We start from the raw sequence: 57,671 nt of genomic DNA, 5'->3' as shown, positions 1-57,671 counted from the left end.
TCGGTCTTGATAGCAACTCGCGGGATGTAGTGCTTCAACTGCAACCCTGCGGCAGCAGCGACCGACTGGAACTCCGACACCAGCGGCAGCAGGACATCGTCCAGCGAATAGATATCGATATCCGGTTTTATCGCGGCCTGATCGAGCTTGGAGATGTCGAGCAGATCGGTCAGCAGGTCTTCGGCACCTTCCAGGGCCTGGTGGGCCCGCTCCACCAGATGCAACTCGTTCTGCGGCAGTTTGCGTTCGCGCAAGGTCGAGATCAGCAGGCGCGCGGCGTTGAGCGGCTGCAGCAGGTCGTGGCTGGCTGCGGCGAGGTACTTGTCCTTGCTCAGGTTGGCAGCTTCCGCCGCATCGCGGGCTTCACGCAGTTCACAGGTGCGCTCGGCGACGCGCTGCTCGAGCTCTTCGTTGAGCTGCAACAGCCGCAACTGCGCCAGTTTGCGCTCGGTCACGTCGGCGACAAAGCCCTCCACCAGACCGTCTTCGTCCGGCTTGAGCAACAGGTTCATGATCACGTAGATGGCGCTGCCGTCCTTTCGGCGCAGGCGCGTCTCGTAGCCGAACAGGCCATGTTGCTGGCTCAGGGTATGGCGGATCTGCCGAAGCTCCTCCTCGCCGCCGATGAATAGATGATGGGACAGATCGGTCAGCGCCCACAGCGCCTCTTCCGGGGTGTCGTAATTGAGCATGCGCGCCAAGGCGGGGTTGGCGGCACGAATACCTTCGTGGATGCTGGCCTGGAAGATGCCGTGCACGGCGTGCTCGAACAGCCATTTGTAGCGATTGCGCTCCCCTTCCAGCTCTTCCAGGCGCGCCACCAGTTCAGGGTAGTGACTCTTGCGTGCGGAATGGCTGCCGAAGCCGAGCAGTTGCGCCAGGGCCTGATGCTGGTCATCAGAGGGCTTCGGCATAGACGACCTCGACGTCCCGCTGCGTCGACGAGCGTGGATTGGTCAGGATGCAGGGGTCCTGCATCGCATGTTGCGACAGGAACGGAATATCGGAAAGGTTCACCCCGTGCAGGCTGAGCGTTTCACGGAAGCCGATCTGCTGCTTGAGATCAATCAGATGCTGCACCAAGCGCTCGCGAACCTGACGGTGATTCAGCCCGCGCGAATCGATGCCCAACGTTTCAGCGACCTTGCGGTAGCGGTCCGGCGAGGCGTCGTAATTGAATGCGACGACATGTTCGACCAGCACGGCGTTGCAAACGCCATGGGGCAGATCGAGATAGCCGCCGAGGCTGTGGGACATGGCATGCACCGCACCGAGGATCGCGTTGGAAAACGCCAGCCCGGCCTGCATGCTGCCGAGCATGATCTGCTCGCGCAGCGCGATATCCGCCGGATTGGCGATCATCTGCGCAAGATTGCCGTTGATCAGTCGCATGGCTTCCAGCGCGTGCGGGTCGGTCAGCGGCCCATGACCAGTCGACACGAATGCCTCGATGGCATGCACCAGCGCGTCAATGCCGGTACAGGCGGAAAGGAACGGGTCCACGCTCAGCGTGGTTTCCGGGTCGATCAGCGAGACATCCGGCACGGCTGCCTTGCTGACGATGGAGAACTTCATCCGCTCTTCCTGGTTGGAAATGATCACGAACTGCGAAACATCCGCCGAGGTCCCGGCAGTCGTTGGAATCAGGATCAGCGGTGGGCTGGGCACGCGCAGCGTATCCACCCCTTCGAATTCATAGATATGGCGCCCATGCGCCGCGACGATGCCGATGCCCTTCGCGCAGTCCATCGGGCTGCCACCGCCTACCGCGACGATCACGTTGCAGCCTTCGCTGCGATACAGCTCGGCGCCGAGCATCACCTCTTCGCAACGGGGATTGGGTGAAACGCCGGTGAACAAGCAGTGTTCGATGTTCTGCCGGTCGAGACTGGCCTGCACGTCAGCCACCCAGCCCGCCTTCACGACGCCGGGGTCGGATACCACCAGCACCTTTCGCGCGCCGAAGTTGGCCGCACAGGTTCCGACACTGTGGCGACAGCCGGCACCGAAGATGATTTCTGGAGAGACGAACTTGCGCTGGAGGCTGATATTCGGGCTCATGACTACGGCCTTTTTTATTTTTTGTAACTAACGGGCGCAAGCCTACTGCATTGATCAGGTAAAGCAATGCGTCAAATGGCTGGCCGCGCCACCCGTACGGCGGAACGCGTCAGAGCAGCTGTTGGTAGAAGCCCAATTCCCCTTGCAGCGCATCCGCAAGGTTGGCTGCCTGTCGAAACCCGTGGCGCTCATCGGGATACAGGCGGTATTCCACCTCAATGCCACGATCACGCAACGCCGCGACCATCGATTCGGTCTGCTCAGGTAGCACCACCGCGTCCTGCCCGCCCTGCAGGAAGATGACCGGCGCACCGATTCGGTCGGCATTGTGCAGAGGGGCGCGCTCCCGAAAGCGCTCCGGCACCTGCTGCGGATCGCCGATCAGCCAGTCGAGGTAATCGCCTTCGAACTTGTGCGTTACCCGCCGCAGCGCCAGCGGATCGCTAACGCCGTACAGACTGGCGCCGCCGCGAAACAGTGCTGTCGCAGCCAGCGCACTCAAGGCCGTGAAGCCACCGGCACTGGAGCCACGGATGAACAAGCGCTGCGGATCGACCGCGCCCTGCTCCACCAATGCCCGTGCGGCCTGGCAGGTGTCTTCCACGTCGACAATGCCCCACTGCTCGCGCAATCGTTGTCGATAGGCCCGCCCGAAGCCGCTGCTCCCGCGATAGTTCACGTCGACCACGGCGAAGCCGCGTTGGGTCCAGTACTGAATGCGTGGATCGAATACCGGATAGCTCGCCGAAGTCGGCCCGCCATGTGCGAATACCACCAGCGGTGGCAAGGCCCCCGGCTCGCCGCGGCAGTTCGCATTGGCGGGTGGGTAAAAGAAAGCATGTGCGACCTCGCCATAGCCGGTCGGAAAGCGCATGGGCTGCGGGCGCGACAGTTGATCGCCGGCCAGCGGCTGCGCTCCGCCGGCGAGAATCTGCACCGCTCCACTGGCCCTTTCGATGGCAAGTACCGCTGGCGCTCGTTCCGGAGCGCCAGCGATACAGAACACGTGGGTCTGGTTGGCGGCCAATTGGCGGCACCGGGTGAAGTCCTCGGCCAGTTGGCGCCGGCTGCCATCGGCAGCGTGCTCGAACAGCCAGCCATAACCATCGACCATATGCGTCAACAACAGGCCGCCACCAGCCAGTGGCAGGTAGCTGGTGGTGCCCAGTTGCCAGGGTGCCGGGGCACAATCGAAGTCCTGTGCCTCGTCCGCCTCGCCGGGCGCCGTCAGCGAATGCCGATGCAGCTGGCCGTCTGCCTCATAGCAAGGCTGCCAGAAACCCAGACGGTCGCTGAGGCAGAACAGCCGGCCGTCGGAGGCGAAGCGTGGCTGTTGCAAGGACTCGCCTCCATCCGTGCCTGCCAGGCATTGCCTGTTGCCCCAACGCTCGTTAGGCAGGCGTTCAGCTGCGCACAGACGCGACGAGGTCCAGGGCTGCTCGGGACGATCCCATTCGATCCAAGCCAGCCGTGCACCGTCCGGACTGAGCACCGCAGCGGCATAGAAGTCGGCGCCCTCCACAACAACGCGACGCGCACCATCGACCATGGAGATACTCACCAGACGATGCACGACGCCAACGGCCTCACGGGATTCCTCCAGCGCCAGAATCGCATCACTGACGGGGTCATGTTGCAGATCGCCATAACGGCGCTCAGGCGCCGCGGTCAGCGCGATTGGCGGCGCGGTCTCGGCATCGGTCAGCTGCAGGTAGATCTGCTGATCTGCCTCGTTGACAAAGGCGATGCCCTGACCGGTCAGACTGAACGCGCCGCCGCCGTATTCATAGACGCGACTGCGTACCGAGAAGCCGTCCGGGGTCAGGCAGCGTGCGCTGCCGGCCTGCCAGAACCACAGCGTGCAGCGCCCTTGAACGGGGTCGTACTCGACCCAGAACAGCCCCCCGTGACCGGCCCGCAGCTCGGCATAGTCCTGGCTGGCGGCCGCGGCGGCCTCGGCGCTCCAGGTGCTGGGCCAGAAACCGTAGGGCAGCACCTCGGCGGATGGGTGAAGCATGGAGGAATCGTTGCGGGGCGATTTCATACCTTGAGGATGAGCTTGGAAGCCTTCTCGTTACGATGCTGCAGCTGATCGAGCCCCAGCGCGCCGTGGTCTGCCTGCTCGCGAGCCGCAAGTATCTTGCCGTGGTGCGCCGATTTGCTGCACACGGGATCGGCATTGGCGGCATCGCCGGTGAGCATGAAGGCCTGGCAACGGCAGCCGCCGAAGTCGCGCTCCTTCTCGTCGCAACTGCGACAGGGTTCGGGCATCCAGTCGTAGCCGCGGAACTTGTTGAAGCCGAAGGAGTGTCGCCAGATGTGCTCGATGCTGTGCTCGCGTACGTTGGGGAATTCAACAGGCAGTTGGCGCGCACTGTGACAAGGCAACGCCGTGCCGTCCGGCGTGATATCGAGAAACAGGTTGCCCCAGCCGTTCATGCAGGCCTTCGGGCGTTCTTCGTAGTAATCGGGCGTCACGAAGATCAGCTTGCACGGATGGTTTTCGGCGGCGAGCTTGTCGCGCCACTCGTTGGTGATGCGCTCGGCACGTACCAACTGTTCCTTGCTCGGCAGCAACCCTGCACGGTTCAGCTCCGCCCAGCCGTAGAACTGGCAGGTGGCGAGTTCGACGAAATCGGCTTCGAGCTCGATGCACAGCCGAATGATCTGGTCGATGTTGTCGATGTTGTGCCGGTGGGTGACGAAGTTGAGCACCATTGGGTAGCCGTGCTTCTTCACCGCTCTGGCCATTTCCAGTTTGTGAGCAAAGGCCTTCTTCGAGCCGGCGAGCAGGTTGTTCACTTCCTCGTCGGCAGCCTGGAAACTGATCTGGATATGGTCCAGGCCGGCCTCGGCGAAGCTGGCGATCTTCTCTTCGGTGAGGCCGATGCCGGAGGTGATCAGGTTGGTGTAATAGCCGAGTCCCCGTGCCGCCTCGATCAACTCGGCCAGGTCTTGGCGCACCAATGGTTCGCCGCCGGAAAAACCCAGCTGGGCCGCGCCCATCTCGCGTGCCTGGCGGAACACCTCGATCCACTCGGCGGTGCTCAGTTCTTCATGACTACGGGCGAAGTCCAGCGGATTGGAGCAGTACGGGCACTGCAACGGGCAACGATAGGTCAGCTCCGCCAGCAGCCAGAGCGGCGGGCCGGGCTCGTAGCCGGGTTTAGCGAAGCTCGATCCAGAACCGTTCAACGGCAACCTCCAGGAACGCAACGATATCTTCTTGAATCCCTTCGGCCTCGGGATAGCGAGCCTGCAGATCGGCAACGATCGCACCGACGCTACGCGTCCCGTCCACTTCGGTCAGCACCGCCGCAGCGCTCTCGTTGAGCTTGATCATGCCTTCCGGGTAGAGCAGCACATGGCAGTTCTGCGCGGGCTCCCACTGGAAGCGGAAACCACGGCGCAACGCTGGAATCTGGGTCAGTTGAATATCGCTCATCATCATTGTCTCGCCAGTGGGCAGGTTGCTGCCTGGCCACGTGGTCATGGTCGTCAGGCGGTCCACTCTACAGGGGCCGGATGCCTCATGGGTGGGCAGGATCTGCCCACGGAACGCGTGCCTACAGGCTGATGCCCTTGTGCCAGATACGCTCGCGGGTCACGGTGTGGTACGGCGGGCGATCCAGTTCGTAGGCCATGCTCATGGCGTCGAGCATGCTCCAGAGCACGTCGAGTTTGAACTGCAGGATCTCCAGCATACGCTCCTGCGCCTCGCGGGTGCGGTAGTGCTCCAGGGTGATCCGCAGACCGTGCTCGACATCGCGGCGGGCTTCCTTCAGGCGCTTGCGGAAGTAGTCGTAGCCTGAGGCATCGATCCAAGGATAGTGCTGCGGCCAGCTATCGAGGCGCGACTGGTGAATCGTCGGGGCGAAGAGCTCGGTCAGCGAGCTGCTGGCGGCCTCCTGCCAGCTGGCGCGACGGGCGAAGTTGACGTAGGCATCCACGGCGAACCTCACACCGGGCAGCACCAGTTCCTGCGATAGCACCTGCTCGCGATCCAGGCCGACGGATTCGGCGAGTCGCAACCAGGCTTCGATACCACCCTCTTCCCCCGGCGCGCCGTCGTGATCGATGATGCGCTGGATCCACTCCCGACGGGTATCACGGTCCGGGCAGTTGGCCATGATCGCCGCATCCTTCACCGGAATGCAGACTTGATAGTAGAAACGGTTGGCGACCCAGCCCTGAATCTGCTCGCGTGTCGCCTGCCCGGCGTACATGGCCCGGTGGAACGGGTGATGGATATGGTAGTACTCGCCCTTGGCGCGCAGCGCCTGTTCGAATTCCGCGGGGCTCATGGCTGGCAGGATCATGGCAGTGTCTTTCCTTTTCTTATCGTTCCGATGTTCGTATCGCAGCACCAGGCGGCTGAAGGCCGCGATTCGGGTGCTATAGCTCGATGTTCATGCCATCGAAGGACACTTCGATTCCATGCTCGCCGAGGATTTCGCGTTCGACGGAATCTTCATCGAGGATCGGATTGGTGTTGTTGATGTGGATGAGGATCTTGCGAACCGCAGGCATGCCGTCGAGCACCTCGATCATGCCCCCTGGGCCGCTCTGCTGCAGGTGTCCCATCTCGCTGCCGAGCTTGGTGCCGACCTCGCGCACGAGCATTTCGTCATCACGCCACAGAGTGCCGTCGACCAGCAGGCAATCCGCCTGGCGCATGGTTTCCAGCAGTTCGTCGCTGACCTTGCCCAGCCCCGGCGCATAGAACAGCGTGCCACCGGTTTTGCGGTCTTTGATCAGCAGGCCGATGTTGTCACCGGGATGCGGGTCATTGCGGTGCGGCGAATATGGCGGCGCGGAGCTGCGCAACGGAATCGGCGTGATGTGCAGGTTCGGGCAACAGGGAATGGTGAAGCTGCCGGTCAGGGCGATGGGGTTCCATTTCAAGCCGCCGTTCCAGTGTTCGAGCATGTTGAACAGCGGGAACCCGGTGGTCAGATCCTGATGGACCATCTCGGTGCACCAGACCTCATGCGGGCAACCTTCACGCAGGGTCAGCAGGCCGGTGGTGTGATCGATCTGGCTGTCCAGCAGAACGATGGCACCGATGGCGGTATCGCGTGGCGCACGGGCCGGCTGCAGCGTCGGGAACGATTCCAGCTGGGCGCGGATGTCCGGCGAGGCATTACACAGAATCCAGTCGACACCGTTATCACTGATGGCGATCGACGACTGGGTACGCGCCTTCGCATTGAGCGTGCCGGCGCGCAGGCCGGCGCAGTTGGCGCAATTGCAGTTCCACTGCGGAAAACCGCCGCCCGCAGCGGAACCAAGAATACGGATGAACATGGACAGCCCCCAAAAGCGAAGCCCCGGCCGGAGCCGGGGCTGATCGATCAACGATTTGCGAAGTACATGGTGACTTCGAAACCAATACGCATGTCGGTGAAGGCGGGTTTAGTCCACATAGGTCGGTCCTCTTTTTATGGTGCCGGAAGATTCCGACAGCCCAATTAAGCCCCCTGTTCTGCCTCGAGCAGAATGGTACTTTGGAAGGAGACAGCGCCGTGCCTTGGTAGTGCCCGACAGACGGCTGTCATTGCTGCGTTTCGTTTACCAGCTAACGCCCGGTCCTGGTGCGCTGTCAACTTGAACCCAGCGCCGACCGACCATTGGCATTACGCCAGGCCAGTTCATTGGTGATGGTCGCCATGGGTACGAACATCGTGCCGTCGAATTCGTTGAGCGGCAGTCCCTGCGCGATTCGCTGCGGCCAGTCGTTGTTCGCCAGCGCGGCCTTGCCGACCGCGACCAGGTCCATGTCTCCCTGAGTCAGCAACTCTTCTGCTTGCTCGCCCGTGACGATGCCGCCGTTGCCGATAACCGGAATCGACACGCTGCCCTTTGCGATCGCAGCGAAGCTCGGCCCGTCGCCAAACGCCGGCGCAGCGGCGTCCGGCTCGGTAACGTGCAGATAATCTAGGCCAGCATCAGCCAGTGCGCGGAAACGCTGCCGGGCTTCGTCCACCCCACCCTCCCATTTCAGCTGGCTGTCGCTCACCATGCTCTGCGACAGGCGCATGCCAACCACGAAGTCATTGCCGACCGCTGCCCGCACCGCAGCGATGACGGCCAGCGGCAAGCGCAGTCGACCGAGGTAATCGCCTCCCCAGTGATCATCGCGCCGGTTGAACTCGGCGCTGATGAACTCGTGCAGCAGATAGCCGTTCGCGCCGTGCAGTTCGACACCGTCGAAGCCGGCCTCACGGGCATGGCGCGCGGCCTGGGCAAACCCGGCGATGGCTTCCTGAATCTCGTCTTCGCTGATCTGCGCGGGCGTCGCATAGGGTCCTTCGCCACCGTAGAAGGTCAGCTGCGACCCGCCGGGCTGCACCGCCGATGGCGCAACGTGCCGGGCATGATGGATGTTGCCCTGGGTCTGCGCGCCGCCATGCATGAGCTGGGCAACGAAAGCGGCGCCAGCAGCGTGCACGGCGTCGACTACCAGCCGCCAGCTGTCCCGGTGCGCTTCCGTAGCAAGCCCCGGCTGGTTGAAGTAACCCTGGCTGTAGGCCGTATCGGTATAGATGCCTTCGCTGATGACCATGCCGAAGCCACCCTTGGCGAACGAGGCGTAGTAGTCGCGCATCAATTCATTGGCAGCACCCTCGGCTTCGGCGCTGACGCGGGTCATCGGCGCAACGGCCGCGCGATTGCGCAGCTTCAGGTGTTTTAGCGAACAGGGTTCGAGCAGTTGCGACATGGGGTTCTCCTCATCTTCGGCACAGGGCATGTTGATGGGAGGCGTATCGGCGGCGGGGAGTTCGATGCACGCGATGGCTGGTTCGCCACCGGGCAAAAAAAACGCGGCCGGAGCCGCGTTGCGATAGGAACCTTGCGCTCGGTTCGAGGGGGATTACAGCAGAAGCGGCGCAGGTCCCTGCACATGACGTGCGTAGCAAAATAAACCGGCGCGCTGGAGCTCACACGCCGGGGCCCTCATCAGAAGAATCCGAGTGGATTGATGTCGTAGCTGATCAGCAGGTTCTTGGTCTGCTGATAGTGGTCGAGCATCATCTTGTGGGTTTCGCGACCGACGCCGGACTTCTTGTAGCCACCGAAGGCGGCGTGCGCCGGGTACAGGTGGTAGCAGTTGGTCCACACGCGACCGGCCTTGATGCCACGGCCCATGCGGTAGGCGCGGTTGATGTCGCGCGTCCAGACGCCGGCACCCAGGCCGAACTCGGTGTCGTTGGCGATCGCCAGAGCTTCGGCTTCGTCCTTGAAGGTCGCCACACCGACCACGGGTCCGAAGATTTCTTCCTGGAACACACGCATCTTGTTGTGACCCTTGATCAGGGTCGGCTGCACGTAGTAACCGGAGGCCAGGCCGCCTTCGAGCTTCTCGGCTGCGCCGCCGGTGAGGATCTGCGCGCCTTCCTGCTGAGCGACTTCCATGTAGGAGAGGATCTTGTCGAACTGCTGCTCGGACGCCTGGGCGCCAACCATGGTGTCGGTATCCAGCGGGTTGCCACGCTTGATCGCCTTGATCTTCTTCATCACCACTTCCATGAAGGGCTCGAAGATCGACTCCTGAATCAGTGCACGCGACGGGCAGGTGCAGACTTCGCCCTGGTTGAAGAACGCCAATACCAGACCTTCAGCGGCTTTCTCGATGAACGCAGGCTCTGCATTCATGATGTCTTCGAAGAAGATGTTCGGGCTCTTGCCACCCAGCTCCACGGTGCTCGGAATGATGTTCTCGGCGGCGCAGCGCATGATGTGCGAGCCGACCGGGGTCGAGCCGGTGAAGGCGATTTTGGCGATGCGGGTGCTGGTGGCCAGCGCCTGACCAGCTTCGCGACCGAAGCCCTGGACGATGTTCAGTACGCCCGGCGGCAGGAGGTCACCGACGACTTCGATGAATACCATGATCGACAGCGGGGTCTGCTCGGCCGGCTTGAGCACGATGCAGTTACCGGCAGCCAGGGCCGGAGCCAGTTTCCAGGCGGCCATCAGCAGCGGGAAGTTCCACGGGATGATCTGGCCGACAACACCCAGCGGCTCATGGAAGTGATAGGCCGCGGTGTGCTCGTTGATCTCGGCGGCGCTGCCTTCCTGGGCGCGGATGCAGCCAGCAAAGTAGCGGAAGTGGTCGGCAGCCAGCGGCACGTCGGCGTTCAGGGTTTCACGGACGGCCTTGCCGTTGTCCCAGGTTTCAGCGACAGCGAGCTTTTCCAGGTTGGCTTCGATGCGATCGGCGATCTTCAGCAGAATCAGCGCGCGGTCCTGCACCGAGGTCTTGCCCCAGGCATCGGCAGCAGCGTGAGCGGCATCCAGCGCCTTCTCGATATCTTCGGCGCCCGAACGCGGGAACTCGGCAATGACTTCACCATTTACCGGCGAGGTGTTGACGAAGTACTCGCCTTTGACCGGCGGGACGAATTCACCACCAATGTAGTTGCCGTAGCGCGGCTTGAAGGATACGACGGCGCCTGCGGTACCGGGCTGGGCGTAGATCATGATGGGCCTCTCTTCTTCTGCTTGTCGGAGCCTGTGCCGGAAGGTGCACAGGACATGGACCGATCTTAGGCAGTGGGGTCTTCGCTCCGGTATGCACCCATGGCAGCGGAGGGCTCCTCATTTGGTAGTAGATGGCAAGGCGCAGAGGCAGCGTTGATGGCGGTTTGCGATTGGTTCGGGCAGGCCGAAGCGGGAGAAAAAAGCCGAGCAGAATAGGCCTTGAATAGCACCTTAAAAATGACGCCGAACAAGGACACCGACCCACAGCGCAAATTCTCCCGCAACGCAAGAAAAGCGCGACCAAAAGCCGGCAAAACCAACCCCAAAGTCTTATTAGTCGCCGTGGCAAAGCGCCTTAGCTTCGGGGTGCGACATTGCTTTTCCTGACACCAACCAATGAGGAGATACGCCATGCAGTGGATCAATCCGGACTTCTGCGACCTGCGTCTGGGCTTCGAAGTCACTGCGTACGTCTACGTACGCTGAGCCCCTGACCGGCGTGATCGCACATGGCTTCACGCCGGTCGAGCGAGGATGGACATGATGACAACGACAAAAATTTTGCCCGCCAGCTGTTACGAGATCCGCCCGCCCTTCCTCTTTCGTTGGGAAGACTCACAGCATGCCCACGTGCTGCTGTATCCCGAAGGCATCGTCAAGCTGAACGCCACCGGCGGCGAGATTCTGCAGCGCTGCGACGGCAAGACCAGCGTCGCCGAGCTGATCGACCAGCTGGCCCTCAGCTACAACGCATCCGACGCCGACACGATTCGCAACGGCGTCCTGAACTTCCTGGAGGTGTCCCATGGCAAGGGCTGGATCCGAGTTAAGGCTTGACGGCAGCGGCAACCCGGTCTGGCTGCTACTGGAGCTGACCTACCAATGCCCGTTGCAATGCGTGTTCTGCAGTAATCCACGCAACTTTGCCGATTACCGTCAGGATGAGTTGAGCACCGCCGAGTGGATCGACGTGATGGCCCAGGCCCGCGCCATGGGTGCGATGCAGATCGGCTTCTCCGGCGGCGAGCCCACGCTGCGCAAGGACCTCGAAACGCTGGTCGCCGAGGCTGACCGCATGGGTTACTACACCAACCTGATCACTTCCGGCATTGGACTGACCGAGGCGCGCCTGCGCGCCCTGAAGGATGCCGGACTGCGCCACATCCAGCTCGGTTTCCAGTCCACCGACCGTGACGTGGCGCGTCAGCTGGCCGGCGTCGATGCCCTGGAGCGCAAGCTCGGCATGGCACGCCTGATCAAGTCAATGGACTTCCCCATGGTGCTCAACGTACCGATCACCCGGCAGAACATCGCTCAGGTGCCGGACATCATCGAGTTCGCCGTCGAACTGGGAGTCGAGTACCTCGAGCTGGCGAACGTGCAGTACTACAACTGGGCACTGCTCAACCGCGATGCGCTGATGCCGACCCATGCCGAGTTGCAGAGAGCCGAAGACGAGGTGCACAAGGCGCGTGAGCGTTATGGCAATCGCCTGACCATCTTCTTTGTCATCCCCGACTATTACGAAGGTCGCCCCAAGGCCTGCATGAATGGCTGGGGCGCCATTCACGTCACTATCGCGCCGAACGGCAACGTGCTGCCCTGCTCCCAGGCCAGCAACTTCAAGAACCTCACCTTCCCCAACGTGCGTCAGCAACGACTGGAGCAGATCTGGCACGACTCGCCGGTGTTCAACCTCTACCGCGGCGACGCCTGGATGCCCGAACCCTGCCGCAGCTGTGATGACAAGGAGAAGGATTTCGGCGGCTGCCGCTGTCAGGCGCTGCTGTTGACTGGCAACGGCGCCAACACCGACCCGGCCTGCAGTAAATCCCCACATCATCAGCTGATTCGCCAGGCCGTTGAACTGGCGCAGGATGCCACGCGCCCGCAAGGCACGCTGATCGCCCGACAGGCCAGCCAGGGGGTGGAACTTGAAACTGCCCCATGATTCGTTCGGCGGCACCGTCAGCGCCGGACTCGCGCTGACGCTCGGCTGCTACCTGTTACTGCGTTACTGGCTGGTGACGTGAGCATGCAGTTGCCGATCCTCGATCTGCTGGCCCGCTATGCGCACCTACTGTTCGCACTGGTCTGGGTCGGGCACAACTATGCCAACTTCATCCAGAACCCGCGTTTCGTGCCACTGCAGAACGGCATCGACACCGCTACGCTGAACAGCGATCTGGAAGCGCGGATGAAACGTGAGCATGGCATCTTCCGCTACGCCTCCGTGGTGGTCTGGGCGTCCGGCATGCTCATGCTCTGGCAGCGCGGCTGGCTGGTCGACGCGCTGCTGCTGCAGGGCCCACTGGCGGTGATCGGTCTTGGTGCCTGGATTGGCACGCTGATGCTGCTCAACCTCTGGCTGGTGCTCTGGCCGCATCAGAAGAAGCTACTCGGCTTCGTCCCAGCGGCATTGGAGGAGCGTGTGCGCTGCTCGCGGATCACCTTCCTTTCGTCGCGCAGCAACACGATCCTGTCCTTTCCCCTGCTGTTCCTCATGGCGAGTGGTAGTCATGGCCTGCATCTATTCTGAGCGGTCCGGGCACTACAATTTCGCTGCCGGCCCGGCGATGCTGCCTACCGAAGTGCTAGCGCAGATCCGCGAGGAAATGCAGGACTGGCGTGGCAGCGGACTCTCCATACTGGAGCAGCCCTTCACCAGCAGCGCCTTCAAACAGCTGATGGCTGAAACCGAAGCCGACCTGCGCGCACTACTGGAGATTCCGAGCAACTATCGCGTGCTTTTCATGCAAGGCGGCGCATCGGCTCAGCTCGGCCTGTTGCCGCTCAATCTGCTGCGCCCGGGACAAGGCGCGGACTACCTGGAAAGCGGCCACTGGGCTCGCAAGGCAATTGCCGAGGGCCGCCGTCACGCACCAGTGAACGTCATCGCCAGTGGGGCGGATCAGGACTTCACCGCCCTGCCCTCACCAGCGCACTGGCGGCTCGATCCACTCGCTGGCTACTGCCATATCACCAGCAACGAAACCGCCAATGGACTGCAACTGCAGGAGTTCCCCGCGCAGCCGGTGCCCCTGGTTGTGGACATGACGTCGGATTTCCTCACTCGCCCCGTTCCAGTCGAGCGCTTCGGAGTGATCTACGCCAGCACGCAGAAGAACCTGGGTGCAGCCGGGCTGTGCGTCGTCATCGTGCGCGACGATCTTCTGCAAGCACCGCCAGCTGGCCTCCCAGCCGCATTCAGCTATGCGGTCCAAGCCGAGCAACAGAGCCGTTTCAATACACCACCGACCTTCACCCTGTATGTCGCTGCATTGATGCTGCGCTGGATCAAGCAACGAGGCGGCGCAGAGACGATGGCAACGGCTGCTCGACAAAAAAGCGCGCTGCTGTACCGCTACATCGACAACAGCGATCTCTACCACTGCCCGCAGAAAATCCAGGATCGCTCGTCGATCAATGTCTGCTTTCAACTGGCCGACGCAGGGCTGACCGAGATCTTTCTTGACCAGGCCGAGCAACGCGGCCTGACCCATCTGCGCGGGCATGCCGCCTTTGGCGGCGTGCGGGCCAGCCTATACAACGCGATGCCAGTATCGGGTGTGCAACAGCTGGTGGGGTTCATGGCGGACTTCGAGCAACGCCATGGATAAGCCGATGGTTTGGCAAGCGCTGCGCGATCGTATCGCTCTCAATCTCACCAGCGTCGCGTGCCGCCTGAGCGCGGAGCCGCGCCACCCGGTCACGGTAATGGGGCTGGAATTCCCGACGCCGTTGGGTATTGCGGCGGGCTTCGACCGCCACGGTGCACTGGGACGGCGTGTCGCGCCGCTGGGATTCGGCTTCAACGAGATCGGCAGCCTGACAGCGGCTCCGCTCGCCCGGCTGCAGCCAATCCCGCCAGGCGATGCACGCCTAGGCGTGAATCTGACCATGGACGCCAGATGCTCCACCGCCGAGACCTGCGCGTTGCTACGCGGTGCCTGGCGGCATGCCGACTATCTCGTGTTGAACCTGATCGGCCCGTCCAGCGCCCCGCTGCTTCATCAGGGCGCACGGTTGCACAACCTGCTGACCGCGCTTCGTGAAGAACAGCATCAGCTTAATCTGAAAGGTAAGCGTTGGGTTCCGCTGATAGCCAAGCTGCGCTGCCTTCCTGAGCAGACTCCCTTCTCGCTTGCCGGGCTGCTACTTGAGCTTGGATTCGACGGACTGCTCGCTGCCCATGACCCTGGGCCACCGGCGACGCGCGAACGTTATCTGGCCTGGCAAGACCCACAACGACAGGCGCAAGCCTGCGAACAGATCGAGCACCTGCGTCAATTCTGCGGAAATAACATGGCTTTGCTTTCGGTTGGCGGCATCCAGACCGCAAGCCATCTGCAGGCACGCATGCGTGCAGGCGCCGAACTGGTGCAGGTTCACGCGGCATTGCTCCGCCAAGGGCCTTGGCTGGGGCGCAAACTGCTCCGCTGACACTCAACAGCTTCAAACGAAAACGCCCCGAACCAGTCGGGGCGTCCTCTCTGTTTGACAGACGAAACCGAGTGGTTTCGTCTGTCAGTTGGCAGTCAGAATCTTTCGATTTCCGCCTCAGCCTGCAGCTTCTGCCGAAACGCTGCGAAGTCCTGCTGGCCGACGCGAGATGCAAGGAAGCGTCGATAATTCAGCTTCTCTTCATCGGTCAGCGCCGCTTCCGGCTCATTGACGCCGTTCAGGCGTACAACCGCGTAATCGCCGTTGCTCAGCGCCACGCCGGAATAGCTCGGCTTATCCTGCTGTTCCGGACGCGGCATGCGGAATACCGCCTGCAACAGGGCTGGTGCAACGCCTTCCTGGCTGCGCGTGGCAGCCTCTACGGCCTGCCATTGGGCGTCATTAGGCTGCTGCCCTTTACGCAGGTCCGCCAACAACTGTTCGCCCTTGGCGCGTGCCGCTTCGGCAGCCAGGCTGCGCTGAAGCTGCTGAACGATATCCTCACGCACATCCGCAAGCGGGATAGCCGCAGGCTTCAGGTGTTCCTTCACGCGCAGTGCAATGGAGGTATCGGGATCGAGCTCGATGACGCTGCTGTTGGCGCCATCCACCAGTACTTCGTCGCTGAAAGCAGCCTGGATCACCTGACGATTGGCCGTGATGCCTTCGCCACCGTCACGCCCGAAGGCTTCCGTGGTCTGCACCATCAAGCCGAGCTCCTGAGCGGGCTGGGCCAGGTCGGATGCTTCGAATGCCGAATCTTCCAGCTGCTTGCTGGTCTCGACGAAGCGCTGCTCGACCTGCTGCGCCTTGAGCTCGCGTACCAGCTGGGGCTTCAAGCTCTCGAAGGCAGGAACCTCCGGCGACTGAACACCCAGCAGCTTGATGATGTGCCAGCCGAATTCGGATTTGACCGGTGCCGAGACCTCGCCCTCATTCAAGGCATAGAGTGCATCTTCGAATGCCGGGTCATATACACCCGGTCCGGCGAATCCAAGGTCACCACCCTCGCTCGCAGAACCTGGATCCTGAGAGGCTTCCTTGGCGACTGCAGCGAAGTCGTCACCGTTCTTCACCCGGGTAGCAATTTCATCGATCTTGGCTTTGGCTTCGTCGTCGCTCAGCTCACCGCCGGTCTCGATGAGGATATGCGCAGCGCGACGCTGCTCGGCCAGATTGGCGATCTGCTTCTGATAAAGCTCCTGCAGCTCCTCGTCAGACACTTCGACCTGATCGAAGAATGACTCTTTCTTCAACTCGACATACTCGACGATGACCTGCTCAGGTGTACGGAAACGGTCAGCGTTTGCCTCGTAGTATTCCTTGATCTGTTCGTCACCGACCTCAATTGCCTCCTGCTGAGCAGGCAGTGTGAGAGTGGCGAAGTCGCGGGTCTGCATTTCGAGACGCGCGAAGTTATCAACCTGCTGATCGGTAACGAATCCGGTTCCGGAGATGCCGGCCCGCAGCTGTCCGATGAGCATTTCCTGCTCGAGCAGCTGGCGGAACTGGAGACGGGAATAGCCCATCTGCTGGATGACCTGATCGAAACGTGCAGCGCTGAAAGCGCCGTCAACCTGAAATTCGGGGGTTTGCAGAATCAGCTGGTCGAGTGCTTCGCTGGAGAAGGCGAAATTGGCGCTCTTGGCACTCTGCAACAGCAACATGCGATCAATCAGCGAACCGAGCGCGGAATCACGAAGCAGACGATCATCCAGCAACGAAGCATCGAAATCCTGGCCAAGCTGTTGCGCCAGCTGGCGCCGCTGCATGTTCACTGCCTGGTCAAGGTCGTAACGGGAAATCTCCTCGCCGTTGACCTCCGCGGCATTCTGGTTGTTGCTCGCGGCATTGAAGATAGCTTCGAAGCCAGTCAACGCCAGCAGCATTACGATGATGCCGATGATGGTTTTGGCTATCCAGCCTTGCGAATTGTCCCTGATGTTCTGAAGCATGCGACCCCCAGGAGTCTGCGGCGCGATCGGATGCGCAACGCGGGTGGAAACCGGATAAAAGAAAGGCGCATCCAGGGATGCGCCTTCTCGGAGCTTTTGGAGCGGTTGGGCTTATTCCCCCAAGCCAGATTGCAGCAGGCCAGGCCTGCTCGACAACCGCCCCGTGCCAGTGCAGCGCGAGCTGACTGGCCGGGTAGAAAGATGCTTAGTTGACAGCGTCTTTCAGAGCCTTGCCAGCTTTGAAGCCCGGGATCTTGGCAGCAGCGATGTTGATCGGCTTGCCAGTCTGCGGGTTGCGACCAGTGCGCGCAGCGCGCTCCTTGACAGCGAAAGTACCGAAACCAACCAGTACCACGGAGTCACCAGCCTTCAGGGCACCGGTGACGGATTCGATCACTGCATCCAGCGCGCGGCCAGCAACAGCTTTTGGGATATCAGCAGATGCAGCGATGGCATCGATCAGTTCCGACTTGTTCACTCTAAGTCCCCTTATTTCTGTTGAGTCGTATCTTTAATTTTCGGGTGTAAGCAAAGCGGTGCTAGATGGCTATGACACAAGAGGCCGATTAAACAAGGGCGCCTGAAGTGTGTCAACGTGGCCTTCCAGACTAATGCGTGCTGATTCGCTCCTTGGAATCAGGCTCGCGCTTGTCGTCCTTTGCAACAATCTCGGGAGCCGCATCGGGCAAGGGCTCCGGCGCGTATTGCAGCGCAATTTGCAGGACCTCGTCAATCCACTTCACCGGTTTAATCTGCAGGTCTTGCTTAATATTTTCAGGAATCTCTTTCAGATCACGCTGATTTTCTTCCGGAATGATCACCGTCTTGATCCCACCCCGATGAGCAGCCAGAAGTTTTTCCTTCAATCCGCCAATTGCAAGCACCTGCCCGCGCAATGTTATTTCGCCGGTCATTGCGACATCTGCGCGCACCGGAATTTGAGTCAGCGCGGAAACCAGTGCAGTGCACATGCCGATACCGGCGCTCGGGCCGTCTTTCGGAGTCGCACCTTCGGGCACGTGGATGTGAATGTCCTGCTTCTCGTGGAAATCAGCCGCCATGCCCAGGCTCGCGGCACGGCTACGAACCACTGTAAGAGCCGCGGTGATCGATTCGCCCATGACCTCGCCCAGCGAGCCGGTCTTGGTCAGGCGGCCCTTTCCGGGCACCACAGCAGCTTCAATGGTAAGCAGTTCGCCGCCAACCTGGGTCCAGGCAAGGCCAGTGACCTGCCCTACCTGATCCTGTTGTTCGGCAAGCCCGTAACGGAACTTGCGAACGCCCAGGAAATGCTCAAGGGATTCGGCGTCCACGACCACGTGGAAACGCTTCTCCGCGGCATGCTCCTTCACGACCTTGCGGCATACCTTGGCCAGCTGGCGCTCCAAGCTGCGCACACCCGCCTCGCGGGTGTAGTAGCGGATGATGTCGCGAATCGCCGCCTCCTGAAACTCCAACTCGGTTTTCTTCAGGCCGTTGGCCTCGATCTGCTTGGGCGCCAGGTAACGAATGGCGATGTTGACCTTCTCGTCCTCGGTGTAGCCCGGCAGCCGGATGACCTCCATACGGTCGAGCAGCGGCGCAGGAATATTCATTGAGTTGGCCGTGCAGAGGAACATCACGTCCGAAAGATCGTAGTCCACCTCGAGGTAGTGATCGTTGAAATTGTGGTTCTGTTCGGGGTCGAGCACTTCCAGCAGAGCCGACGCCGGATCACCTCGCATGTCGCTGCCCATCTTGTCGATCTCGTCGAGCAGGAACAGGGGATTGCGAACCCCTACTTTGGTCATCTTCTGAATCAAACGACCGGGCATGGAGCCGATGTAAGTACGGCGGTGACCTCGAATCTCGGCCTCGTCCCGTACGCCGCCCAGTGCCATGCGTACAAACTTGCGATTGGTCGAGCGTGCAATGGACTCGGCCAGCGAGGTCTTACCCACGCCCGGCGGGCCTACCAAGCACAGCACCGGCCCCTTGAGCTTCTTCACGCGCTTCTGGACGGCAAGATACTCAAGGATACGATCCTTGACCTCTTCTAGGCCGTAATGATCGGCATCCAGTACCTCTTCAGCCTTCGCCAGATCCAGGCGCACCTTGCTGGCAGCCTTCCACGGCACATTTACCAGCCAATCGATATAGGTACGAACCACTGTCGCCTCGGCCGACATCGGAGACATCTGCTTGAGCTTGTTGAGTTCGGCGTTGGCCTTGGTGTAGGCGTCTTTGCTGAGGCCGGCGTTCTCGATGCGCTTCTTCAGCTCGTCGACTTCGTTGTGGCCCTCGTCGATATCGCCGAGCTCCTTCTGAATGGCCTTCATCTGCTCATTCAAGTAGTACTCGCGCTGGCTGCGCTCCATCTGCTTCTTCACGCGACCGCGAATGCGCTTTTCGACCTGCAGCAGATCGATCTCGGCATCAAGCAGCGCAAGTACGTGTTCGACGCGCGCCGGGAGGTCGGTGATTTCGAGAATCTGCTGCTTCTGCTCGATCTTCAGCGCCATATGCGCAGCCATGGTATCGACCAGACGCGCGGGCTCATCGATGCTGCTCAGCGAGGAAAGAACCTCGGCGGGAACCTTCTTGCCCAGCTGCACGTACTGTTCGAACTGGCTGAGCAGGCTGCGCGTGAATACTTCGGATTCGCGCGCGTCGACCTCAGCTTCTTCGATCAAGGAAACTTCGGCGCGGCAGTGGTCGTCCACCTCGACGAAGCGCTCGATCACACCACGTTGCTCGCCCTCGACCAGTACCTTGACGGTTCCGTCTGGCAGCTTGAGAAGCTGCAGCACGGTCGCCACAGTGCCAACACGGTACAGCGCATCTTCACCTGGATCGTCATCAGCGGGGTTCTTCTGCGCCAGCAAGAGGATCTGCTTATCGCCGGCCATGGCGGACTCGAGTGCTTCGATGGATTTTTCACGGCCAACGAAAAGCGGGATCACCATGTGCGGGTAAACCACCACATCGCGCAGCGGCAAAAGGGGCAATTCGATGGTTGTCTTCATAATTCAGCTCTACGGCGGCCATTCGGCGGTAAACGGATGGGCGATGCCCTTGCAACAAAGATGAGGGCACACACCGTAAAAAACAAGGCGGCGGACCAAATGCAAAGGGGCCCGCAGGCCCCTTTGTTCGATTACGCCTCAGGCGCCGCCTTGGCTGGCGGCTCGGTGTTCTCGTAAATCAGCAACGGCTGAGATGTGCCTTCGATCACGCTTTCATCGATGACAACCTTGCTGACCTCCTTCTGCGAAGGAATCTCGTACATCGTGTCGAGCAACACACCTTCAAGAATCGAACGCAGACCACGTGCGCCGGTCTTGCGCTCAAGAGCGCGCGAAGCGACTGCCTTGAGTGCATCCGGGCGGAACTCCAGATCCACGCCTTCGAGTTCGAACAGCTTGGCGTACTGTTTGGTCAACGCATTCTTCGGCTCGGTCAGAATCTGGATCAGCGCCGCCTCATCGAGTTCATCGAGCGTCGCGATCACCGGCAGACGGCCAACGAACTCAGGAATCAGGCCGAACTTAACCAGATCATCAGGCTCCACGGCACGCAACGCCTCGCCGATCTTCTTGCCCGGGTCCTTACTACGAACCTCGGCATTGAAGCCGATACCACCCTGAGTTGAACGACCCTGGATGACCTTCTCCAAACCGGCAAACGCACCACCGCAGATGAACAGGATGTTGCGCGTATCCACCTGCAGGAATTCCTGCTGCGGATGCTTGCGACCACCCTGTGGCGGGACGGACGCAACGGTGCCCTCGATCAGCTTCAGCAGTGCCTGCTGCACGCCTTCACCGGATACGTCCCGAGTAATCGACGGGTTATCGGATTTGCGGGATATCTTGTCGATTTCGTCGATGTAGACGATGCCCATCTGGGCCTTCTCAACGTCGTAATCGCACTTCTGCAAAAGCTTCTGGATAATGTTCTCGACATCCTCGCCCACATAGCCAGCCTCAGTGAGGGTAGTGGCGTCGGCGATGGTGAAGGGCACATTGAGCAGGCGTGCCAGCGTTTCGGCCAGCAACGTCTTGCCCGAGCCGGTTGGGCCGATCAGCAGAATGTTGCTCTTGCCCAACTCGACTTCTTCTTTCTTGTCGCGTTGGTTCAAGCGCTTGTAGTGGTTGTAAACGGCCACCGCCAGGATCTTCTTGGCGCGCTCCTGACCAATGACGTACTGGTCGAGAATGCCGCTGATCTCCTTCGGCGCAGGCAGTTTGTGCGCGTTGCTCTCGGTCTGCGCTTCCTGCACCTCCTCGCGGATGATGTCGTTGCACAGGTCGACGCACTCGTCGCAGATGAAAACGGAGGGCCCGGCGATCAACTTGCGTACTTCATGCTGGCTTTTGCCGCAAAAAGAGCAATAGAGCAGTTTGCCGGAGTCCTCGCCGTTGCGGGTGTCAGTCATTCGATCGATCCAATCGGGAAGGCTTGAAACACAAGATGAAGGCAATCGTGGGCTTTTTCAAGCCCACGGAGCAGCCACATATCGCAGGCTGCAGGGATCAGACCGCCAGTTGGCGCTGGGTCAGAACCTGGTCGATCAAGCCGTACTTGACGGCGTCTTCACCGCTCATGAAGTTATCGCGGTCGGTATCGCGGGCAATCACTTCCATCGGCTGACCGGTATGGTGAGCCAGTACTTTGTTCAGGCGCTCGCGGATGGTCAGGATCTCACGTGCGTGGATCTCGATATCCGAAGCCTGGCCCTGGAAGCCGCCCAGCGGCTGGTGGATCATCATCCGCGAATGCGGCAGGCAGTAACGCTTGCCCGCAGTGCCACCGGTCAACAACAGAGCCCCCATGGAACAGGCCTGACCGATGCAGATGGTCGACACATCCGGCTTGATGAACTGCATGGTGTCGTAAATCGACATGCCTGCAGTCACCGAGCCGCCCGGGGAGTTGATGTACAGGTGAATGTCTTTCTCGGGGTTTTCGGCCTCGAGGAACAGCATCTGCGCGACGATCAGGTTGGCCATGTAGTCTTCGACCTGGCCGACCATGAAGATCACCCGCTCCTTGAGGAGTCGGGAATAAATGTCATAGGCGCGCTCGCCGCGAGCGGACTGCTCGATCACCATCGGGACCAGGCCACCGGCGGCCTGAATGTCCGGAGCTTGCATAAAAGGATTGCGGGACATGTTCCAACGATACTCCCTATGTCATGCCTCAAAAGACATAAGCCAGCACGAGGCTGGCTTATGTTTGTGCACTCGAATATATGAAGAAATCAGGCTGCTTGCGGGGCTTCCGCAGGCTTGACAGCTTCTTCGTAGGAGACCGACTTATCGGTCACTTTAGCCTGCTGCAGGACAGTATCTACAACTTGCTCTTCGAGCACAACCGAGCGAACTTCGTTCAACTGCTCGGCGTTCTTGTAGTACCAGGCGACGACCTGCTCCGGCTCCTGGTAGGCCGAGGCCATTTCCTCGATCAGCTCGCGAACGCGGGCCTCATCAGGCTTGAGCTCCTTCTGCTTGACCACTTCGGCCACGATCAGACCCAGAACAACGCGGCGCTTGGCCTGCTCCTGGAAAAGGTCGGCCGGCAGCTGCTCGGGCTTGATGTTGCCGCCAAACTGCTGAACGGCCTGCACGCGCAGACGGTTCACTTCATTGTCGATCAGCGCCTTGGGCACCTCGATCGGGTTGCCAGCGACCAGCCCTTCCATGACCTGATTCTTCACCTTGGTCTTGATGGCCTGACGCAGCTCGCGCTCCATGTTCTTTTTCACTTCAGCACGGAAGCCTTCGACGCCACCTTCCTGCACGCCGAACTGGGCGAAGAACTCGTCATTCAGCTCGGGCAGTTGCGGAGCGGCGACGGCATTCACGGTGACGGTGAACTCGGCAGTCTTGCCGGCCAGGTCGAGGTTCTGATAGTCCTCGGGGAAGGTCGGGTTGATCACGCGCTCTTCGCCGGCCTTGGCGCCAACGAGCGCGTCTTCGAAACCAGGAATCATGCGACCGGAGCCCAGCACCAGCTGAGTGCCCTTGGCCGAACCGCCAGCGAAGGTCTCACCGTCGATCTTGCCGACGAAATCGATGGTCAGCTGGTCGCCGCTCTCGGCAGCGCGCTCGACGCTCTCGAAACGGGTGTTCTGCTTGCGCAGGATTTCCAGCATGTTGTCGACGTCGGCATCGGCGACTTCGGCCTGCAGACGCTCGATCTCGATGGCCTCGAAACCGGCCACTTCGAACTCGGGGAACACTTCGAAGGTGGCGACGTATTCCAGATCCTTGCCCTTTTCGAACACTTTAGGCTCGACGGACGGCGCGCCGGCCGGGTTCAGCTTCTCGGCAACGACGGCTTCATAGAATGTCGACTGGATCAGATCGCCCAGCGCTTCCTGACGGGCGGCTTCTTCGTAACGCTGACGGATCACGCTCATCGGCACTTTGCCGGGACGGAAACCAGGGATCTTGGCACGGCTGGCGGTCTGTTGCAGACGCTTGTTGACTTCGGTCTCGATGCGCTCGACCGGCACGCCGATGGTCATGCGGCGCTCAAGAGCGGAGGTGCTTTCAACAGAAACTTGCATGGATTTTCCTCGTTGCACAGACATAAGCCGGGCGTTCCGGCCCCAGAATGGGCAAGCATTCTAGTGGCTCGATTGACATAAGTCACCCTGCCCGTCGCGCCGAGCAAAAGCCGAGCCGCGCCCGGCGAATCACTACTTACGTCAGCCCAGCCGAAAATCGAGGACATATGCTGGCCAACTATCCCTGCACCAGACGCTTCATCCAGTCGAGTAGAACGGTAGGCAGGAGCTCAGGGCGTGGTAACAGTGCATAACGGGTTGCGCCAAATATGCGCGGCAGGTAGGCGCTGGCCTGCCGGTCGATGGTCAGGCAGAACGGCGATATACCTTGCAGCACGGCTTCCAGAACCGCCTGGCGGGTGTCCTCGACTCCGTATCGCCCTTCGTAGTCATCGTTGTCGCTAGGCTTTCCATCGGACAACACCAGCAGCAGCCGACGGGCCGCCGGTTGGTGCATGAGATTGGCACTCGCGTGACGGATAGCCGCACCGCAGCGGGTGTAATGCTCCGGCTCCAGGGAGGCGATGCGTAGCGCCACCTCCTGGCCATAAGCCTCCTCGAAGGTCTTGATATCGCGGACCACCACCGCTTCCCTGCCCTGCCCTGAAAATGCCTGGATCGCGTAGGGCGCACCCAGGCTCTGCAGCGCGATGCTGACCAGCAACAAGGCTTCGCGCTCGACGTCTATCACGCGTCGCCCCTGGGATATCCAGCTGTCCGTCGATCCGCTGACATCGATGAGCAGCAGGATGGCAAGGTTCCGCTCCGCGCAACGCTGCGTGCGGTACAGACGATCGGTCAGCCCGCTGCCAGCCCGCAGATTCGCAACCGCATCCACATAGGCATCCAGGTCCAGCTCATCGCCATCGACCTGACCGCGCAACCAGGCCCGATGGGTGCGCAGCAATTCGAAGCGGCGGCGAATCCCCTCGAGCAATCCCTGATGGGACTCGAGCGTTTCCGCTACCCAGACTGGATTACCCGGCGGGGCCGTGCGTACCTGCACGAGGGCGTTCTGCTCGCGGTAATGCTGCCTGCGGTAGTCCCATTCGGGATAGGCGATGCCTCGCTGCAGAACCGAAACGCCGGGCGCAAGCGCGATAGCAGAGGCATCCGGAGGATCATCAGCCAGCAACACCTCTTTGGGTCGCCCTGGTGACGCCACCAAACGCGCCTGAGGAAGATCGCCGAGCATTTCACCGAACAGCTCCGCATCCGCATCGTCCCGATCGATGGGCCGCTGCAAGCCCATCGGGTCCTCAGCGTGGGGATGTGGCTCGTCCAGCTGGATCATCAGCGGTCCGCTTTCCTCCGATTCATCCTCATCGGGGCTCGCCTGGCGAATGTCGGGGCGTCGTTCGAGGCGCACGCTCTGCGGCGCTGCCTGAGTGGGGTCGAACGGACTCTGAGCACCGGCGGAGTGTTGATGGTGCGTCGAAGGTGCCAACAGCATGCCGGTCCACCAGTCTGCGAAGAGCGGCTCCTGACCGATGCGTCCTCCAGAGGCAGGTTCCAGCCCCCATTCAGCCAACAATCGCACGGCCAGCTCGCACGACGCTTCAGGCGTAGGTGACTGCGGAACACCATCAGCTTCGCCAACCAGCAATGCACGCACGCGAGCCTCCAGGGGGCGTCGTGCCGAACCGAATGCACTCAGCGGTGGACGACGCGTGAATGCGCAGGCCCGCAATGCCCGCACCGATTCAGCAAACCCTGGCATTTCCTCCAGCAGTTCACGCTCGGCCGCTTGGACTTCAAGTAGGTGGTACAGCGCCCCGGCAAGTGGCGGGAGGCTGCGCCAGAGGCTCAGTGCACTACCGCGGCGGATGCGCATTGCCTGCTGCAAGGCCATCACTTTGTAGAGATTCGCCGCCAGTGCTCGATCAGGGATATCCAACGAGCGAGGAAGCCAGATGCTTGTGCCATCGGTTGCCGGTACTGCCGCCAATCGCTGCGGCCTGGGCGTGCGGCCGAACCAGTTGCCCAGCAAGGTCGGTCGCGCCGGCGGCTGGGCGATGCGCAGCCGATAGCTGTTGCCGAACACCGCCGACAGCAGCAGTTCCAGACGCTCCGCCACCTCGCTCAGCGATAGACTTGCCGGTGCGTCCGGCGCAGGACTGTAGCGACGCCAGAGGCGCTGGGCGAAGACCGTGGCATGCCGCGCAGCGTCGGTAAGAACCTCCTCGGCTTCGGCCATGGTCTAGATGAAGGTTCCGTCGACCAGATCGCGCATCGCTCCGACCAGGGCTTCGTCGTCCGAAAGTGGCGAGACGATTGCCGCCAGGCACGCTTCCCGAACGGGTATGCCATCGACGCAGAGTGCACCCGCGGCGATCAAGAGACGAGTACTCGGCACCTCGGCCAGGCCGCGGTCCCGCAGCGCTCGCAGCCTGCGGGCCAGCGTGACCAGGGCACGCGAAGTCGGTGCGTCGACACCACTCTCGCGCTCGACGATCTTCGCCTCCGCATCTTCGCCCGGGAAATCCAGATCCATGGCCACGAAGCGCTGGCGTGTGCTCGGTTTGAGATCCTTGAGCATGCGCTGGTAGCCCGGGTTGTAGGAGATCACCAACTGGAAGCCCGGCGCAGCCATCAGCAACTCACCGGTCTTGTCGATTGGCAGCAGGCGCCGGTGATCGGTCAATGCATGCAAGACGACCACGGTGTCCTGGCGCGCCTCGACGACTTCATCCAGATAGCAGATGGCCCCCTCACGCACGGCGCGGGTGAGAGGGCCATCCTGCCAGACGGTACCGTCATGGCGAATAAGGAAACGCCCGATCAGGTCGCTGGCCGACAGATCATCGTGGCAAGCCACCGTGATCAGCGGCCGGTCCAGTTTCCAGGCCATATGTTCGACGAAGCGGGTCTTGCCACAGCCGGTCGGCCCTTTGAGCATGACTGCCAAGCCACGCGCATGGCAGCGCTCGAACATCGCGACTTCATTGCCGCACGGTACGTAGAACGGCTCCCCCTCACTTGCTTTCGCCAGTGGCGGGTATTCGGGCAACGTCACGTCGGGTGTACCTCCCTCTCCGCAAGCACCGGCTCCGTATCATCCAGGACGAAGCGTGGCGTGTAGCGGAAGAAGTCGTAGATGAACAGGGCAACGCCCACGGTGAACAGCGACGCGGTGGCAATGAGCATCACGAAATGGATCTGAATCTTCAGCTGTGCATCCAGATAGCCCATGCCCATGATTCGCTCCAGATAGACCTGCGCAATACCTGCGGTGGCAAACGACAGCGTCATGCCGAACATGCCGGTGATTTGCAGCCAGAATGCCCAGTAGCCCAGCGCCGTGCCCTGCTCCCGTCGTCCGGCAGTCAGCGATGGCAAGGCATAGCTGATCATCGCCATGACGATCATTGCGTAGGCACCGTAGAACGCAGCATGGCCGTGCATCGCGGTGATTAACGTGCCATGGGTCCACTTGTTGACGCTCGGCCAGGTATGAGCCAAGCCCAGTAGCCCGGCACCGAACAGGGAGAACAGCGCACTGCCGATCGTCCAGTGCAACGCCAGCGTATTCGGGTGCGCCAGCCCCGAGCGGCGCATGGCGCCGTAGGCATAGGCGGCCATGCCAACGAGCGCGAGCGGCTCAAGCGCGCTGAAAAACCCGCCAATGGGCAGCCAGTAAGTGGGTACGCCGACCCAGTAATAGTGGTGCGCCGTGCCGAGGATGCCGGCGAGAAACACCAAGCCGACGATCACATACAGCCATTTCTCCATGACTTCCCGATCCGCACCGGACAAGCGGATCAGCAGGTAGGCCAGGAAGCCGCCCATGATCATCATCCAGACGCCTTCGACCCATAGATGAATCGTCCACCAGCGATAGAAAATGGAAACCGTGTAGTTCTCGTAATGCAGCAACGCAGGCAAGTACAGGAGTGCGGCACTGACAAAGCCGATCATCAACACTGCTTCGGTCGTGGTGAAACGCCCCGCTTTGCGGATCGTCATGCCGATGTTGTAGAGGAAGATCAGCATGCAGATGACGATGACGATCTTGTGCGGCAACGGCTGCTCGAGCAGCTTGTTGCCGGTGCCGTAGCGGAACAGGTAGCCGATGATCGCCGTGACGCCCATCAGCGTCCAAAGCACCAGCTGTACATAGGCCAGCTTGGTGCTATGCAGCTCGGCGCGCGACTCTTCCGGAATCATCCAGTAGGTCGCCCCCATGAAGCCAGTCAGTACCCAGACGATCAGCAGGTTGGTGTGAATCACCTTGGTCACGTCGAAAGGCAGGATATACAACAGCGGGTCCGGCCCGATGTACTTGGTTGCCGAGAGCAGGCCGAACACCAGCTGCAGGCCGAACAACACCATCGCGACCGCGAAGTACCAGTAGGCGACCGATTGGGACTGATAGCGCATCGTAGTTTCCCCTTGAAGCGAACGTGGGTCGGCTTGGCCGTCGTGTCACTTGAGCGTTTCGAGATAGGCCGTCAGCTGATCGATCTGCTCATCCGTCAGGCTGCCGTCGTAACCGGTCGGCATGAACGAGGTGCCGTCTGCCGAATACATCGCGCCGGGAACGATGTGCGCGCTGGGTGACACGATCGACTCGCGGATATAGCCGCGCGCATCCTGCGCCTGCCCTTGGTAGTCGGGCGCCGCGACGATAGCCGCCGCCCGAGTTGCAATACCGGCGAGCGTGGGGCCAGCCATATCAGCGCCGGGGGCGGTGGAGTGGCAGGCATTGCAGGCAGGCACTGCGCCTCGGAAAACCTGCTCACCCAGCGCACGCTCGTCATCCCCGGCATCCACCGGCCGGGCACCAGGCGGCAAATCACTGCGCTGCTCGCCGCCAGCCTTCAGTGTGTCTGCACCCGGCACGAAACTGCCGGTCACCAGGATCGGTCGCGGCGGCCAGCCCTGGTTGTCCACCTTGCTGACCCAGTCGAGAAAGGCGATCAGGTCACTGATTTCGTCTTCGGCCAGGTCCTGTTTCGGCATCAGACGCCGATGGATCTTCTCGTCGTAGAACTTCGAGGGATCGCGCATATAAGCCTTCAGATACGGCTCGCCGCGATGCTGGGTGATCTTCGTCAGATCGGGCGCGTAGTACGCGCCCTCGCCGAACAGCGTGTGGCAGTTGATGCAGTTGTATTTGTGCCAGACATCCATCCCGTGCTTGACCTCCGCCGTGATGCTGTCGGCATTGGTCAGCTTGGGAAACTGCCGGTGGCTATCCACCGTCAGCCCGATGAACACGAGCGTCGCCACACCGGTTGCAGCAATCGCGAAGAGCCTCGCTTGACGGTTGTTCATGGCGTGCCCTCAGACATTGATGCCTGTCCAGTGAATGAGCGTCATCGTGAATGCATAGAGCATCGCGCCGAACATCAGCGCCAGCACGACCACACTCAGGATCTTCAACGGGCCGTAGAGCTTTCGAGCCTGCATGCTTTCTCCTTCGCAGCGTTAGCTGCCGTATAAGCAAACCGCGCTCAGTGCCCGGAATGCGGATCGATCGGTTCGGGGCTGGAGAAGATCGAGGAATCCGCGTCGCCCTTCACCGTCAGCACACCGCTCAGGCCTTTCTCGGCGCGCGACAGGGCGTGATCAACGAGGATGTATCTGCCCGGGTAATCCGCGACGAATTCGACCATGGTCGCTCCGCCGGCAGGCACGAGGGTCGTCTGCACATCCGTCAGCGGCGGGCTGGTCAGCGAAGCCTGGTCGAAGACCTTGTCGAAGATTTCACCGATCACGTGAAAGCTGGAGATCAGGTTGGGGCCACCGACTCCGAAGAAGATGCGCACGCTGTCGCCTGCGTTGACTTCCATCTTGTGAGTCTTGGTCAGCGCATCGGTCGCGCCGTTGAACATCATGTGTTGCGGCGTTTCACCCAGCAGCATGTCCAGCGAGAACTCATGCAGACCGCGCGCCCCCCTGGGGCTGGCGGTGTACAGCTCACCCTGCATTACATAGAACTCGTGATCGACCTTCGGCAGTCCGCCCTCCGGCTCGACCAGAATCAGTCCGTACATGCCGTTACTGATGTGCTGAGCAACCATCGGCGTAGCGCAGTGATAGACGTATAGCCCCGGCTGCAATGCCTTGAAGGTGAAGGAGCGTGTTTGCCCCGGTGCCACCTGGGTAACCGCCGCACCACCACCCGGGCCGGTCACGGCGTGCAGATCAATGGAATGGATATGGGCGCTGTCAGGCTCGTTACTGAGATTAAGGGTGACGGTATCGCCCTCGCGTATCCGCACCATGGGGCCGGGCACCGTGCCGTCGAACGTCCAGAATTTGTAGGTACTCCCGTCGGCGAGGCGGCCCTCCTCCTCGGTAGTGCGAAGGTCAAGGGTAATGCTCTTCGGTTCACGGTCACCAACCGGCTCACCTACCTGCATCGGATCCTTGGACAAATCCTTGCCTTGTTCGACGACCGCCGCCGGTCCATCGCCCACAATCAGCTTGCCGACCATTCCCGCAGCCTTGTGGCCAGGCAGTGTGCAGTAGTACTCGAACGTCCCGCTTTTGGTCGCACGAAACACGATTCCGGTCGCCGCGCCTTTGCCGGAAATTTCGCTGGACGCAGCGTCGAATTCAGGTATGGCGATATCATGCACTGCGCCGTCGCCATTGATCAGATTGATCTGAACCACCGCACCTTCGGGCACTCGCAATTCGGGATTCACTTCGCCACGCGTCGGGCCGGACTCACTGACATAGACGAGTTTTCCATCTGCGATGTCGGTCCTAAGTGTAATCGTGACATCTGGGCGGTAACTTACATCGCTACTGGATTTCGCTTGCGCCCAAAGGACACTTGGTAAAACCAGTAACACGAGCAGCAGAACTCTAGAACAATGGCGCATGCCTGGCCCTCTTAACATCGAGTTGATCTCGACCATCAGTTTAGTCACGAGAAAACTATCCGTCGGAGTAAAAAGTTGCGGCGCACCCTATCAATTCAAAAGAAGCTTATTAAAAGCGCAGAATAATTGATCTGGTATTAATCCCAGATAGGGAAAGAATTGATTCGAGTCAAGCTTGGCGCAGGCATGGCAGCCAGCGCATACGGCGCGGAATTAATACCAGCATTGGAATGTGCTTGAGTCTTGGCGACGAGGCTGCCGACAGGCGGTCAGAGGTCGTCCTCTACCGTCGATAAAGAGAGCAGCCGGATAGATACCGGGCTACAATCGTCAGCTATTTTTAATGGGATAGCGCTAGTCCATATCCAACAGACGCCCGCTGAGATATCAAAACGTTTTCTGTAAGTGTTCAATTGCGCGACAAAAAACAATACGCACGTAACCGCTAATCTAATTTTCATTGAAATGAGCCGCTATTTATAAGCTCCCGCTTCTCTCTCTTTAAGGCGAAATGAGCTCGTTTTGACAGGCGATCCTACAGCTCCGCTATTACGGCTAACAGGCGTGATTTCGCTACATTTGCGCGCCAGAGGTTTGGGCGATAACGTTATGCCACCTTTCCCGACTATTCCGATCATGACCAAGCCCCGCTCCTGTCCGGCCCTGCAGCTGGACAACCAACTCTGCTTCGCTTTGCATTCGACCTCGTTGCTGATGACCAAGGTCTACAAGCCGATGCTTCGACGGATCGGCCTAACCTATCCGCAGTACCTGGCGATGTTGGTGTTATGGGAAGGCGATGCAATCACCGTAGGTGACATCAGCGCGCGCCTGCTGACCGATCCGGGCTCGCTCACACCGCTACTGAAACGGCTTGAGGCTGAAGGCTTCATCACTCGCACTCGCCGCAGCGATGACGAACGGGTAGTGGAACTGCGTCTGACCGAGCAGGGTCGAGCATTACAGGCTGAAGCCGAATGCTTTCCGGCCAGTATCCTCAGCGCCAGCGGGCAGACCGCGGAAACGGTGGCAGCGCTAAAGACGCAAATCATCGCCCTGCGCACCGCACTGCAAAAACTCGCCTAATCCCTCCTAGCGGCCCGACGATGCTCGCTGCTGTGCCAGCGGCGGAATGGCCGAATGGCGAAAAACCTTGCGCGCAAAGTAAATCCTGACTACCTTCCTCACGGCATTTGGTTAGCGCGCAAAATAAATTCCATTACGCTAAGGAGAAAATCATGCAACCCATTCAGCCTCTCTACATAGCAACCGTTGCGGCAACCGGAGGGCGCGATGGGCGAGCCGTTTCGTCGGACAGCAACCTTGACGTCAAGTTGAGCACTCCTCGCGAGCTGGGCGGTCAGGGAGGCGACGCAACGAACCCGGAACAGCTGTTTGCGGCCGGGTATTCGGCGTGCTTCATTGGCGCCCTGAAGTTCGTCGCTGGCCAGCAGAAGCAAACGTTGCCGGCCGACACCGCGGTTACCGCCAACGTCGGTATCGGCCAGATCCCTGGCGGGTTCGGCCTCGAGGTCGAGCTGCAGATCAGCCTGCCAGGCCTTGACCGGGAGCTGGCCCAAAGCCTGATCGACGCTGCACATCAGGTTTGCCCGTACTCCAATGCAACTCGCGGGAACATCGACGTCCGCCTGGTTCTGAGCTGACAGCCCTGAGTGCATCGATACGTCTGGTGACCCGAAAAACGCTCTTCGGGTCATACAGTCAGGTGAGCGACCTCAGGCCCGCCCTGATCAGAGATCATCAGATTCGCAGAGCCACACCGAGGCGCAGCTCGCGGCCAGACTCGTAACTGCCACGCACACCTTCGTAGCCTGGGATACGCTCAAAATCTTCGTTACTGGCGTGGTCCAGATACTGCTTGTCAAAGACGTTTTTCAGCGTCAGGTTCAGGACAAGACGTTCATCGGGCAAAGCCGCCCATTGCGCATAAAGGTCGTGCACGCCATACCCTGGTTTGTTCAGAGTGCCGACACCGGTGTGCAGTGAATCCACCGCCTGAACGAAACGGCCCTGCCAGCCCAAATTCAACCTGTCACCAACCCGGTAATCAGCGAAGCCAATCCACGTATCGCCTAGTGTGGTACCGAGACCGTTGTGTTCGTAAACGTTCAGGTCATCGCCATCCAGCTCGATATCGTTATGGTGGAAGCTCAGCCCAACGCTCAGCTGCTGCCAGTGATAAGCGCTTTGTAGCAGAACGCCGCGGCTTTTCAGCGTCCCGCCGTTCACATAGAGATTGGGCCGGCCGCTGGGATCGTAGATCGCATCGCGGATCCGCGTATCGTAGATCTTGCCGGACAGCTCCAAACCGCCCTCTCGGAATTCGAATCCCAGCTCGTTGGTGCGCGCTTTTTCGGCATCGAGATCCGCCTCGTTGGCAGCCGCGTCAAGCTTGAACGCATCGCGGACTTGCACGCCGCGAAGCGCTTGGGAGTGACCAGCGAGCAACGCAAGTTGCGGAGTTACTTGGTAGCGAAGGCTCAGATTTGGGCTGAAGCCTGCGTCGGCGAAGTCCTGCCCGTCGCGATCATCAAGGCGGTATCGATCGTAACGAACACCCATGCCCAACAGCAGCCTCTCGGTCAGCCGATAACTATCCTGGACGTAGAAACCGAGCACACTGCCCTCCTCCTGATCCAGATCGCGATCGCCGGCAGGGCCTAGACTGGTTTTGTCGTCTCGGTAGTCAATCCCATACGTCAGACTATGAGCACCGAATTCGCTGGTATTGCGCACATCCAACCCTGCGCTAGCGGTATCGCCGATATACAGACCCCAGCGGCCATCCTGCTGCAGTTCTGTGGACGTGTGGTAGGTAGTCACCTCAAGATCAACCAGTTCGCTTAGCGGGTTCCAGCCGTACTTCAACGTCCAGGTTTCACGCTCTGTTTCCAAAGGAAAGAGCGGATTGAAGCTGCTCGGGATCCATTGAGGTCGCTGGGCGCGTTCGCCTTCATCGGTGCGCTTCTCGTAGGACAGGCGCAGCGTCTGCTCATCGGTCAGCCGGCCGACCAGCTTGGCGAAACCTAGTTGTTGACGCGCGCCCGTGCCCAGCACATCGCGCCCGTTTCCATCTTCGTAATCGTTCTGGTCTTGATAGGTCGCCACGGCCAATGCAGACCAGTTTTCGTTGAAGCGGCCGTAAAGACTCGAACTGGTTTTGTATCCTTCAGCCCTGCTGAAATAGCCACCCTTGATAAGCGCGCCTACCTGTTCGCCCTCCCGCAACAGGTCATCGGGGTCCTTGGTGACGAATCGAATCGAACCGCCCAGCGCCCCTGGCCCGGAAGTCGCGTCACCCGTTCCCGCCTGCACCTCAGCACGCTTTAGCAGTTCCGGTTCGATACCAATGCGACCGGTGTGGTGGAACGTCTGACCCGGCTGGCTGGCACCATCGATCGTGATATTGAGCAGCGTGTCCTCGAAGCCACGCAAATAGAGCTTCTGCGCGACTCCGGGACCGCCGCCAACCGAGACCTCGGGGCTGGACTCGAACACATCCTGAAGATCAGCCGCCTGAAAATGCTGAAGTTGTTCGGCCTCAACGCTGTCCTCTTGAACATGGCGCGCCGTCACTTCGACACCGCCGAGCTCAAGGGGATCGCTGGATTGAGCCTGGCAGGGCAAAGCGCTCAACAGCGCAGCGAACGATAAGGAGCCAAGTAAAGACCGCTGGCATGGACAGTGTTGCATTGGTGAACCTCGATCATTAATGCGAACGTTTCGTATTAATGATTGTCACCGGAAGGGTCGGCCTTCTGTATCACTTTTACAACTGTTACGCGGCGGAGACCTCGCGTGGCAACCGGATAGTCATGCAAAGCCCTCCTTGCTCATTATTGCGCGCAGTCAGGCAGCCGCCGATGGCGAAGACCTGGCGCTGCGCTAGAGCCAGCCCAAGACCGAATCCCGCTCGATCTGAACTCAAACGCTCAAATGGCTGGAAAATGCGCTCTAACCATTGCTCTGGCACCCCAGGCCCTTCGTCGATGACCTCAAGAAGGTACGTCTGTGGATCGCAGTTCAGATGAATGCTCACCTTGCCGTCGGGTGGCGTGTGCTCAAGAGCGTTGCGTACGATGTTCTCGATCGCTTGGCCAAGTGCGCGGTGGCAACTGCCAGTTAGTTCAGCCTCTACTGGAAGTTGCGTATCGATGTGGCGATCCGGAAATTCGAAACGTGCGTCGTCGATAATGCTGTCGAGCAGATCGGTGAGATCCAGCGTCTCGTCGCGCAGCCTCGGGCGCTCGGTCTCGAGCCAGCTCAACGTCAGTGAATCCTCGACCAGCGCACGCATCGCGGTACAGTCCTGGCGGATACGCCGTAGCAGGATGGTTGGCGCTCCGCCCTGCTCAGCCAGGCTCACCGCCATCTCGATACGGGCCAGCGGCGTACGTAGTTCGTGGGACATCTCGGCCAAACGCTGGCGCTGATCAATGATCAAGCCTCCGATACGCTCAGCCATCGAGTCGAACGTCTCGGCCAGGCCCGCCAGCTCATCGCGCCGCGAGCCCAGCAACACTCCGGCCCGAGCTTCATAATCCCCTTCGCTGAAGCGACGGGTTGCTTGTTGGAGTCGATTCAGCGGTCGCATCAGATGGCGATACAGCAAGAGGCAGCCAATCACCAAGAGGATCAGCGGCAGAACCAGCTCGAGCAACAGCCGCGCGGGGTACCAGTAATGCCCGGGCCGCATTCGCTGCGGCAGCTGAATCAGAAAATGCCGCTGTCCATCGGCGAACGGCACGTCCATGATCGGGTTGTCCTGAAAGTAGAGGTGGATCTTCCAGGACGGGTCCCGCCCGAGACTAAACTCACTGAGGAAGCGCTTGGACAACTCACTGCCGGCCAAGGCTTGCAGCTGCGGCTGGACTACCGCTGCCCAAGTTTGCTCCTGGCGCTGCACACTGCGCAGCCAGTCCCGCAGCGCCCGCTCATCGCCAGTGCGATACAGCTCTTCGGCCTGCAGTGCGTACTGACGCAGGGTGCGCTGATGGTCGGCGTCAATGAAACTCATCTGTTCTTCGGCCTGACCACTAAGCCGTGCGATGACCCAGAACAACGCTACGCTACCCAGCGCCACGCCTAGGCAGAGTTTCCAGAACAGGCGCCGATTCATTGGAAACAGTAGCCACGACCGTGGAGCGTTTGCAGTCGGTCGGCTGCCACGCCTGCCTCGCTCAAACGTCGCCGTATCCGGCTGACGTGCATATCGAGGCTGCGGTCATAACCGCTGTACTCACGCTCCAGAACCACACGGTAGAGATAAGGTTTGCTGAGCACCTCCCCACGCTGAAGCAAGAACTGCCAAAGCAGCCGAAACTGCAAGGGCGTCAGCGAGAGGTCATACGAGCCGGCGCGTGCATGTAGACCGCATCGTTCGAGAACAAGTGAATCGACCTGAAGCGTCGATGGCGACGGTACGCGATGTTCCATGCTGCGAGTTCGCCGCAAGATCGCGTCGATGCGCAGCTGTAGTTCGGTCAGGTTGAATGGTTTGGACAGATAGTCATCCGCGCCGTGGCGCAGTCCGCGAATCCGTTCTTCCTCTGCTCCGCATGCGGTGAGCATGATCACCGGTGTCTGTTGTTGCTCGCGCAGCCGGCGCAGTACAGAAAGCCCATTGATGTCCGGCAGCATCACATCCAGCAGCACCAGGTCCGGTGCATTGGCCAACGCCATAGCCAGCCCGCTTTCGCCGAGCAAGCTGGAGCGCACTGCATATCCCTGCAGGCGTAACAGATCGCCGAGTTGAGCGCTGAGAACCTGATCGTCTTCTATAACCAGCACATCAGCCAGGTATCCGCCCATTGCCACTCCCTGTTGGGTGGATGCACCCATCGCTTAAAGATAACAATTCTCATCAAGTTTAAGCGAAAGCAGTGATTGGCGAGAAGGCGGAATCGGTCCCTATGGAGGAAGCCGGTATCAGGCGCGGAAAAAAAGCACCGTCATCACGGCACCGGTGATGATCACGACCGCCCGAACGAAGCTCGAAGGGAGCCGGCGACCGACGCGTGCCATGACATAGCCGCCGACAGTCGCCGCCAGCATCATCACCAGCGCTTCGCGCCACAGGATCGCACCGCCGAATGCATATACAGACACGGCGATCGCGGTCAGTACAGACGAAACCAGATTCTTGAGCCCCTGCATCGAGTTGATGTCTCGATGGCCGAGCAAGCTGAATGCAGCGAGTAGCACGATGCCCAGACCGCCATTGAAGTAGCCGCCGTATACGCTGACAACAGCCAGAGTGAAACCCTGCACCAGTGCATTCGCCTCATTTTCGGTCGAATCGCGCTTGAACCTGCGCAATAACCAGGGCCCGAAGGCGAACAGCAGCGTCGCGATAAGCAATAGCCAAGGCACGATCGCACGGAATACGTCATCGGGCGTGGTCAGCAGCAACCCCGCCCCTACTGCACCGCCGCCGAGGCTGATGGCAACGAGCGTCCCCATCGACAGCGTTGCTGGCGGGCGCAGGTCCTCTCGATAGCCCCAGGTACTTGCAAAATAGCCAGGTAGAAGCGCGAGCGTGCCTGAGGCATTGGCCGCCACAGCAGGCACGCCGGCGTAAACCAATGCCGGGAACGTGAAAAAACTACCGCCACCGGCAATGGCGTTCAGCCCGCCGCCAAGAAAAGCGGCAACCAGCAGAATTGCCCACGTCGTAATCGAATGATCCATGAAAGTTCTACTCCCTTGTGTCCGCGTTTCGAGAATCGGTTTCCAGCGTACTGGCCAGCGTTTCGAGCGCCGGAGTCAACAGCTCGCTGGCCGCTATGGCAGCCTGCTCGGGACAACCGCGGGCTATGGCGTCATAGACAGCTGCGTGTGCTGCATAGGTGGGTTCCGGGAGCTGCTGCTCGCCCTCCGTCTTGGCAATGGTGTTCTGCAGACCCGCCCAGAAGAACTGATACATTTCCAGCAGCGTGGCGTTGTGGCTGGCGCGGACGATGCTCAGATGAAAATCGGCATCTCGTTCGACGAACGCTTCAAGTGTGGCGTCATCGGTCCAGGTCCCTCGCGCTCCGAGAGCGTCACGTATCGTTTGCAGGTCCTCATCCGTGCGCCGCGACGCTGCCAGACGCGCAGCTTCGACCTCCAGCGCGCGTCGGACTTCGAGCTGGTCATGCAGCGCGGCGTGATCTAGGCGCTGGAGTAATCCAGACGGGTCTCGACTGGAGAGCACGAACGTCCCCGCACCCTGGCGGACCTCCAGCACCCCGGTATGAACCAGCGCTCGCACTGCCTCTCTGACGGTATTTCTGCCAACACCTAAAGAGTTGCTGAGCTGGCTTTCGGTAGGAATTCGCATACCCGGCGTCCATTCGCCAGCATTGATCTGCGACCGCATTTGCTCAATTACCCGTTCTACAAGTGACGAGCGCGAGGTGTGCTGCAGCGACATATGATCACCTTCAGATTCATCCCATGTTTCAATCATAGGATGAATTTCATCCGGTACACAATTGGATGCTTCAATCGATCATTTCCTTGTCAGCCGCAGGTAGCTCGACTGCTGCTGTGAGCCGCGGCAGACAAGCGTGTTGCCCGGAGCGCAGCGAGCGCGCTGTGGTGACTAGCAAACTTGCGAATGCGGCGAGCAGTTATCCTCGCGTTGTTGCATAGCCTGGGACAGGCAAAAGGGCTATGCGCAAGGCTTCCCGACAGAGCCGTGCTCAGGCAGAAGCCAGCCTCGCGTACCTGCTAGCAAAGCTTGGTAAGCTGGCCGCGTTTTACTGTCATTTGGGGGTTCCGTGTTTTCGCTCAAGCGCAAAGGTGATTTCCGCCTGCAGCTGACCCGCACGCTGAAGCAGCCTGGACGGCACAAGATCGAGCTGTATCTGTTCACCCCGCACGAGAGCAACCTGTCGGCCTGGACCCTGTCGGAAGAGCAGTTTTTCTTTACCACCCTGACGCACAGTTTCGGGCTGCTTGGCATGCCATCGAAGGACCGCATCAGCAAGGCTGACCAATCCTTCGTGCTGCTCTCACCGCACTACGAAATCATGTACGGCTCCTGGTTCTTCCAGTACCAGGCTTCAATGGAGCGGTTGCGCCAGCAGATGCTCACGTCCGAAGCTGTGGCAGAGCCCGTAGCGCGCGCCCTGCGGCTCAGCCAGAACTTCGCGCAACGCCTGCGCAAGTCCAGTCCGAAGCAGAGCAACCAACAGCGCTACTTCCGCCAGATGGACATCTATTTCTCGTGGCATGCCGAGCAATTCTTGCTGGAAAGCATGACCCTCGAGGGCTACGCGGCCCTCGACGAGGAACTCAAGCAATCAGTGGCGGAGTTCCTGCACCAGGAACACAGATACCGTAAGGAGCGCGAGTACCTGAGCGACTTCCACGGCACCCCGACACGCATATGGAACCGCATGGCTCTATATCACCGGCTGCTGGAGTACCCAGTACTGCTGCGTTCGAAGGTTACGCAGTTGGGCGCCGGCACTCACAAGCTGGTCAAGGCGGCGTCGACGATGCTGATCATGTCGCTCTTCACCTACTTCCTGTTCAATGCGCGCGACGCTAGCGAGAAACTCTCGCTCACTCTTCTGCTTGTGATAGCGCTGGTCTACGCCGTCCGTGATCTGCTGCGCGACGACATGATCACCGCCATCACCCGCAGACTACGCAAAGGCAAGCCGCGCTGGAAGATTCGCCTGTTCATGCCCTACACCCGCAAGTTGCTCGCGCAGCAACGGGTCTGGCTTGACTATCGCAAGCTGGCCGATCTACCGCCCCTGGTTCGGGAACACTCCGGCAAATGGGCCACCAACGAGGAGCGGCAGATCATCTGCTATCGCGTGCTGCTGAGTCTGGACAACGCAGCATTGGAGCACGACGAGATTCGGGAGCGGCTCACACTGGATTGCGAACAGCTTTGCGCGATGATCCAGGCGAGCCACAACAAATTGTTTGTCCCGGCCGACGAAGATGATTCCGCCAGCGATGGCAGCAAAGGTTCAGTTCAAGCCCACCCCATCGAGAAGCAGCACGACTACAACCTGCTGCTGTTGCATACCAATCCCGGTGAGCATTTTCCATCGGCCCAGCGCTGGCGCCTGAGGCTCGGTACCAACGGCATCGCGCAATGCGAAAGCAAGAAGGCCCACTGGCCTGAACCACCTGAGCTACAACGCCCCGCATGGCATCGATTGAGTCGCCTGTGGCGGCGAGGATGATCAGTACCATAACCTCTGCTGGTGAACACATGAACCTCCGCCGTCTGCGCTGCAAGGCATCGTGCGTAGCCTCACGTGTTACAACAGCAGACACAAAAAAGCCCCTGTTACGGGGCTTTTAGAGATTTTCGATTCTTCTTGCAAAGCTTCGAAATCATGAGATGGTGCGGACGGAGAGACTCGAACTCTCACACCTTGCGGCGCCAGAACCTAAATCTGGTGTGTCTACCAATTTCACCACGTCCGCCAAGCAGGGCTTAAACGAAAACGCCAGGCAATGCCTGGCGCTTTCTGGAATATGGGGTGGACGAAGGGGATCGAACCCTCGACACCAGGAGCCACAATCCTGTGCTCTACCAACTGAGCTACGCCCACCATATTGCATTTGCTTGTGCCAGAGCCCGAAATGGCGCACCCGGCAGGACTCGAACCTGCGACCATCCGCTTAGAAGGCGGATGCTCTATCCAGCTGAGCTACGGGCGCTTTATCTGCATTCTGTTCGGAGCGCAGACTTGAAGCTCCGGCTATTGAAGAAGTAACCCCTCTTCGAAAGCCATCTTACCCAGCAGCAGGCTGTGCTCGACAAGCGGGGCGAATGTTATAGAGGCTCCAAACACTCGTCAACAGCAAATTCAAAAAAATTTCAGTTAGATAAAGGAGTTACAGGTGCCGGTAGCTGCTTCGCCTTTGCCACATCGCTGCGACATGCGAGAATACGCGCCCTTTCCAAGTCCTCTCCAATGGTTAACCAAGCGTCATGACCGCAAAACTGATCGACGGTAAAACGATTGCTGCCAACATTCGCCAACAGATCTCCGGTCGTGTTGCCGAACGCCGCGCCCAAGGGCTTCGCGCTCCCGGCCTCGCCGTAATTCTGGTGGGCAGCGACCCAGCCTCCCAGGTTTACGTGGCGCACAAGCGCAAGGATTGCGAGGAGGTGGGCTTCAATTCCGTGGCCCATGACCTGCCGAGCGATACTCGCCAGGAAGATCTTCTTGCGCTGATCGATCAGCTCAACGACGACACCTCCATCGACGGCATCCTTGTGCAACTGCCGCTGCCAAAGCACCTCGATGCCTCGCAATTGCTCGAGCGCATCCGTCCGGACAAGGATGTGGACGGCTTCCATCCCTATAACGTCGGTCGTCTCGCGCAACGCATGCCGCTGCTACGCCCCTGCACGCCAAAGGGGATCATCACGCTGCTGGAGAGCACCGGTGTCGATCTGCACGGTCTGGATGCGGTCGTCGTGGGCGCATCCAACATTGTCGGTCGCCCAATGGCGCTGGAACTGCTCTTGGCTGGCTGTACCACCACCGTTACCCATCGCTTCACCCGCAACCTCGAAGAGCACGTTCGCCGAGCTGATCTGGTCGTGGTAGCGACCGGTATCACCGGCCTGGTAAAGGGAGAGTGGATCAAGCCTGGGGCGATCGTCATCGATGTGGGCATCAACCGCCAGGCTGACGGGCGCCTGCTGGGCGACGTTGAATTCGGACCAGCCAGCGAACGCGCCGCCTGGATCACTCCGGTTCCGGGTGGAGTAGGTCCGATGACCCGAGCCTGCCTACTGGAAAATACACTGCACGCCGCCGAACATCTGCATCGATAACTACTGCGAGTGAAACAAGAACGGCACCTTTCGGTGCCGTTTTTGATTACGCCGTCCCTTTTATTCAGCAAGACGCCATGTCGTTCCGCCTTTGCCATCCTCCAGCACCACCCCCATCGCGGTGAGCTGTTCACGGATACGATCGGATTCGGCCCAGTTCTTTTCAGCTCGAGCCGTGAGGCGCGCAGCGATCAACGCCTCGACCTCGGTGGCATCGACCTTGCCCGCCGCACCAGCCTGCAGGAAGGCTTCAGGCTCAAGCTGCAGCACGCCCAATACACCAGCCAATTCCTTGAGGCGCGCAGCCAGCGCCGCAGCTGCGGCCAGATCAGACTCACGCAGACGGTTCACCTCACGGATCATCTCGAACAGCACCGCGCAGGCTTCCGGCGAATTGAAGTCGTCGTCCATCGCCACGCCGAAGCGCGCGACGAACTCGTCGCCGCCGCCCGGCGTCGCCTCAGGCAGGCCCTTGAGGCCGTTGTAGAAGCGTTCCAGGGCGCCCTTGGCCTCGCGCAGGCTGTCTTCGGAGTAGTTGATTGGGCTGCGATAGTGGCTGGAAACCAGCAGATAGCGCACCACCTCAGGATGGTACTTTTCCAGCACTTCCCGAATGGTGAAGAAGTTGCCCAGACTCTTGGACATCTTCTCGCCATCGACACGCACCGCGCCGGCGTGCATCCAGGCATTGGCGTACTGCTTGCCAGTGGCTGCTTCACTTTGGGCAATCTCGTTCTCATGGTGCGGAAACACCAGGTCCGGACCACCTCCATGAATGTCGAAGGTCTCGCCTAGGCAGCAGGTCGACATCACCGAGCATTCGATATGCCAGCCCGGACGACCGGCACCCCAGGGCGAATCCCAGCTCGGTTCACCTGGCTTGGCGCCCTTCCACAGCACGAAATCCAGTGGATCTTCCTTGGCCTCATCGACCTCGATGCGCGCGCCGATCTTCAGGTCCTCGATCTTGCGCCGCGACAGCTTGCCGTAACCGACGAACTTGCCGACCCGGTAATAGACATCACCATTGCCCGGCGCATAGGCGAAGCCCTTGTCGATGAGCGTCTGGATCATCGTGTGCATGCCGGCGATATGGTCAGTCGCACGTGGCTCGATATCCGGACGCAGTACGTTGAGGCGGGTCTCGTCCTCGTGCATGGCGGCGATCATTCTCTCGACCAGCGCCTGGAACGGCTCGCCGTTCTCGCTGGCACGGCGGATGATCTTGTCGTCGATGTCGGTGATGTTACGCACGTAGGTCACGTCGTAGCCGCGGTGGCGCAGCCAACGGGTGACCACGTCGAACGCGACCATCACCCGTGCATGACCGATGTGGCAGAAGTCATAGACCGTCATGCCACAGACGTACATGCGCACCTTGTTGCCTTCCAGCGGGCGGAACGCTTCCTTGGTCTTGGTCAGCGTGTTGTAGATCGACAGCGCCATCATTGACCCCAGGAGTCACGCAGCGTGACGGTGCGGTTGAACACGGGAGCGCCCGGCTTGCTGTCCTTCATGTCGGCGCAGAAATAGCCTTCGCGCTCAAACTGGAACCGCTCTTCAGGTTCGGCACTGGCCAGCGACGGCTCGGCACGGCACCCCTTGAGCACAACCAGCGACTCAAGATTGATGTTGTCGAGGAAGCTTCCGCCCTCCTCGTCCTTTTCCGGATTGGCCGACCGGAACAGGCGATCGTACAGACGCACCTCGCACTCGACGCTCTCGGCGGCCGGCACCCAGTGGATGACACCCTTGACCTTGCGCCCCTCCGGATTCTTGCCGAGGGTGTTCTCGTCATAGGAACAGCGCAGCTCGACGATATTGCCCTGATCATCCTTCACGGCTTCATCGGCACGGATGACGTAGCTGCCGCGCAGGCGCACTTCGCCGCCCGGAATCAAGCGTTTGAACCCAGCCGGAGGGACTTCCTCGAAGTCGCCGGCGTCGATGTAGAGTTCCCGGCTGAATGGCAGCACCCGCACGCCCATATCCTGCTTGGGATGGCGCGGTAGCTCGAGGTTCTCGACCTGGCCTTCCGGGTAGTTGGTAATCACCACCTTGAGCGGCTTGAGCACGCACATCGCACGGGCTGCATTGGCATCAAGATCTTCGCGGATGGCGAACTCCAGCATGCCGATGTCGACGACGCCACCGGCGCGATTCACACCGATCATGTCGCAGAAATTGCGGATCGACGCCGGGGTGTAACCGCGACGACGAAAGCCAGAAAGCGTCGACATCCTCGGATCGTCCCAGCCGTTCACGTGCTTCTCATCGACCAGCTGCTTGAGCTTGCGCTTGCTGGTGATGGTGTAGTTCAGGTTGAGGCGGGCGAATTCGTACTGACGCGGCTGCGCCGGCACCGGCAAGTTGGCCAGGAACCACTCGTACAGCGGCCGGTGATCCTCGAATTCCAATGTACAGATCGAATGCGTGATGCCCTCGATGGCATCCGACTGACCATGGGTGAAATCGTAGCTGGGGTAGATGCACCACTTGTCGCCGGTCTGGTGATGGTGCGCATGGCGAATGCGATAGAGGATCGGGTCGCGCAGGTTCATGTTGGGCGAAGCCATGTCGATCTTCGCCCGCAGCGCACGGGCGCCATCCGGGAATTCACCGGCTTTCATGCGCGCAAAGAGATCGAGGTTTTCCTCCACCGACCGCTCGCGGAACGGACTGTTCTTGCCGGGCTCGGTCAGGCTGCCGCGATACTCACGCGCTTGTTCAGGCGTCAGATCACATACATAGGCCTTGCCCGCCTTGATCAGATGGATGGCCCACTCGTGCAGCTGATCGAAATAGTTGGAGGCATAGCGCTCCTCGCCCGCCCACTGAAAGCCCAGCCATTCGACATCACTCTTGATGGCGTCGATGTACTCCTGGTCTTCCTTGGCCGGGTTGGTGTCATCGAAGCGCAGGTTGCACTCGCCACCGAACTCCTTCGCCAGGCCGAAATTCAGGCAGATCGATTTGGCGTGGCCGATATGCAGATAGCCATTGGGCTCAGGCGGGAAGCGGGTGACGATCTTGGCGTGCTTGCCGGAGTCCAGGTCGGCCTGGACGATCGGACGGAGAAAGTTGCTAGCGGCGGGAGTCTCGGGCTTGCTCATGATGTCCTTAACGATCAGCGAGTGCGGCTCAGGGTAGGCCGACCAAATCAAAGCGCTTATCATAGCGGACCCGTCAACCCCCTGACAGAGCAATGCGCCCAAGGCGGCACTGCCATCAGCGCCTGACGGCATTCGGTACGACGACCCTTGCAGCGGCCTGTCCCGCACTTGGCCAGCCCCACGAAAACGGAATCTCTCCCCGATGATCAAACTGCACACCAACTACGGCGTCATCACCGTCAACCTGTTCGAAGACAAGGCACCGGAAACCACTGCCAACTTCAAGGAATACGTGAAGAGCGGTCACTACGACGGCACCATCTTCCACCGTGTGATCAGCAACTTCATGATCCAGGGCGGCGGTTTCGAGTCTGGCATGAAGCAGAAGCCGACTCGCGCCCCTATCAAGAACGAGGCCAACAACGGCCTGTCGAACAAGACCGGCACCCTGGCCATGGCCCGCACCATGGAGCCGCACTCTGCCTCCGCGCAATTCTTCATCAACGTGAAGGACAATGACTTCCTCGACCACAGCGCGCCAACCGTTCAGGGCTGGGGTTACGCCGTGTTCGGCGAGGTGACCGAAGGCATGGACGTGGTCGAGAAGATCAAGGCCGTGGCGACCACCATGAAATCCGGTCACCAAGACGTTCCAGTGGAAGACGTGGTGATCGAGAAAGCGGAAATCGTCGAGTAATCGCGAGTGATCCTGCTGATCTCCGATCTGCACCTGGAAATGGAACGCCCGGACATTACCCGGGCGTTCCTGCATTTTCTCGCCACTCGCGCGTGCCAGGCCGAAGCGCTGTACATACTCGGCGACTTTTTTGAGGTCTGGATCGGCGACGATGCCATGACACCCTTCCAGCAATCGATCGCCGACGCGTTACGCGCCCTGAGCGAACGCGGTACGCGCATTTACCTGATGCACGGCAACCGTGACTTCATGCTGGGCAAGGGCTTCTGCCGCGCGGCGCGCTGTACGCTGCTGGGCGACCCGAGTGTGGTCGAGCTCGGCGGTGAGCGCGTCCTGCTGATGCATGGCGACAGCCTGTGCACCCGCGACGAAGGCTACATGCGGCTACGGCGTTTGCTGCGCAATCCGCTCAGCCTGTTCATCTTGCGTCATCTGCCGTTGTCCACTCGCCGAAAACTCGCGCGCAAGCTGCGCAATGAAAGTCGCGTCCAGACGCGCATGAAGGCTTCGGACATCATCGATGTCACCCCGGAGCTGATCCCTCGAGTACTCGCCGAGCATGGCGTGCGGACCCTGATCCATGGCCACACCCATCGCCCCGCGACACACGAACTGGAAGTCGACGGCCGCCCGGCACGGCGCATCGTGCTCGGCGACTGGGACCAGCAAGGCTGGGCGTTACAGGTCGACGAGAGCGGCTTTCAACAGGCCCCGTTCGATCTGAACTAAGCCGCCAGCGGCACGCCGCTGTGGAAGCGAAACTCGGCGTCCGGGCTTTCGATGAGTTCGCGCTCGCGTTCACGTACCCGAATGATCGCCGCATCGACATCGGCCGCATCGCCATATTGGTACGCCAGCTTGAGATAGTCCTGAAAGTGCCGCGCTTCCGACTTGAGCAGCCCGTGATAGAACTTGCCCAGCTCCTCATCCAGATGCGGCACCAACATGGCGAAACGCTCACAGGAGCGTGCCTCGATAAAGGCACCGATCACCAGCGTATCAGTCAGCCGGTACGGCTCATGATTGCGTACGAGTTCACGCAGGCCGGCTGCATAGCGTGACGACCCAACGTTCCGCAGCTGGATCTCACGTCGGCGAACGATTGCCAGTACCTGCTCGAAATGACGCAGCTCCTCACGGGCGAGGCGCGACATCTTGTTCTGCAGGTCCGGTTTGTCAACGTAGCGAAACATCAACTGGAACGCCGCACCTGCCGCCTTCTTCTCGCAGTTTCCATGATCGATGAGCATCACATCCTGATTCTGCAACGCTGCATCCACCCATGCGGCGGGTGTGGCACAACCGAGGAATTCGTTGAGATCAGGAAGCATGTCTAGCCTTGCATATTCAGGAACTTAATAAGCCGACAGTTAAATGGCACCGCCGGACACCGGACGGGCATTATTGCGAATGCCGCGCGGAGCAGCCAGCCTTGCTTGATATACATCACGGCCGGCATCGCAGGCTTGTCTATAGTTGACCAACCTGAATCTGGAAATGGAGCCGATCATGCAAGCCATTCGCTGCATCCTCGTGGTAATTGACCCGAACCAGCCGCAAGAGCTGGCACTCAAACGTGCGCGACTGATCGCAAGTGTCAGCCAGTCCCGCCTGCACCTGCTGGTGTGCGATACCAAACACGACCACGGTGCCCACCTGACCGCACTGAGCGAACAGCTGGCTAGCGAGGGCCATCAGGTGTCCACCCAGCAGGCGTGGCACGAGAGCATCCATCAGACCATCATCAACGTGCAGCAGGCCGAAGGTTGCGGGTTGGTCGTCAAGCAGCACGTGCCGGACAACCCCCTCAAGCGCGCCCTGCTCACTCCCGAGGACTGGAAGCTGCTGCGTTATTGCCCCAGCCCGGTGCTGATGGTGAAAACTGACAAGCCATGGACAGGTGGAAACATTCTCGCCGCGGTGGACGTCGGCAACGCCGATCTGGAACACCGCACGCTGCACGCGACCATCATCAATCACGGCTACGAGATCGCCAGCCTCGCCGACGGCAAGCTGCACGTCATCAGTGCGCATCCTTCAGCGATGCTTTCCGCCGCCGACCCGGCGTTCCAACTCAAGGAAACCATCGAAGCTCGGTATAGAGATGCCTGCAAGCAGTTCCAGGAAGAGTTTCAGATTCCTGACGCTCAGCTACATGTCGAGGAAGGCCCTGCCGATGCGCTGATTCCGCGCGTTTGCCACCAGCTCAAGGCCGTCGTCACAGTGATCGGCACGGTGGCGAGGACCGGATTCTCCGGCGCGCTGATGGGTAACACTGCCGAGGTGGTGCTCGACACGCTGGAAAGCGATGTCCTGGTACTCAAGCCCAACGACATCATCGATCACCTCGAAGACCTGGTTCGCCACTGAGTCAGACCGCTCCGAGCGAAAGCGCTGGCCCGCGGGCTTCATCAGACCCTGAAGTCGATACCTTCCGCTAGAAAGCGTGGCGCGATGTAGCGCTCGTAATGAGCCTCGGAAAGCAGGAAGAACTCCTGATCGATCGCGTCGCGCAGTTCAGGCAGCGGTCGATCACGGAATTCGGGTAGCAAAGCAACGCCATAGGCTTCGAGCTGCTGAATCAGCCGCGCACCGCGCGCGATCAACTGATAGGCCCAGCAGTAGGGAGACTGCTCCACTACAAAGCGGATCTGCCGAGCCTCCAGCTGCTGGCGCAACAGCTGAGCATCGAACACTTCGAGCTTGGCCGTCATGACCTGCGCCAGGAGGATTTCCAGACGCCGCCATACCGCCCGCTTTTCCTCTTCGCCGTAGGCGTTCCAGTTAACCACCTCATGATGGAATCGCTTGCACCCACGGCAGACGATATCGCCGTACACCGTCGAGCACAGACCAATGCAAGGGGTTTTGATGCGCTGTGAGGACATGACCGAAGCAGGTTGATGGCGGGCCGAGCATCTTAGACTTTTGTCCTACCAGGGTCATCGCTTGTTTAAAGCGTGGACCCCTCTTGCGCCGCCACAAGCCCAGGCCCCGCGAGCCCGAGCGAAATCTTTTCACGCAAGCTAACGAAGCCTTGGCGGCGGCCGCCGCTGGCGCTCGACTTAACTTTTGGGGCCATTTCCAGTAGTATCGGCCCGCCGTTTTTGGCGCCACATTCCATACGAAGCTGTTTTCAAAGCGTCACGAGCACAGTTGAACCGGCTGCGTGCCGGATGCGCAGATTTATCTTCACCCTGCCCATCCGGCCTCGCCCGCCCGGCGTAAAACTTTGAAAACAGCTTCCGGATGCGCGTCCCGAAACACCCAAGGGACCAATGATGAGGGTAAAAACTGTGCTTGAAGCCTATCGCAAACACGTAGAAGAGCGTGCCGCCCAGGGCGTCGTGCCCCAGCCGCTGAACGCCGAGCAAACCGCAGGTCTGGTTGAGCTGCTGAAGAATCCGCCAGCCGGCGAAGAAGAATTCCTCGTTGACCTGATCACCAACCGCGTCCCCGCTGGCGTCGACGAAGCCGCCTACGTCAAGGCCGGCTTCCTGTCCGCCCTGGCCAAAGGTGAAACCTCCTCGCCATTGCTGAGCAAGCAGCGCGCTGTCGAACTGCTGGGCACCATGCAGGGCGGCTACAACATCGCCACTCTGGTCGAGCTGCTGGATAACGCCGAACTGGCCGCTGTTGCCGCCGAGCAACTGAAGCACACCCTGCTGATGTTCGACGCTTTCCACGACGTGGCCGAAAAAGCCAAGGCCGGTAACGAGCACGCCAAGGCTGTGATGCAGTCCTGGGCCGAAGGCGAGTGGTTCACCAACCGCCCGGCAGTTGCCGAAAAAGTTTCCCTGTCCGTATTCAAGGTCACTGGCGAAACCAACACCGACGACCTGTCGCCTGCTCCAGACGCCTGGTCGCGCCCTGACATCCCGCTGCACGCGCTGGCCATGCTGAAAATGGCCCGTGAAGGCATCAACCCGGACGTACCGGGCTCGGTCGGCCCAATCAAGCAGATGGAAGAACTGAAAGCCAAGGGCTTCCCAGTTGCTTATGTCGGCGACGTGGTCGGTACCGGCTCCTCGCGCAAGTCGGCCACCAACTCCGTGCTGTGGTTCTTCGGTGACGACATCCCGAACGTGCCGAACAAGCGCGCCGGTGGCTTCTGCTTCGGCACAAAGATCGCCCCGATCTTCTACAACACCATGGAAGATGCCGGTGCCCTGCCGATCGAATTCGACTGCAGCAACCTGGCCATGGGCGACGTGATCGACGTCTATCCATACGCTGGCAAGGTTTGCAAGCACGGCACCGATGAAGTCGTCACCACTTTCGAACTGAAGACCGACGTCCTGCTGGACGAAGTCCGTGCTGGCGGTCGTATTCCGCTGATCATCGGCCGCGGCCTGACCGAGAAGGCCCGCGCCGAGCTGGGTCTGGCACCGTCCACCCTGTTCAAGAAGCCGGAAGCGCCGACTGACAGTGGCAAAGGTTTCACCCTCGCGCAGAAGATGGTCGGTCGCGCCTGCGGCTTGCCGGAAGGCAAGGGCGTTCGTCCGGGCACCTACTGCGAACCGAAGATGACCACCGTCGGCTCGCAGGACACCACTGGCCCGATGACTCGCGACGAGCTGAAGGACCTGGCTTGCCTGGGCTTCTCCGCCGATCTGGTCATGCAGTCGTTCTGCCACACCGCTGCCTATCCAAAGCCGATCGACGTCAACACCCACCACACCCTGCCGGACTTCATCATGAACCGCAGCGGCGTGTCCCTGCGTCCGGGCGACGGCATCATCCACAGCTGGCTGAACCGCATGCTGCTGCCGGATACCGTTGGTACAGGTGGTGACTCGCACACCCGCTTCCCGATCGGCATCTCCTTCCCGGCCGGTTCCGGCCTGGTCGCCTTCGCCGCCGCCACTGGCGTCATGCCGCTGGACATGCCGGAATCCGTACTGGTGCGCTTCAAGGGTCAGATGCAGCCCGGCATCACCCTACGTGACCTGGTTCATGCCATCCCCTACTACGCCATCCAGCAGGGTCTGCTGACTGTCGAGAAGAAGGGCAAGAAGAACATCTTCTCCGGTCGCATTCTTGAGATCGAAGGTCTCAACCAGCTGACCGTGGAGCAGGCATTCGAGCTGTCCGACGCCTCCGCCGAGCGTTCGGCTGCCGGCTGCACCATCAAGCTGCCGGAAGACTCGATCGCTGAGTACCTGAAGTCCAACATCACCATGCTGCGCTGGATGATCAGCGAAGGTTACGGTGATGCCCGTACCCTGGAGCGCCGCGCTCAAGCGATGGAAGCGTGGGTCGCCGATCCGAAGCTGCTGGAAGCAGATAAGGACGCCGAATACGCTGCAGTGATCGAAATCGACCTGGCCGAAGTGAAAGAGCCCGTGCTCTGCGCGCCGAACGACCCGGACGATGCCCGCCTGCTGTCCACCGTTGCTGGCGAGAAGATCGACGAAGTCTTCATCGGCTCCTGCATGACCAACATCGGCCACTTCCGCGCTGCCGGCAAGCTGCTCGACAAGGTCAAGGGTGGCATTCCGACCCGTCTGTGGCTGGCTCCGCCGACCAAGATGGACGCTCATCAGCTGACCGAGGAAGGCTATTACGGCATCTACGGCAAGGCTGGCGCGCGCATGGAAATGCCGGGCTGCTCGCTGTGCATGGGTAACCAGGCTCGCGTGCAAACCGGTTCCACTGTGGTTTCTACCTCCACTCGTAACTTCCCGAATCGTCTGGGTGACGCCACTAACGTCTACCTGGCTTCGGCAGAGCTGGCGGCAGTAGCGTCCATCACCGGCAAGCTACCGACCGTCGAGGAGTACATGGAATACGCGAAGAACATCGACAGCATGGCTGCCGATATCTATCGCTACCTGTCTTTCGACCAGATCGCCGAATTCCGTGACGCTGCGGAGAAGGCCAAGATCAAGGTCGTCGAAGTCTGATGACGCCGTAAGGCAATAAAAAAACCCCGCCTCGGCGGGGTTTTTTATTGCCTCCATCGCCGCTGCCCCCTTCGCCAATCAGAGCGGCGACCAAAGCCTGCACACGCACGCTGCTACAGCAATGCGCACCGGCCACACCTGCCATCACCGCGCAGCACAGCCGCAGAAAAAACGCCATCGGGAAAAAGGGATTGCCACTAGAGATAGTCTTTTCCCACAGACAAAGAAAAGCCCGGACTAGCCGGGCTTTTCTAGGCGTAGCTAACTCAGATTACTGAACCTGAGCTTCCACTTCTGCTTCAACGCGACGGTTGATCTGACGACCTTCCTCAGTGGCGTTGTCGGCAACCGGACGGGACTCACCGTAACCTGCGGAGTTCACGCGGCCACCCTCAACACCGTATTCGTTGACCAGAACGTTGCGCACTGCTTCGGCACGGCGCTCGGACAGACGCTGGTTGTACTGGTCAGTACCAACGGAGTCAGTGTGACCTTCAACAGTGGTGTTGGTCTGCGGGTACTGCTGCATGAAGTCAGCAAGGTTCTTGATGTCGCTGTAGCTTTCTTCACGAACGCGCGACTTGTCAAAATCGAACTTGACGTCCAGTTCGACACGGACCAGCTCAGGAGCAGGCTCTGGTTCGTTGTCGACAATTGGAGCCGGAGCCGGCTCTGGAGTCGGCTCGACTGCTGCAACCTCGCGAGCACCACCACCGAAGTTCAGACCGACACCAACACCAGCCATCCACTCAGCTTCGTCTGCATCGATGTTGTACATGCCGTCGACGCTGGCCTTGGCAAAGAAGTTCTCGGTGAAGTAGTACTTGAGACCGGTACCAACATTAGCGAAGGTGCTGCTGTCACGACCGCCACGAGTCGCCTGGCCGATGCTCTGATGAGCCACACCAGCGGAGACGTACGGACGCAGGCCTACGCCTGGCGCGCCGAAGTGGTAGGCAGCATCCAGAGAAGTAAGGCTGCCCTTGATGTTCTTGTGGCTGCCATCGGCGCCGACCGGATCCTTGGAGGTCAGGTCATGGTATTCGCCGTAGGACAGACCCAGGGAAACGTCGTCGGTAAGGAAGTAGCTGGCGCCAGCGCCATAAAGCTCGCCGTCACGCTGCACGTCACGCGAGCTATCGGTGAAATAGTGCTTACCGAACGCTTCCACCTCTACGGCGCCCTGTCCTTGGGCCAGCGCGCTGAAAGAAGTGGCGGCAACCATCGAACCGATAACGACGCCTAAGGTGTTTTTAAGTTTCATCCGTAAATCCCCATCTGGTGGTTAGAATCAGAACAATCTAAGGAAACCGGCTGTCTGTATGCCCAAGCTGTTCGCAAGGTATAAGACAAGTTTCCAGGATTAAGTTTCAGTAGTATCGGAAAATTTTTCCCGCAGCTTATCGAGCGCACGCTTGTATCGCATCTTCGTTGCACTCAAACCCATATGCATGATGTCTGCGATTTCTTGAAACTCAAGTTCAGCAACAAAACGCAACACCAGTATCTCTCGATCGATCGGATTCACATGCACAAGCCACCGGTCGAGCCCAGTCTTCTCCTCGATTCTCGGCGCCTTCTCGTCGGATGCCTCTTCAAGCGGGTCGAGGCTGAGTGCGTCAAGCAAACGCCGCTTGCGGCGCTCCTTACGATATTGAGTAATGCATTCGTTATAAGTGATGCTATATAGCCACGTCTTGAATTTCGATTTGCCCTCGAAGTTTTTCAGCCCATATAAAACCTTGAGCATAACTTCCTGACATACATCGTCGGCGTCCCGCTCGTTCCCCAAGTAACGCGCACATACATTGAACAGTGTGCGCTGATATCGCCGCATAAGCTCTTCATATGCACGCGTTATATGAAATAGTTCGACATGAGCATGCTGCACCAGCTCTTCGTCGGTGAGCTGGCGAGGGTCGTAGCGCGATATGGACGATGGGGTTTTAGTCAAGACGCTTCGAGCCGGCAGTCGGGGGCACGGCCACCATTAAGGAAACCGGAAAAAAGGCGACGTACTTTACCAGAATCGCAAGGCTAACGGCTGCCGACGCGTTGTTCGAGCAGTACTCTGTTAGCGACAGAGGTCAGTTCGCCGTCGTCGGTCAGTAGCAATGTCTTGACCGTTCCGATTTCCTCGATCTGTCCTTCGATATCCGCCAGGCGCACGCGCTGCCCTACCTCGTAAAGCTCACGCACATAGATGCCAGCCAGTATCTGCGATACCAGCTCGCGACTGCCGAGTCCAAACGCAAGCGCAACTGCCAAGCCGACGGTGATCAGCACGATGGCGATGACATAGTTGAGGAGTTCGGTCTTGACCTCGAGCTGTCCGATCGCAACGGAGATGCTGATGATGATCACGAGCCCCTGCGCCATCCGCGCCAGGCCGTTGGCATAGTCCAGCCCGACACTCTCGGCAGCGCCACGCACCAGGCCGCTGAGCAACTGCGCCAAGAGCACGCCTGCGAGCAGAATCAGTGCCGCGCCAAAGACTTTAGGTACGTAGAGGGCCAGCATATCCAGCGTTGCCGACACCCGCTCAAGCCCCAGCGATTCAGCAGCTGAAACCAGAAAAATGAGCAGCACAAACCAGTACACGACCTTGCCGATCAGCGCGGAAACCGGAATGCGGATCCCCGCCCGCCCCAGCAGCTTGGTCAGACCGGTACCCGCCATCAGCCGGTCCAGGCCCACCTTGGCAAGCACTTTGGAAAGCAGGGTGTCGAGGAGCTTTGCGACGACGAAACCAAGCAGGACGACGACCAATGCGCCGAACAATCGGGGAATGAACGCGGCGACGGAAGCCCAAAGGGAGCTCATCGCCGACAACAGACTCTGGGTCCAGGGATCGAATTCCATAATCAATCAGCCTTATCGAACGAGCAGTTAGGTGTTTCTCGGCGAGAAACCGGAGCGACATGACCTGAGCCGCTGTTGACTGCGATCATCAAGGCCTGCAGCCAGTGACCGATCAGTGCAAACAGGTCACCGGCGCCAACCTGCCGGTTGGCCGTTTTCAACACACGGCCCAGACAAGCGTCGTCATCATGAACCGAGGGCTTGTTGAGCAGATCGCGCAGGGATTCTTCGAAGGGATCGCGCATGCAAACCTCGCTAAAGTATGTGATCTAGACGGCTTACGGTTAGGTGGGAGTCACATTCACACCCAACGCAGGCGGCGCAGTATCCACCATTGCAACAGCGCAACGCCGCCGATGAGCAGGCAGGCAACGACGAACCCGTAGGAAAACTCGGCCCCGGGAATACCACCCACATTGATCCCCAGCAGCCCAGTCAGGAAGCTGAGCGGCAGAAAAAAGCCGGTAATTATAGCCAGCAAGTACATGGTGCGGTTCATCCGCTCGCTCAGCCTGCGATGCTCTGACTCCAACACCAGATTCACGCGCTCGCGGACCATCTCAAGTTCTTCCAGATAACGGATGAGCCGGTTACTCAGCTCGTTCCAGTATTCCGTGTCATCCTCGGCAAACCAGCTCGGTTGATTACGCGTCATCTGGCCGTAGAGCTCGCGCTGCGGCAGCAGGAAGCGCCGCAGGCTCGCGGCCTGCCGGCGCAAGGAAAGCATCGAAGCATGTTCCAGGGTGTATTGCTCATCTCCCTCGAGCCGCTCTTCCACGGCGTCAATGCGCTCGGCCAGCTGAGTGACCAGATCATCGACTCGCTCGGTCATCGCCTCTGCCAGATAGAGCAGCAGTTCAGAGGTCGATTTCGGCCCCCTACCTTCCAACAGCAATCGAATCACTACTTCGGTGGAGCGCAGCGGCCGAAGGCGAAGCGAAATGACCCGCTTTTGATCGGCGAATACGCGCACGGAAACCATGTCTTCTGGCTCGGCATCGGGGTTCAGATTCACCCCCCGCAAGAACAGCAAGAGCCCTTCCTGCGGCAGCGCCAAGACGCGCGGGCGCGTGTTCTCCTCAAGCAGCACATCGCAAGCGAACCCACTGAGCCCGCTTTGCCTGCGCAGCCAATCCTGCGCCTGGGGCTGGCCACGATCCCAGTGCAGCCAGATGCTCTCATTGGCCGCAAGCTGCAGCTCAGGCAGGTCGCTATAGCCGATCTGGCGAGCCCCGCCGCTGCCATCGAGAACAAAGGCGTGGATCAGCCCGCGCTGTTCGCTTTCGGTTTCCCGCATCTATCCGTTCCGTCGCTGGTCATGAAAAGCCCGGCATCGCCGGGCTCAGGAATGATGGCACGCACAGCCGTTAGAGCCGGCTTTACTCCGGCATGGAAAGCGGCTCAGGCGACACGATGATGCCGTTGTTATCGGCGTATACGTAATCACCGGGACGGAACGTCACACCGCAAAACGTCACCGGAACGTTGAGATCGCCGATGCCGCGCTTGTCAGTCTTCATGGGATGACTAGCCAGGGCCTGAACGCCAAGCTCGGTTTGCGCGAGAACATCGACGTCACGAACGCAACCGTAGACAACCAGACCTTCCCAACCATTGCGTGCGGCTTTCTCGGCAAGCATGTCACCCAGCAGCGCACGACGGAGCGAGCCGCCGCCGTCGACCACCAGCACCTTGCCCGTACCGTCGACGTCGACCTGGTCCTTGACCAGCGAATTGTCCTCGAAACACTTGATGGTCACGATCTCGCCACCGAAGGAATCGCGACCACCGAAGTTGCTGAACAGCGGCTCGACGACCTGCACCAGGTCCGGATAGGCATCGCACAGATCAGGCGTGACGTATTGCATGGGAAACTCCTTCTGCTTGGAAATTACGGCGACATCCAGCGTACAGCCATATAGGCGCGCATATTAGCCGCTGGACGCTCTAGGCGGAACGAAATCGCTGGAATGACGATTATCAGCGCCAACAAAAACGGGGCTGACGCCCCGTTTTTGTTACCGACTCAACCGTCAGATCTCGCGATCGGCCAGGAAGAACCAGGTATCGAGCACCGAGTCCGGATTCAGGGAGACGCTCTCGATGCCCTGCTCCATCAGCCACTTGGCCAGATCCGGGTGATCCGAAGGACCCTGACCACAGATACCGATGTACTTGCCGGCCTTGTTGCATGCCTGGATGGCGTTGGCCAACAGCTTTTTCACCGCCGGATTACGCTCATCGAACAGGTGGGCGATGATGCCGGAGTCGCGGTCCAGGCCGAGGGTCAGCTGGGTCATGTCGTTCGAGCCGATGGAGAAGCCATCGAAGAACTCCAGGAACTCATCTGCCAGCAGCGCATTGGACGGCAGCTCGCACATCATGATGACGCGCAGGCCATTCTCGCCGCGCTTGAGGCCGTACTTCGCCAGCAGATCGATGACCTGCGACGCTTCGCCCAGAGTGCGGACGAAAGGCACCATCAGCTCGACATTGGTCAGGCCCATCACGTCGCGGACTTTCTTCATCGCGCGGCATTCGAGCTCGAAGCAGTCACGGAACGAATCGCTGATATAGCGGGACGCACCGCGGAAGCCGAGCATCGGGTTCTCTTCTTCCGGCTCGTACAGCTTGCCGCCGATGAGATTGGCGTACTCGTTCGACTTGAAGTCCGACAGGCGCACGATGACCTTCTTCGGCCAGAACGCGGCGGCCAGGGTGCTTACGCCCTCGACCAGCTTTTCGACGTAGAAGTTGACGGGATCGTCGTAGCCGGCGATGCGCTTCTCCACGCTGCTCTTCACATCTGCAGGCAGACCGTCGAAGTTCAGCAGCGCCTTGGGGTGCACGCCGATCATGCGGTTGATGATGAACTCGAGGCGGGCCAGGCCGACGCCCTCGTTCGGCAGATGCGCGAAGTCGAAGGCACGGTCAGGGTTGCCGACGTTCATCATGATTTTGAACGGCAGTTCCGGCATGGCGTCGATGGAGTTCTGACGAATGTCGAAGCCCAGCTCGCCATCGAAGATCAGACCGGTGTCGCCTTCGGCGCAGGAAACGGTCACGCGCTGACCGTCCTTCAGCAACTCGGTGGCATTACCGCAACCCACGACCGCCGGAATCCCCAGCTCGCGGGCGATGATCGCCGCGTGGCAGGTGCGCCCGCCACGGTTGGTGACGATGGCGCTGGCGCGCTTCATCACCGGTTCCCAATCCGGGTCGGTCATGTCGGAAACCAGCACGTCGCCCGGCTGCACCTTGTCCATTTCGCTGACGTCGTGGATGACCTTGACCGGGCCGGCGCCGATTCGCTGACCGATGGCACGACCTTCGACCAGCACGGTGCCTTTTTCCTTCAGCAGGTAGCGCTCCATGACATTGGCGCTGCTGCGGCTCTTAACGGTTTCCGGACGTGCCTGGACGATATACAACTGGTTGTCGTCGCCATCTTTGGCCCACTCGATGTCCATCGGACGCCCGTAGTGCTTCTCGATGGTCATGGCCTGCTTGGCGAGGTTGGTTACTTCTTCGTCGGTCAGACAGAAGCGCATGCGATCGGCCTGGTCGACGTCGACCGTCTTGACCGACTTGCCGGCGCTGGCTTCGGCGCCGTACACCATCTTGATTGCCTTGCTGCCCAGGTTGCGGCGCAGGATTGCCGGGCGACCGGCTTCCAGCGTGTGCTTGTGGACATAGAATTCGTCCGGATTGACCGCGCCCTGAACGACAGTCTCACCCAGGCCGTAGGCGCCGGTGATGAACACCACACCGCGGAAGCCGGATTCGGTGTCCAAAGTGAACATGACACCTGCAGTGCCGGTTTCCGAACGCACCATGCGCTGCACGCCGGCGGACAGGGCAACCAGCTTGTGATCGAAGCCCTGGTGCACGCGGTAGGCGATGGCACGGTCATTGAACAGGGAAGCGAACACTTCCTTG

Annotated in this window: 52 protein-coding genes and 3 tRNA genes (2 of these 55 only partly in view); 14 read left to right on the top strand and 41 right to left on the bottom strand. The window is 60.2% G+C overall.

All coding sequences use genetic code 11. The features are described from left to right. The 10 genes from CW305_RS08465 to exaC all read right to left on the bottom strand — a co-directional run. Positions 1–914, bottom strand: the 5' portion of a protein-coding gene (locus tag CW305_RS08465) for a PAS domain-containing hybrid sensor histidine kinase/response regulator (protein ID WP_104097630.1). It extends 805 nt beyond the left edge of the window; 914 of the gene's 1,719 nt are visible here — the first part of the coding sequence; the start codon lies at positions 912–914; its stop codon lies beyond the left edge, outside the window. Then, complete coding sequence (ercA, locus tag CW305_RS08460; RefSeq protein ID WP_104097629.1) at positions 898–2,061, bottom strand: alcohol dehydrogenase-like regulatory protein ErcA; 1,164 nt, start codon at positions 2,059–2,061, stop codon at positions 898–900. Before ercA ends, CW305_RS08465 begins: the two co-directional genes overlap by 17 nt. Before the next feature lie 109 nt (positions 2,062–2,170). After that, entirely contained in the window at positions 2,171–4,105 is a 1,935-nt protein-coding gene (locus CW305_RS08455; protein ID WP_104097628.1) for an alpha/beta hydrolase family protein, read from the bottom strand. After that, positions 4,102–5,256, bottom strand: a complete 1,155-nt coding sequence (gene pqqE, locus CW305_RS08450) for a pyrroloquinoline quinone biosynthesis protein PqqE (protein ID WP_014820270.1) — start codon at positions 5,254–5,256, stop codon at positions 4,102–4,104. Before pqqE (CW305_RS08450) ends, CW305_RS08455 begins: the two co-directional genes overlap by 4 nt. Then, positions 5,228–5,506, bottom strand: a complete 279-nt coding sequence (gene pqqD, locus CW305_RS08445; protein WP_031298274.1) for a pyrroloquinoline quinone biosynthesis peptide chaperone PqqD — start codon at positions 5,504–5,506, stop codon at positions 5,228–5,230. Before pqqD (CW305_RS08445) ends, pqqE (CW305_RS08450) begins: the two co-directional genes overlap by 29 nt. Before the next feature lie 121 nt (positions 5,507–5,627). Further along, entirely contained in the window at positions 5,628–6,380 is a 753-nt protein-coding gene (gene pqqC / locus CW305_RS08440) for a pyrroloquinoline-quinone synthase PqqC (protein WP_014820272.1), read from the bottom strand. Between the two features lie 76 nt (positions 6,381–6,456). Next, on the bottom strand, positions 6,457–7,368 hold the full coding sequence (pqqB, locus tag CW305_RS08435) for a pyrroloquinoline quinone biosynthesis protein PqqB (protein WP_044314741.1): 912 nt from the start codon (positions 7,366–7,368) through the stop codon (positions 6,457–6,459). Positions 7,369–7,415: 47 nt separating this feature from the next. Further along, positions 7,416–7,487, bottom strand: a complete 72-nt coding sequence (pqqA, locus tag CW305_RS08430) for a pyrroloquinoline quinone precursor peptide PqqA (protein ID WP_003284930.1) — start codon at positions 7,485–7,487, stop codon at positions 7,416–7,418. Between the two features lie 176 nt (positions 7,488–7,663). After that, a complete protein-coding gene (locus CW305_RS08425; RefSeq protein WP_104097627.1) occupies positions 7,664–8,782 on the bottom strand; it encodes an oxidoreductase in 1,119 nt (372 codons plus the stop codon). A gap of 239 nt (positions 8,783–9,021) precedes the next feature. Beyond that, positions 9,022–10,542: an acetaldehyde dehydrogenase ExaC gene (exaC, locus tag CW305_RS08420; RefSeq protein WP_104097626.1), complete on the bottom strand. Its 1,521-nt coding sequence runs from the start codon at positions 10,540–10,542 to the stop codon at positions 9,022–9,024. Between the two features lie 396 nt (positions 10,543–10,938). On the opposite strand from exaC, the gene pqqA (CW305_RS08415) reads away from it, so the two are divergent. From pqqA (CW305_RS08415) to CW305_RS08390, 6 genes are all read left to right on the top strand, one after another. Further along, complete coding sequence (pqqA, locus tag CW305_RS08415; RefSeq protein ID WP_194291615.1) at positions 10,939–11,028, top strand: pyrroloquinoline quinone precursor peptide PqqA; 90 nt, start codon at positions 10,939–10,941, stop codon at positions 11,026–11,028. Between the two features lie 57 nt (positions 11,029–11,085). Next, positions 11,086–11,379, top strand: a complete 294-nt coding sequence (gene pqqD / locus CW305_RS08410; RefSeq protein ID WP_031298283.1) for a pyrroloquinoline quinone biosynthesis peptide chaperone PqqD — start codon at positions 11,086–11,088, stop codon at positions 11,377–11,379. After that, entirely contained in the window at positions 11,348–12,493 is a 1,146-nt protein-coding gene (gene pqqE / locus CW305_RS08405; RefSeq protein ID WP_104097625.1) for a pyrroloquinoline quinone biosynthesis protein PqqE, read from the top strand. The genes pqqD (CW305_RS08410) and pqqE (CW305_RS08405) overlap by 32 nt, the downstream gene beginning before the upstream one ends. A gap of 84 nt (positions 12,494–12,577) precedes the next feature. Beyond that, the gene (locus CW305_RS08400; RefSeq protein ID WP_104097624.1) at positions 12,578–13,081 is read left to right on the top strand and encodes a urate hydroxylase PuuD; all 504 of its coding nucleotides are present in this window, start codon (positions 12,578–12,580) and stop codon (positions 13,079–13,081) included. Beyond that, positions 13,062–14,162, top strand: a complete 1,101-nt coding sequence (serC, locus tag CW305_RS08395) for a 3-phosphoserine/phosphohydroxythreonine transaminase (protein WP_104097623.1) — start codon at positions 13,062–13,064, stop codon at positions 14,160–14,162. The genes CW305_RS08400 and serC overlap by 20 nt, the downstream gene beginning before the upstream one ends. A 4-nt stretch (positions 14,163–14,166) precedes the next feature. After that, entirely contained in the window at positions 14,167–14,985 is an 819-nt protein-coding gene (locus CW305_RS08390; protein WP_104097622.1) for a beta/alpha barrel domain-containing protein, read from the top strand. A gap of 95 nt (positions 14,986–15,080) precedes the next feature. On the opposite strand, the gene CW305_RS08385 is transcribed toward CW305_RS08390, so the two are convergent. From CW305_RS08385 to nirK, 12 genes are all read right to left on the bottom strand, one after another. Then, the gene (locus CW305_RS08385) at positions 15,081–16,940 is read right to left on the bottom strand and encodes a SurA N-terminal domain-containing protein (RefSeq protein ID WP_104097621.1); all 1,860 of its coding nucleotides are present in this window, start codon (positions 16,938–16,940) and stop codon (positions 15,081–15,083) included. Between the two features lie 205 nt (positions 16,941–17,145). Next, complete coding sequence (hupB, locus tag CW305_RS08380) at positions 17,146–17,418, bottom strand: nucleoid-associated protein HU-beta (protein ID WP_003282502.1); 273 nt, start codon at positions 17,416–17,418, stop codon at positions 17,146–17,148. Positions 17,419–17,548: 130 nt separating this feature from the next. Then, complete coding sequence (gene lon / locus CW305_RS08375; RefSeq protein WP_014820282.1) at positions 17,549–19,945, bottom strand: endopeptidase La; 2,397 nt, start codon at positions 19,943–19,945, stop codon at positions 17,549–17,551. 131 nt (positions 19,946–20,076) lie between these two features. Continuing rightward, positions 20,077–21,357: an ATP-dependent Clp protease ATP-binding subunit ClpX gene (clpX, locus tag CW305_RS08370; protein ID WP_014820283.1), complete on the bottom strand. Its 1,281-nt coding sequence runs from the start codon at positions 21,355–21,357 to the stop codon at positions 20,077–20,079. A 97-nt stretch (positions 21,358–21,454) separates the two neighbouring features. After that, the gene (clpP, locus tag CW305_RS08365; RefSeq protein WP_014820284.1) at positions 21,455–22,093 is read right to left on the bottom strand and encodes an ATP-dependent Clp endopeptidase proteolytic subunit ClpP; all 639 of its coding nucleotides are present in this window, start codon (positions 22,091–22,093) and stop codon (positions 21,455–21,457) included. 89 nt (positions 22,094–22,182) lie between these two features. Next, the gene (gene tig, locus CW305_RS08360; protein WP_104097620.1) at positions 22,183–23,493 is read right to left on the bottom strand and encodes a trigger factor; all 1,311 of its coding nucleotides are present in this window, start codon (positions 23,491–23,493) and stop codon (positions 22,183–22,185) included. A gap of 178 nt (positions 23,494–23,671) precedes the next feature. Beyond that, entirely contained in the window at positions 23,672–25,690 is a 2,019-nt protein-coding gene (locus CW305_RS08355; RefSeq protein WP_104097619.1) for a nitric oxide reductase activation protein NorD, read from the bottom strand. Between the two features lie 3 nt (positions 25,691–25,693). Then, positions 25,694–26,509, bottom strand: coding sequence for a CbbQ/NirQ/NorQ/GpvN family protein (locus CW305_RS08350; protein WP_048512704.1), 816 nt, complete (start codon positions 26,507–26,509; stop codon positions 25,694–25,696). Then, a complete protein-coding gene (locus CW305_RS08345; protein ID WP_023446634.1) occupies positions 26,506–27,873 on the bottom strand; it encodes a cbb3-type cytochrome c oxidase subunit I in 1,368 nt (455 codons plus the stop codon). Before CW305_RS08345 ends, CW305_RS08350 begins: the two co-directional genes overlap by 4 nt. A gap of 45 nt (positions 27,874–27,918) precedes the next feature. Further along, positions 27,919–28,770, bottom strand: coding sequence for a c-type cytochrome (locus CW305_RS08340; RefSeq protein ID WP_104097618.1), 852 nt, complete (start codon positions 28,768–28,770; stop codon positions 27,919–27,921). Positions 28,771–28,779: 9 nt separating this feature from the next. Next, the gene (locus CW305_RS23885; protein WP_015277086.1) at positions 28,780–28,905 is read right to left on the bottom strand and encodes a hypothetical protein; all 126 of its coding nucleotides are present in this window, start codon (positions 28,903–28,905) and stop codon (positions 28,780–28,782) included. A gap of 44 nt (positions 28,906–28,949) precedes the next feature. After that, a complete protein-coding gene (gene nirK / locus CW305_RS08335; RefSeq protein WP_228207011.1) occupies positions 28,950–30,377 on the bottom strand; it encodes a copper-containing nitrite reductase in 1,428 nt (475 codons plus the stop codon). Positions 30,378–30,938: 561 nt separating this feature from the next. Between nirK and CW305_RS08330 the strand changes: the two genes are divergently transcribed. Then, on the top strand, positions 30,939–31,415 hold the full coding sequence (locus tag CW305_RS08330) for a MarR family winged helix-turn-helix transcriptional regulator (protein ID WP_014820291.1): 477 nt from the start codon (positions 30,939–30,941) through the stop codon (positions 31,413–31,415). 152 nt (positions 31,416–31,567) lie between these two features. Next, positions 31,568–31,993: an organic hydroperoxide resistance protein gene (locus tag CW305_RS08325; RefSeq protein ID WP_044314728.1), complete on the top strand. Its 426-nt coding sequence runs from the start codon at positions 31,568–31,570 to the stop codon at positions 31,991–31,993. Between the two features lie 97 nt (positions 31,994–32,090). On the opposite strand, the gene CW305_RS08320 is transcribed toward CW305_RS08325, so the two are convergent. From CW305_RS08320 to CW305_RS08300, 5 genes are all read right to left on the bottom strand, one after another. Then, on the bottom strand, positions 32,091–34,043 hold the full coding sequence (locus tag CW305_RS08320; RefSeq protein WP_104097617.1) for a TonB-dependent receptor domain-containing protein: 1,953 nt from the start codon (positions 34,041–34,043) through the stop codon (positions 32,091–32,093). An 85-nt stretch (positions 34,044–34,128) separates the two neighbouring features. After that, entirely contained in the window at positions 34,129–35,469 is a 1,341-nt protein-coding gene (locus CW305_RS08315) for a sensor histidine kinase (protein ID WP_104097616.1), read from the bottom strand. Then, complete coding sequence (locus CW305_RS08310) at positions 35,466–36,161, bottom strand: response regulator transcription factor (protein WP_045667123.1); 696 nt, start codon at positions 36,159–36,161, stop codon at positions 35,466–35,468. The genes CW305_RS08315 and CW305_RS08310 overlap by 4 nt, the downstream gene beginning before the upstream one ends. A gap of 117 nt (positions 36,162–36,278) precedes the next feature. Next, the gene (locus CW305_RS08305) at positions 36,279–37,040 is read right to left on the bottom strand and encodes a sulfite exporter TauE/SafE family protein (protein WP_045667124.1); all 762 of its coding nucleotides are present in this window, start codon (positions 37,038–37,040) and stop codon (positions 36,279–36,281) included. A 7-nt stretch (positions 37,041–37,047) separates the two neighbouring features. Beyond that, positions 37,048–37,764, bottom strand: a complete 717-nt coding sequence (locus CW305_RS08300) for a FadR/GntR family transcriptional regulator (RefSeq protein ID WP_104097858.1) — start codon at positions 37,762–37,764, stop codon at positions 37,048–37,050. A 349-nt stretch (positions 37,765–38,113) separates the two neighbouring features. Between CW305_RS08300 and CW305_RS08295 the strand changes: the two genes are divergently transcribed. After that, complete coding sequence (locus tag CW305_RS08295) at positions 38,114–39,541, top strand: hypothetical protein (protein ID WP_104097615.1); 1,428 nt, start codon at positions 38,114–38,116, stop codon at positions 39,539–39,541. A 162-nt stretch (positions 39,542–39,703) separates the two neighbouring features. Here CW305_RS08295 and CW305_RS08290 read toward each other — a convergent pair. The 3 genes from CW305_RS08290 to CW305_RS08280 form a co-directional block, all read right to left on the bottom strand. Beyond that, a tRNA-Leu gene (locus tag CW305_RS08290) sits at positions 39,704–39,788 on the bottom strand. Between the two features lie 52 nt (positions 39,789–39,840). Next, a tRNA-His gene (locus CW305_RS08285) sits at positions 39,841–39,916 on the bottom strand. Between the two features lie 32 nt (positions 39,917–39,948). Further along, positions 39,949–40,025 (bottom strand) — tRNA-Arg (locus CW305_RS08280). A gap of 274 nt (positions 40,026–40,299) precedes the next feature. Between CW305_RS08280 and folD the strand changes: the two genes are divergently transcribed. Continuing rightward, positions 40,300–41,154, top strand: coding sequence for a bifunctional methylenetetrahydrofolate dehydrogenase/methenyltetrahydrofolate cyclohydrolase FolD (gene folD, locus CW305_RS08275; protein WP_014820299.1), 855 nt, complete (start codon positions 40,300–40,302; stop codon positions 41,152–41,154). A 60-nt stretch (positions 41,155–41,214) separates the two neighbouring features. Here the strand turns inward: folD and cysS are convergent, their stop codons facing one another. Further along, positions 41,215–42,600, bottom strand: a complete 1,386-nt coding sequence (gene cysS / locus CW305_RS08270; RefSeq protein WP_104097857.1) for a cysteine--tRNA ligase — start codon at positions 42,598–42,600, stop codon at positions 41,215–41,217. Further along, positions 42,600–44,267 carry a glutamine--tRNA ligase/YqeY domain fusion protein gene (locus CW305_RS08265; RefSeq protein ID WP_044314751.1) on the bottom strand — a complete coding sequence of 556 codons (1,668 nt, stop codon included), beginning with the start codon at positions 44,265–44,267 and terminating at the stop codon, positions 42,600–42,602. The genes cysS and CW305_RS08265 overlap by 1 nt, the downstream gene beginning before the upstream one ends. Positions 44,268–44,469: 202 nt before the next feature. On the opposite strand from CW305_RS08265, the gene CW305_RS08260 reads away from it, so the two are divergent. Continuing rightward, positions 44,470–44,964, top strand: a complete 495-nt coding sequence (locus CW305_RS08260) for a peptidylprolyl isomerase (protein ID WP_003300175.1) — start codon at positions 44,470–44,472, stop codon at positions 44,962–44,964. Positions 44,965–44,970: 6 nt separating this feature from the next. After that, positions 44,971–45,693: a UDP-2,3-diacylglucosamine diphosphatase gene (gene lpxH / locus CW305_RS08255; protein WP_104097614.1), complete on the top strand. Its 723-nt coding sequence runs from the start codon at positions 44,971–44,973 to the stop codon at positions 45,691–45,693. On the opposite strand, the gene CW305_RS08250 is transcribed toward lpxH, so the two are convergent. After that, positions 45,690–46,295 carry a MiaE family protein gene (locus CW305_RS08250; RefSeq protein WP_014820303.1) on the bottom strand — a complete coding sequence of 202 codons (606 nt, stop codon included), beginning with the start codon at positions 46,293–46,295 and terminating at the stop codon, positions 45,690–45,692. The two genes, lpxH and CW305_RS08250, sit on opposite strands and share 4 nt — an antisense overlap. 178 nt (positions 46,296–46,473) lie before the next feature. On the opposite strand from CW305_RS08250, the gene CW305_RS08245 reads away from it, so the two are divergent. Continuing rightward, positions 46,474–47,334 carry a universal stress protein gene (locus CW305_RS08245; RefSeq protein ID WP_041014010.1) on the top strand — a complete coding sequence of 287 codons (861 nt, stop codon included), beginning with the start codon at positions 46,474–46,476 and terminating at the stop codon, positions 47,332–47,334. Between the two features lie 41 nt (positions 47,335–47,375). Here the strand turns inward: CW305_RS08245 and CW305_RS08240 are convergent, their stop codons facing one another. Further along, complete coding sequence (locus CW305_RS08240; RefSeq protein WP_031297307.1) at positions 47,376–47,852, bottom strand: DUF1289 domain-containing protein; 477 nt, start codon at positions 47,850–47,852, stop codon at positions 47,376–47,378. 408 nt (positions 47,853–48,260) lie between these two features. Here CW305_RS08240 and acnB point away from each other — a divergent pair, with 408 nt between their 5' ends. Continuing rightward, the gene (gene acnB, locus CW305_RS08235) at positions 48,261–50,870 is read left to right on the top strand and encodes a bifunctional aconitate hydratase 2/2-methylisocitrate dehydratase (protein ID WP_014820306.1); all 2,610 of its coding nucleotides are present in this window, start codon (positions 48,261–48,263) and stop codon (positions 50,868–50,870) included. Between the two features lie 271 nt (positions 50,871–51,141). On the opposite strand, the gene CW305_RS08230 is transcribed toward acnB, so the two are convergent. The 7 genes from CW305_RS08230 to ppsA form a co-directional block, all read right to left on the bottom strand. Next, the gene (locus CW305_RS08230) at positions 51,142–52,134 is read right to left on the bottom strand and encodes an OmpA family protein (protein ID WP_104097613.1); all 993 of its coding nucleotides are present in this window, start codon (positions 52,132–52,134) and stop codon (positions 51,142–51,144) included. A 99-nt stretch (positions 52,135–52,233) separates the two neighbouring features. Next, positions 52,234–52,824 (bottom strand): RNA polymerase sigma factor SigX, encoded by a 591-nt coding sequence (gene sigX / locus CW305_RS08225; protein ID WP_014820308.1) that lies wholly within the window; start codon positions 52,822–52,824, stop codon positions 52,234–52,236. A gap of 83 nt (positions 52,825–52,907) precedes the next feature. Continuing rightward, positions 52,908–53,732 carry a mechanosensitive ion channel family protein gene (locus CW305_RS08220; RefSeq protein WP_046619381.1) on the bottom strand — a complete coding sequence of 275 codons (825 nt, stop codon included), beginning with the start codon at positions 53,730–53,732 and terminating at the stop codon, positions 52,908–52,910. Positions 53,733–53,734: 2 nt separating this feature from the next. Next, positions 53,735–53,977 carry a hypothetical protein gene (locus tag CW305_RS08215; protein WP_014820310.1) on the bottom strand — a complete coding sequence of 81 codons (243 nt, stop codon included), beginning with the start codon at positions 53,975–53,977 and terminating at the stop codon, positions 53,735–53,737. A 56-nt stretch (positions 53,978–54,033) separates the two neighbouring features. Next, positions 54,034–55,029 (bottom strand): zinc transporter ZntB, encoded by a 996-nt coding sequence (locus CW305_RS08210; protein ID WP_104097612.1) that lies wholly within the window; start codon positions 55,027–55,029, stop codon positions 54,034–54,036. A gap of 82 nt (positions 55,030–55,111) precedes the next feature. Then, positions 55,112–55,600 carry a ribonuclease E activity regulator RraA gene (rraA, locus tag CW305_RS08205; RefSeq protein WP_104097611.1) on the bottom strand — a complete coding sequence of 163 codons (489 nt, stop codon included), beginning with the start codon at positions 55,598–55,600 and terminating at the stop codon, positions 55,112–55,114. A 165-nt stretch (positions 55,601–55,765) separates the two neighbouring features. Further along, positions 55,766–57,671, bottom strand: the 3' portion of a protein-coding gene (gene ppsA, locus CW305_RS08200) for a phosphoenolpyruvate synthase (protein ID WP_014820313.1). 464 nt of this gene lie beyond the right edge of the window; only the last 1,906 of its 2,370 coding nucleotides appear in the window; its start codon lies beyond the right edge, outside the window; it ends in the stop codon at positions 55,766–55,768.

The sequence above is a fragment of the Stutzerimonas kunmingensis genome (assembly GCF_002929225.1).
In the GTDB taxonomy this organism is placed as follows: Bacteria; Pseudomonadota; Gammaproteobacteria; order Pseudomonadales; family Pseudomonadaceae; genus Stutzerimonas.
The sequence above is the reverse complement of the archived record's forward strand: the minus strand, read 5'-3'. Positions and strand labels throughout refer to the sequence as shown.

What these genes read in the sequence shown, in the direction of transcription:
- ercA (WP_104097629.1), bottom strand. Translation starts at nt 2,061, where the DNA reads ATGAGCCCGAATATCAGCCTCCAGCGCAAGTTCGTCTCTCCAGAAATC.
- CW305_RS08455 (WP_104097628.1), bottom strand. Translation starts at nt 4,105, where the DNA reads ATGAAATCGCCCCGCAACGATTCCTCCATGCTTCACCCATCCGCCGAG.
- pqqD (WP_031298274.1), bottom strand. Translation starts at nt 5,506, where the DNA reads ATGAGCGATATTCAACTGACCCAGATTCCAGCGTTGCGCCGTGGTTTC.
- pqqC (WP_014820272.1), bottom strand. Translation starts at nt 6,380, where the DNA reads ATGATCCTGCCAGCCATGAGCCCCGCGGAATTCGAACAGGCGCTGCGC.
- pqqB (WP_044314741.1), bottom strand. Translation starts at nt 7,368, where the DNA reads ATGTTCATCCGTATTCTTGGTTCCGCTGCGGGCGGCGGTTTTCCGCAG.
- CW305_RS08425 (WP_104097627.1), bottom strand. Translation starts at nt 8,782, where the DNA reads ATGTCGCAACTGCTCGAACCCTGTTCGCTAAAACACCTGAAGCTGCGC.
- exaC (WP_104097626.1), bottom strand. Translation starts at nt 10,542, where the DNA reads ATGATCTACGCCCAGCCCGGTACCGCAGGCGCCGTCGTATCCTTCAAG.
- pqqA (WP_194291615.1), top strand. Translation starts at nt 10,939, where the DNA reads ATGAGGAGATACGCCATGCAGTGGATCAATCCGGACTTCTGCGACCTG.
- pqqD (WP_031298283.1), top strand. Translation starts at nt 11,086, where the DNA reads ATGACAACGACAAAAATTTTGCCCGCCAGCTGTTACGAGATCCGCCCG.
- pqqE (WP_104097625.1), top strand. Translation starts at nt 11,348, where the DNA reads ATGGCAAGGGCTGGATCCGAGTTAAGGCTTGACGGCAGCGGCAACCCG.
- CW305_RS08400 (WP_104097624.1), top strand. Translation starts at nt 12,578, where the DNA reads ATGCAGTTGCCGATCCTCGATCTGCTGGCCCGCTATGCGCACCTACTG.
- serC (WP_104097623.1), top strand. Translation starts at nt 13,062, where the DNA reads ATGGCCTGCATCTATTCTGAGCGGTCCGGGCACTACAATTTCGCTGCC.
- CW305_RS08390 (WP_104097622.1), top strand. Translation starts at nt 14,167, where the DNA reads ATGGTTTGGCAAGCGCTGCGCGATCGTATCGCTCTCAATCTCACCAGC.
- CW305_RS08385 (WP_104097621.1), bottom strand. Translation starts at nt 16,940, where the DNA reads ATGCTTCAGAACATCAGGGACAATTCGCAAGGCTGGATAGCCAAAACC.
- lon (WP_014820282.1), bottom strand. Translation starts at nt 19,945, where the DNA reads ATGAAGACAACCATCGAATTGCCCCTTTTGCCGCTGCGCGATGTGGTG.
- clpX (WP_014820283.1), bottom strand. Translation starts at nt 21,357, where the DNA reads ATGACTGACACCCGCAACGGCGAGGACTCCGGCAAACTGCTCTATTGC.
- clpP (WP_014820284.1), bottom strand. Translation starts at nt 22,093, where the DNA reads ATGTCCCGCAATCCTTTTATGCAAGCTCCGGACATTCAGGCCGCCGGT.
- tig (WP_104097620.1), bottom strand. Translation starts at nt 23,493, where the DNA reads ATGCAAGTTTCTGTTGAAAGCACCTCCGCTCTTGAGCGCCGCATGACC.
- CW305_RS08355 (WP_104097619.1), bottom strand. Translation starts at nt 25,690, where the DNA reads ATGGCCGAAGCCGAGGAGGTTCTTACCGACGCTGCGCGGCATGCCACG.
- CW305_RS08345 (WP_023446634.1), bottom strand. Translation starts at nt 27,873, where the DNA reads ATGCGCTATCAGTCCCAATCGGTCGCCTACTGGTACTTCGCGGTCGCG.
- CW305_RS08340 (WP_104097618.1), bottom strand. Translation starts at nt 28,770, where the DNA reads ATGAACAACCGTCAAGCGAGGCTCTTCGCGATTGCTGCAACCGGTGTG.
- CW305_RS23885 (WP_015277086.1), bottom strand. Translation starts at nt 28,905, where the DNA reads ATGCAGGCTCGAAAGCTCTACGGCCCGTTGAAGATCCTGAGTGTGGTC.
- CW305_RS08330 (WP_014820291.1), top strand. Translation starts at nt 30,939, where the DNA reads ATGCCACCTTTCCCGACTATTCCGATCATGACCAAGCCCCGCTCCTGT.
- CW305_RS08325 (WP_044314728.1), top strand. Translation starts at nt 31,568, where the DNA reads ATGCAACCCATTCAGCCTCTCTACATAGCAACCGTTGCGGCAACCGGA.
- CW305_RS08320 (WP_104097617.1), bottom strand. Translation starts at nt 34,043, where the DNA reads ATGCAACACTGTCCATGCCAGCGGTCTTTACTTGGCTCCTTATCGTTC.
- CW305_RS08315 (WP_104097616.1), bottom strand. Translation starts at nt 35,469, where the DNA reads ATGAATCGGCGCCTGTTCTGGAAACTCTGCCTAGGCGTGGCGCTGGGT.
- CW305_RS08310 (WP_045667123.1), bottom strand. Translation starts at nt 36,161, where the DNA reads ATGGGCGGATACCTGGCTGATGTGCTGGTTATAGAAGACGATCAGGTT.
- CW305_RS08305 (WP_045667124.1), bottom strand. Translation starts at nt 37,040, where the DNA reads ATGGATCATTCGATTACGACGTGGGCAATTCTGCTGGTTGCCGCTTTT.
- CW305_RS08300 (WP_104097858.1), bottom strand. Translation starts at nt 37,764, where the DNA reads ATGTCGCTGCAGCACACCTCGCGCTCGTCACTTGTAGAACGGGTAATT.
- folD (WP_014820299.1), top strand. Translation starts at nt 40,300, where the DNA reads ATGACCGCAAAACTGATCGACGGTAAAACGATTGCTGCCAACATTCGC.
- cysS (WP_104097857.1), bottom strand. Translation starts at nt 42,600, where the DNA reads ATGGCGCTGTCGATCTACAACACGCTGACCAAGACCAAGGAAGCGTTC.
- CW305_RS08265 (WP_044314751.1), bottom strand. Translation starts at nt 44,267, where the DNA reads ATGAGCAAGCCCGAGACTCCCGCCGCTAGCAACTTTCTCCGTCCGATC.
- CW305_RS08260 (WP_003300175.1), top strand. Translation starts at nt 44,470, where the DNA reads ATGATCAAACTGCACACCAACTACGGCGTCATCACCGTCAACCTGTTC.
- CW305_RS08250 (WP_014820303.1), bottom strand. Translation starts at nt 46,295, where the DNA reads ATGCTTCCTGATCTCAACGAATTCCTCGGTTGTGCCACACCCGCCGCA.
- CW305_RS08245 (WP_041014010.1), top strand. Translation starts at nt 46,474, where the DNA reads ATGCAAGCCATTCGCTGCATCCTCGTGGTAATTGACCCGAACCAGCCG.
- CW305_RS08240 (WP_031297307.1), bottom strand. Translation starts at nt 47,852, where the DNA reads ATGTCCTCACAGCGCATCAAAACCCCTTGCATTGGTCTGTGCTCGACG.
- CW305_RS08230 (WP_104097613.1), bottom strand. Translation starts at nt 52,134, where the DNA reads ATGAAACTTAAAAACACCTTAGGCGTCGTTATCGGTTCGATGGTTGCC.
- CW305_RS08220 (WP_046619381.1), bottom strand. Translation starts at nt 53,732, where the DNA reads ATGGAATTCGATCCCTGGACCCAGAGTCTGTTGTCGGCGATGAGCTCC.
- CW305_RS08215 (WP_014820310.1), bottom strand. Translation starts at nt 53,977, where the DNA reads ATGCGCGATCCCTTCGAAGAATCCCTGCGCGATCTGCTCAACAAGCCC.
- CW305_RS08210 (WP_104097612.1), bottom strand. Translation starts at nt 55,029, where the DNA reads ATGCGGGAAACCGAAAGCGAACAGCGCGGGCTGATCCACGCCTTTGTT.
- rraA (WP_104097611.1), bottom strand. Translation starts at nt 55,600, where the DNA reads ATGCAATACGTCACGCCTGATCTGTGCGATGCCTATCCGGACCTGGTG.